The 53737-nt window shown below is 64.1% G+C and carries 45 protein-coding genes and 2 pseudogenes; 24 read left to right on the top strand and 23 right to left on the bottom strand.

Going from position 1 to position 53737, the window contains the following annotated elements:
- Positions 1 to 174 (bottom strand): DUF4372 domain-containing protein (locus tag YY7_RS58860; RefSeq protein ID WP_155255432.1); only part of this gene is annotated, 174 nt, incomplete at its 3' end.
- Positions 175 to 432: 258 nt separating this feature from the next.
- Between YY7_RS58860 and YY7_RS0134605 the strand changes: the two genes are divergently transcribed.
- The 4 genes from YY7_RS0134605 to YY7_RS0134590 all read left to right on the top strand — a co-directional run bounded on the left by YY7_RS0134605 (position 433) and on the right by YY7_RS0134590 (position 8928).
- Positions 433 to 1956: a UxaA family hydrolase gene (locus YY7_RS0134605; protein ID WP_028167195.1), complete on the top strand. Its 1524-nt coding sequence runs from the start codon at positions 433 to 435 to the stop codon at positions 1954 to 1956.
- Between the two features lie 235 nt (positions 1957 to 2191).
- Positions 2192 to 5455 (top strand): DUF2126 domain-containing protein, encoded by a 3264-nt coding sequence (locus YY7_RS0134600; RefSeq protein ID WP_028167194.1) that lies wholly within the window; start codon positions 2192 to 2194, stop codon positions 5453 to 5455.
- Between the two features lie 75 nt (positions 5456 to 5530).
- A complete protein-coding gene (locus YY7_RS0134595) occupies positions 5531 to 8053 on the top strand; it encodes a circularly permuted type 2 ATP-grasp protein (protein ID WP_028167193.1) in 2523 nt (840 codons plus the stop codon).
- Positions 8050 to 8928 carry a transglutaminase family protein gene (locus YY7_RS0134590; RefSeq protein WP_028167192.1) on the top strand — a complete coding sequence of 293 codons (879 nt, stop codon included), beginning with the start codon at positions 8050 to 8052 and terminating at the stop codon, positions 8926 to 8928. The genes YY7_RS0134595 and YY7_RS0134590 overlap by 4 nt, the downstream gene beginning before the upstream one ends.
- Positions 8929 to 9061: 133 nt before the next feature.
- On the opposite strand, the gene YY7_RS53780 is transcribed toward YY7_RS0134590, so the two are convergent.
- Complete coding sequence (locus tag YY7_RS53780) at positions 9062 to 10051, bottom strand: helix-turn-helix domain-containing protein (protein ID WP_035691666.1); 990 nt, start codon at positions 10049 to 10051, stop codon at positions 9062 to 9064.
- Between the two features lie 445 nt (positions 10052 to 10496).
- Here YY7_RS53780 and YY7_RS0134580 point away from each other — a divergent pair, with 445 nt between their 5' ends.
- Together YY7_RS0134580 and YY7_RS0134575 are read left to right on the top strand one after the other, a co-directional pair.
- On the top strand, positions 10497 to 11489 hold the full coding sequence (locus tag YY7_RS0134580) for a formylglycine-generating enzyme family protein (protein WP_028167191.1): 993 nt from the start codon (positions 10497 to 10499) through the stop codon (positions 11487 to 11489).
- 133 nt (positions 11490 to 11622) lie between these two features.
- Positions 11623 to 12879 carry a sensor histidine kinase gene (locus tag YY7_RS0134575; protein WP_245287514.1) on the top strand — a complete coding sequence of 419 codons (1257 nt, stop codon included), beginning with the start codon at positions 11623 to 11625 and terminating at the stop codon, positions 12877 to 12879.
- Here the strand turns inward: YY7_RS0134575 and YY7_RS0134570 are convergent, their stop codons facing one another.
- Positions 12880 to 14628, bottom strand: a complete 1749-nt coding sequence (locus tag YY7_RS0134570) for a methyl-accepting chemotaxis protein (RefSeq protein WP_245287513.1) — start codon at positions 14626 to 14628, stop codon at positions 12880 to 12882.
- Positions 14629 to 14841: 213 nt separating this feature from the next.
- On the opposite strand from YY7_RS0134570, the gene YY7_RS0134565 reads away from it, so the two are divergent.
- The 4 genes from YY7_RS0134565 to YY7_RS0134550 all read left to right on the top strand — a co-directional run bounded on the left by YY7_RS0134565 (position 14842) and on the right by YY7_RS0134550 (position 21433).
- Positions 14842 to 16224 carry an ethanolamine ammonia-lyase subunit EutB gene (locus YY7_RS0134565; RefSeq protein WP_028167188.1) on the top strand — a complete coding sequence of 461 codons (1383 nt, stop codon included), beginning with the start codon at positions 14842 to 14844 and terminating at the stop codon, positions 16222 to 16224.
- A 141-nt stretch (positions 16225 to 16365) separates the two neighbouring features.
- The gene (locus YY7_RS0134560; RefSeq protein WP_028167187.1) at positions 16366 to 17952 is read left to right on the top strand and encodes a B12-binding domain-containing radical SAM protein; all 1587 of its coding nucleotides are present in this window, start codon (positions 16366 to 16368) and stop codon (positions 17950 to 17952) included.
- 6 nt (positions 17953 to 17958) lie between these two features.
- Positions 17959 to 18729 carry an ethanolamine ammonia-lyase subunit EutC gene (eutC, locus tag YY7_RS0134555; protein WP_028167186.1) on the top strand — a complete coding sequence of 257 codons (771 nt, stop codon included), beginning with the start codon at positions 17959 to 17961 and terminating at the stop codon, positions 18727 to 18729.
- 316 nt (positions 18730 to 19045) lie between these two features.
- Entirely contained in the window at positions 19046 to 21433 is a 2388-nt protein-coding gene (locus tag YY7_RS0134550; RefSeq protein WP_028167185.1) for an efflux RND transporter permease subunit, read from the top strand.
- A gap of 143 nt (positions 21434 to 21576) precedes the next feature.
- Here YY7_RS0134550 and YY7_RS0134545 read toward each other — a convergent pair whose 3' ends face one another.
- The 6 genes and pseudogenes from YY7_RS0134545 to YY7_RS65275 form a co-directional block, all read right to left on the bottom strand.
- Positions 21577 to 22401: a phosphodiesterase gene (locus tag YY7_RS0134545; RefSeq protein WP_028167184.1), complete on the bottom strand. Its 825-nt coding sequence runs from the start codon at positions 22399 to 22401 to the stop codon at positions 21577 to 21579.
- Entirely contained in the window at positions 22398 to 23222 is an 825-nt protein-coding gene (locus YY7_RS0134540; RefSeq protein WP_028167183.1) for a phosphodiesterase, read from the bottom strand. The genes YY7_RS0134545 and YY7_RS0134540 overlap by 4 nt, the downstream gene beginning before the upstream one ends.
- 191 nt (positions 23223 to 23413) lie before the next feature.
- Positions 23414 to 24694: an ABC transporter substrate-binding protein gene (locus tag YY7_RS0134535; RefSeq protein ID WP_028167182.1), complete on the bottom strand. Its 1281-nt coding sequence runs from the start codon at positions 24692 to 24694 to the stop codon at positions 23414 to 23416.
- A gap of 29 nt (positions 24695 to 24723) precedes the next feature.
- On the bottom strand, positions 24724 to 25560 hold the full coding sequence (locus YY7_RS0134530) for a carbohydrate ABC transporter permease (RefSeq protein WP_028167181.1): 837 nt from the start codon (positions 25558 to 25560) through the stop codon (positions 24724 to 24726).
- A complete protein-coding gene (locus YY7_RS0134525; RefSeq protein WP_028167180.1) occupies positions 25557 to 26498 on the bottom strand; it encodes a carbohydrate ABC transporter permease in 942 nt (313 codons plus the stop codon). The genes YY7_RS0134530 and YY7_RS0134525 overlap by 4 nt, the downstream gene beginning before the upstream one ends.
- Positions 26491 to 27641, bottom strand: a pseudogene (locus tag YY7_RS65275) (ABC transporter ATP-binding protein). The gene YY7_RS0134525 and the pseudogene YY7_RS65275 overlap by 8 nt, the downstream one beginning before the upstream one ends.
- Positions 27642 to 27794: 153 nt before the next feature.
- On the opposite strand from YY7_RS65275, the gene YY7_RS0134515 reads away from it, so the two are divergent.
- Both YY7_RS0134515 and YY7_RS0134510 read left to right on the top strand, forming a co-directional pair.
- Positions 27795 to 28682, top strand: a complete 888-nt coding sequence (locus YY7_RS0134515; RefSeq protein WP_028167179.1) for a LysR family transcriptional regulator — start codon at positions 27795 to 27797, stop codon at positions 28680 to 28682.
- A 28-nt stretch (positions 28683 to 28710) separates the two neighbouring features.
- Complete coding sequence (locus YY7_RS0134510) at positions 28711 to 29358, top strand: DapH/DapD/GlmU-related protein (protein ID WP_028167178.1); 648 nt, start codon at positions 28711 to 28713, stop codon at positions 29356 to 29358.
- 48 nt (positions 29359 to 29406) lie between these two features.
- On the opposite strand, the gene YY7_RS0134505 is transcribed toward YY7_RS0134510, so the two are convergent.
- Positions 29407 to 29910: a hypothetical protein gene (locus YY7_RS0134505; RefSeq protein ID WP_028167177.1), complete on the bottom strand. Its 504-nt coding sequence runs from the start codon at positions 29908 to 29910 to the stop codon at positions 29407 to 29409.
- 266 nt (positions 29911 to 30176) lie between these two features.
- Between YY7_RS0134505 and YY7_RS60915 the strand changes: the two genes are divergently transcribed.
- The 7 genes from YY7_RS60915 (at position 30177) to YY7_RS0134470 (ending at position 36516) form a co-directional block, all read left to right on the top strand.
- On the top strand, positions 30177 to 30347 hold the full coding sequence (locus YY7_RS60915) for a hypothetical protein (protein WP_155255431.1): 171 nt from the start codon (positions 30177 to 30179) through the stop codon (positions 30345 to 30347).
- Entirely contained in the window at positions 30340 to 30579 is a 240-nt protein-coding gene (locus YY7_RS0134495; protein ID WP_028167176.1) for a cysteine rich repeat-containing protein, read from the top strand. The genes YY7_RS60915 and YY7_RS0134495 overlap by 8 nt, the downstream gene beginning before the upstream one ends.
- 193 nt (positions 30580 to 30772) lie before the next feature.
- A complete protein-coding gene (hpnC, locus tag YY7_RS0134490; RefSeq protein ID WP_028167175.1) occupies positions 30773 to 31651 on the top strand; it encodes a squalene synthase HpnC in 879 nt (292 codons plus the stop codon).
- Complete coding sequence (gene hpnD, locus YY7_RS0134485) at positions 31648 to 32490, top strand: presqualene diphosphate synthase HpnD (protein ID WP_028167174.1); 843 nt, start codon at positions 31648 to 31650, stop codon at positions 32488 to 32490. Before hpnC ends, hpnD begins: the two co-directional genes overlap by 4 nt.
- 6 nt (positions 32491 to 32496) lie before the next feature.
- Positions 32497 to 33753 (top strand): hydroxysqualene dehydroxylase HpnE, encoded by a 1257-nt coding sequence (gene hpnE, locus YY7_RS0134480; protein ID WP_028167173.1) that lies wholly within the window; start codon positions 32497 to 32499, stop codon positions 33751 to 33753.
- Between the two features lie 55 nt (positions 33754 to 33808).
- On the top strand, positions 33809 to 35770 hold the full coding sequence (gene shc, locus YY7_RS0134475; RefSeq protein WP_028167172.1) for a squalene--hopene cyclase: 1962 nt from the start codon (positions 33809 to 33811) through the stop codon (positions 35768 to 35770).
- The gene (locus YY7_RS0134470; RefSeq protein WP_028167171.1) at positions 35767 to 36516 is read left to right on the top strand and encodes a phosphorylase; all 750 of its coding nucleotides are present in this window, start codon (positions 35767 to 35769) and stop codon (positions 36514 to 36516) included. Before shc ends, YY7_RS0134470 begins: the two co-directional genes overlap by 4 nt.
- Positions 36517 to 36700: 184 nt before the next feature.
- On the opposite strand, the gene hpnH is transcribed toward YY7_RS0134470, so the two are convergent.
- Both hpnH and ispH read right to left on the bottom strand, forming a co-directional pair.
- Positions 36701 to 37861 carry an adenosyl-hopene transferase HpnH gene (gene hpnH / locus YY7_RS0134465; protein WP_028167170.1) on the bottom strand — a complete coding sequence of 387 codons (1161 nt, stop codon included), beginning with the start codon at positions 37859 to 37861 and terminating at the stop codon, positions 36701 to 36703.
- Positions 37862 to 37895: 34 nt separating this feature from the next.
- Positions 37896 to 38822, bottom strand: coding sequence for a 4-hydroxy-3-methylbut-2-enyl diphosphate reductase (ispH, locus tag YY7_RS0134460; RefSeq protein WP_028167169.1), 927 nt, complete (start codon positions 38820 to 38822; stop codon positions 37896 to 37898).
- Between the two features lie 447 nt (positions 38823 to 39269).
- Here ispH and YY7_RS0134455 point away from each other — a divergent pair, with 447 nt between their 5' ends.
- Positions 39270 to 41888, top strand: a complete 2619-nt coding sequence (locus YY7_RS0134455; RefSeq protein WP_028167168.1) for an MMPL family transporter — start codon at positions 39270 to 39272, stop codon at positions 41886 to 41888.
- On the opposite strand, the gene YY7_RS0134450 is transcribed toward YY7_RS0134455, so the two are convergent.
- Positions 41829 to 42539: a DUF2147 domain-containing protein gene (locus tag YY7_RS0134450; protein WP_051397084.1), complete on the bottom strand. Its 711-nt coding sequence runs from the start codon at positions 42537 to 42539 to the stop codon at positions 41829 to 41831. The two genes, YY7_RS0134455 and YY7_RS0134450, sit on opposite strands and share 60 nt — an antisense overlap.
- Positions 42540 to 42643: 104 nt before the next feature.
- On the opposite strand from YY7_RS0134450, the gene hpnO reads away from it, so the two are divergent.
- Positions 42644 to 44035, top strand: a complete 1392-nt coding sequence (hpnO, locus tag YY7_RS0134445; RefSeq protein WP_028167166.1) for an aminobacteriohopanetriol synthase HpnO — start codon at positions 42644 to 42646, stop codon at positions 44033 to 44035.
- A gap of 121 nt (positions 44036 to 44156) precedes the next feature.
- On the top strand, positions 44157 to 44561 hold the full coding sequence (locus YY7_RS0134440) for a GFA family protein (RefSeq protein ID WP_028167165.1): 405 nt from the start codon (positions 44157 to 44159) through the stop codon (positions 44559 to 44561).
- Between the two features lie 18 nt (positions 44562 to 44579).
- On the opposite strand, the gene YY7_RS0134435 is transcribed toward YY7_RS0134440, so the two are convergent.
- The 5 genes from YY7_RS0134435 to YY7_RS0134415 form a co-directional block, all read right to left on the bottom strand.
- Positions 44580 to 45341, bottom strand: a complete 762-nt coding sequence (locus YY7_RS0134435) for an anti-sigma factor family protein (RefSeq protein WP_028167164.1) — start codon at positions 45339 to 45341, stop codon at positions 44580 to 44582.
- On the bottom strand, positions 45338 to 45892 hold the full coding sequence (locus YY7_RS0134430) for a sigma-70 family RNA polymerase sigma factor (RefSeq protein ID WP_028167163.1): 555 nt from the start codon (positions 45890 to 45892) through the stop codon (positions 45338 to 45340). Before YY7_RS0134430 ends, YY7_RS0134435 begins: the two co-directional genes overlap by 4 nt.
- Positions 45893 to 45995: 103 nt before the next feature.
- Positions 45996 to 46319: a cupredoxin domain-containing protein gene (locus YY7_RS0134425; RefSeq protein ID WP_028167162.1), complete on the bottom strand. Its 324-nt coding sequence runs from the start codon at positions 46317 to 46319 to the stop codon at positions 45996 to 45998.
- A 15-nt stretch (positions 46320 to 46334) separates the two neighbouring features.
- Positions 46335 to 47285, bottom strand: coding sequence for a metallophosphoesterase family protein (locus YY7_RS0134420; RefSeq protein ID WP_028167161.1), 951 nt, complete (start codon positions 47283 to 47285; stop codon positions 46335 to 46337).
- 139 nt (positions 47286 to 47424) lie between these two features.
- A complete protein-coding gene (locus YY7_RS0134415; RefSeq protein ID WP_051397083.1) occupies positions 47425 to 48138 on the bottom strand; it encodes a class I SAM-dependent methyltransferase in 714 nt (237 codons plus the stop codon).
- 316 nt (positions 48139 to 48454) lie between these two features.
- Here YY7_RS0134415 and YY7_RS58855 point away from each other — a divergent pair, with 316 nt between their 5' ends.
- Positions 48455 to 48700: a hypothetical protein gene (locus tag YY7_RS58855; RefSeq protein ID WP_080663979.1), complete on the top strand. Its 246-nt coding sequence runs from the start codon at positions 48455 to 48457 to the stop codon at positions 48698 to 48700.
- A 34-nt stretch (positions 48701 to 48734) separates the two neighbouring features.
- Here the strand turns inward: YY7_RS58855 and YY7_RS0134410 are convergent, their stop codons facing one another.
- The 4 genes from YY7_RS0134410 to YY7_RS0134395 all read right to left on the bottom strand — a co-directional run bounded on the left by YY7_RS0134410 (position 48735) and on the right by YY7_RS0134395 (position 52059).
- Positions 48735 to 49643 carry an alpha/beta fold hydrolase gene (locus tag YY7_RS0134410; RefSeq protein WP_028167159.1) on the bottom strand — a complete coding sequence of 303 codons (909 nt, stop codon included), beginning with the start codon at positions 49641 to 49643 and terminating at the stop codon, positions 48735 to 48737.
- 5 nt (positions 49644 to 49648) lie between these two features.
- A complete protein-coding gene (locus tag YY7_RS0134405; RefSeq protein WP_028167158.1) occupies positions 49649 to 49990 on the bottom strand; it encodes a helix-turn-helix domain-containing protein in 342 nt (113 codons plus the stop codon).
- 2 nt (positions 49991 to 49992) lie between these two features.
- Positions 49993 to 50361: a type II toxin-antitoxin system RelE/ParE family toxin gene (locus YY7_RS0134400; RefSeq protein WP_028167157.1), complete on the bottom strand. Its 369-nt coding sequence runs from the start codon at positions 50359 to 50361 to the stop codon at positions 49993 to 49995.
- Between the two features lie 78 nt (positions 50362 to 50439).
- A complete protein-coding gene (locus tag YY7_RS0134395; protein WP_028167156.1) occupies positions 50440 to 52059 on the bottom strand; it encodes a GMC family oxidoreductase in 1620 nt (539 codons plus the stop codon).
- Positions 52060 to 52269: 210 nt separating this feature from the next.
- On the opposite strand from YY7_RS0134395, the gene YY7_RS0134390 reads away from it, so the two are divergent.
- Positions 52270 to 53442: a M20 aminoacylase family protein gene (locus tag YY7_RS0134390; RefSeq protein WP_028167155.1), complete on the top strand. Its 1173-nt coding sequence runs from the start codon at positions 52270 to 52272 to the stop codon at positions 53440 to 53442.
- Between the two features lie 141 nt (positions 53443 to 53583).
- Here the strand turns inward: YY7_RS0134390 and YY7_RS60910 are convergent.
- Positions 53584 to 53737, bottom strand: a pseudogene (locus YY7_RS60910) (IS5/IS1182 family transposase); the annotation flags it as partial.

The following is a 53737-nucleotide window of genomic DNA, read 5'->3' as shown; positions in this document are numbered from 1 at the left end:
CCCGCGCAGACTGTCGTGACCGCTCAGTTGCGCATAGATCAGCGCCACCAGGTGATCCCAGCTCTTGAAGGACTTGTCGTAGCCATCCCCGTCCAGACCATCCACAACTGTCTGAAACCGCCGTCGACTGATCGGTTCAAGGAGCTTCCCAAAAATGCTACCGCGAAATCGCATGCTCGGCCTTCTGTGTCTCGACAACCAGAAAAGACCGGTTTGCCTCGGTTTTGCCGAGCATGCACTGCGACATAGCGATTCATTCCCCGGACAGCCCTGCTCTTCGCGGGGAGAGGGTAGGGTGAGGGGCTTCTATCCGCGAGCACTGAACTAGCAGTTGAGCGCGTGGCTTGCCCCTCACCCGGATCGCATCTGCGATGCGATCCGACCTCTCCCCGTAAGAACGGGGAGAGGTGAATACGAAACAAGGAGAATCCCATGGCCCCGGCACCCGTGATCCGCCTGCATCCCGATGACAGCGTGCTGATCGCGCGCGCGAGCCTGCCGCCCGGGCTTGAGGTCGCGAGCGGCGTCACCACCACCGACCGCATTCCGGCCGGCCACAAGGTCGCGATCAAGCCGATCGCCGAAGGCGAGCCGATCAAGCGCTATGGCCAGATCATTGGCTTTGCCACCCTGCCGATCGCGCCGGGGCAGCATGTGCACACCCAGAATTGCGCCATGGGCGATTTCGCCAAGGACTATGCCTATGGCGTCGACGTGAAGCCGGTGCCCAATTTCGATCTGCCGGCGACCTTCGACGGCATCCGCCGTCCAGATGGCCGCGTGGCTACGCGCAACTATATCGGCATCCTCACCTCGGTGAATTGCAGCGCCCATGTCGCTAGCCTCGTCGCCGACGTCTTCAAGAAGAATCCGTTCACCGGCGACAATCCGCTGGCCGATTTCCCGAATGTCGACGGCGTCGTCGCGCTGACTCACAAGACCGGCTGCGGCATGACCCAGGACGAGCCGCTTGCGCTGCTTCGCCGCACGCTCGGCGGCTATGCGCGGCATGCGAATTTCTCCGCCGTGATCGTGCTCGGCCTCGGTTGCGAAGTGAACCAGATCGGCGGCCTGATGCAGGAGCAGAAGCTTGCCGGCCGCCTGCGCGCGATGGACATCCAGGAAGTCGGCGGCACCCGCAAGACCGTGGAAGCCGGCGTCGCCTTCGTGCGCGAAGCACTCGCCGACGCCAACAAGGTCAAGCGCGAGAAGGTCGCAGCGAGCGAGCTCACGGTGGCGCTGCAATGCGGCGGCTCCGACGGCTATTCCGGCGTCTCCGCCAATCCCGCACTCGGCGCTGCCAGCGATCTCCTCGTGCGGCACGGCGGCACCGTGATCTTGTCCGAGACTCCGGAGACCTATGGCGCCGAACATCTTTTGACGCGCCGCGCCGTCAGCCGCGAGGTCGGCGAGAAGCTGGTCGGCCTGATGCGCTGGTGGGAAGAATATACGCAGCGCGAAGGCGCCGAGATGAACGCCAATCCGAGCCCCGGCAACAAGGCCGGCGGCCTCACCACGATCCTCGAAAAGTCGCTCGGCGCGATGGCCAAGGCCGGCAGCACCAATCTGGTCGACGTGCTGCATTACGCCGAACCGGTGACCAAGCGTGGTTTCGTGTTCATGGATACGCCCGGCTACGACCCGGTCGCGGCGACCGGGCAGGTGGCGGGTGGCGCGAATCTGGTCTGCTTCACCACCGGCCGCGGCAGCGTGTTCGGCTGCAAGCCCGCGCCTTCGATCAAGCTCGCCACCAACACGCCCATGTACAAGCGCATGGAAGACGACATGGACGTCAATTGCGGCACCATCCTCGACGGCGAGGAGAGCGTGCAGGAATGCGGCCAGCGCATTTTTGATCTCATGCTGAAGACGGCATCCGGCCAGCCCACCAAGAGCGAAAGTTTTGATTTCGGCGGCGCCGAGTTCGCGCCATGGGTTTTGGGCGCGACGATGTAGCCTCCGTCGTCCCGGGCTTGACCCGGGACTCATACCGCGTGATCTCCGTTGTGGCGCGAGCAAGCGGTTACAGCTTCGTGCATCACTAAACCCTGTGGTTATGGGTCCCCGGTCAAGCCCGGGACGATTCGGGGTTAGAGCGCGCCGAGACGATAGGCACCCGTGCCCGTTGTTAGTGCTTGCTGTCGGCCGGAACCAGTGTTCTGCTCAAAAAAGCTGCTGGAGTCCGCCATCCGTGTCGATCTTCGTCGCACTGCATCACGTCACGCATTACAAGTACGACCGACCGATCGACCTCGGGCCTCAGACCATTCGCCTGCGTCCGGTGCCGCATACGCGCACGCCGATCCTGAGCTATTCGCTCAAGGTCACGCCAGCCAATCACTTCGTGAACTGGCAGCAGGACCCGCAGGGCAATTGGCTGGCGCGGCTGGTGTTTCCGGAGAAGGCCAGTGAGCTGAAGATCGAGGTTGATTTCACGGCGCAGATGACCGTGATCAATCCGTTTGACTTCTTCGTCGAGTCCTACGCCACCTCCTATCCGTTCCAATACACCAATGATCTCAAGAACGAGCTCGCGCCCTATCTTGCAACGATCGAGCCCGGGCCGCTGCTCGCAGCTTACCTGAAGGAGATTCCACGCGAGGCCGACAGCACCGTCAATTTCCTGGTCGACCTCAACGCGAAGCTGCGAGAGAAAATCAGCTATCTCATCCGCATGGAGCCGGGCGTGCAGACGCCGGAGGAGACGCTGGCCGCCGGCGCGGGCTCCTGCCGTGACTCGGCATGGCTGCTGATCCAGATTCTGCGCCATCTCGGTTTCGCCGCGCGCTTCGTCTCCGGCTATCTGATCCAGCTTCGTCCCGACATCGATCCGGTCGAGGGACCGCGCGAGGTCGAGAACGATTTCACGGACCTACATGCCTGGGCCGAAGTCTATCTGCCCGGCGCTGGGTGGATCGGCTTCGACGTCACCTCGGGTATGCTGACGGGCGAGGGGCACATTCCCGTTGCGGCCACGCCGCACTACCGCTCGGCGGCGCCGATCTCCGGCACCGCAGGCTTCGCCAATGTCGATTTCGCATTCGAGATGAGCGTCAAGCGCATCCGCGAAGCGCCACGGATCACACGTCCGTTCTCGGATGAATCCTGGGCGCGGCTCGATGCGCTCGGCGAACAGGTCGATATCGACTTGAGGACGGAAGACGTGCGGCTCACCATGGGCGGCGAGCCGACCTTCGTTTCCGTCGATGATCTCGAAGCGCCGGAATGGAACATCGCCGCGGTCGGTCCGACCAAGCGTGCACTCGCCGATGATCTGATCCGCCGTCTGCGCGATCGTTTCGCACCGGGCGGTCTGCTGCACTACGGCCAGGGCAAATGGTATCCGGGCGAAAGCCTGCCGCGCTGGGCCTTCGGCCTCTACTGGCGCAAGGACGGCGTGCCGATCTGGAAGAATGCCGATCTGATCGCGAAGATCGAAAACCCGTACAAGGCCGAGATCAAAGACGCCGAGCGCTTCGCTGTGACCATGGCGCAGAAGCTCGCGCTGGCGACCGACTACGTCATGCCCGCCTTCGAGGATCCCGCCTTTTGGCTTCAGCGCGAGGCCGCGCTTCCCGCCAATGTCAGCCCTGCGAACTCGAAGCTGTCCGATCCGGAAGAGCGCTCGCGTCTGGCGCGCGTGTTCGATCAGGGATTGACGGCGCCGAAAGGATATGTGCTCCCGATCCAGCGCTTCAGTCCGCTTGCCGGCGTACGCGCCCGCTGGCGCAGCGAGCACTGGAAGCTCCGGCGCAGCCATCTGTTTCTGTCGCCGGGCGATTCCCCGCTCGGCCTGCGGCTGCCGATCTCTTCGCTCGAATACATCCCGCCGGAAGATTATCCCTACATCATCGAGATCGATCCGATGGCGCCGCGTGGCGGCCTCCCGGATTTCGACGAAGAATTGAAGCGCCTGCTCGAAGACCTCCCGGAGCCGCCGCCGGTGCGCACCGCGATGTCGATCGAAATCCGCGACGGCACCCTGTGCGCCTTCATGCCGCCGGTCGAGAAGGTCGAGGACTATCTCGAACTGGTGACGGCGATCGAGGCGACCGCCGAAGAATTGCAGATGCACGTGCATATCGAGGGTTACGCGCCGCCGTTCGATCCCCGCATCGAGGTCATCAAGGTCACGCCCGATCCCGGCGTGATCGAGATCAACATCCAGCCGGCGCAGAACTGGCGCGAGGCGGTCGATATCACCTTCGGCCTCTACGAGGACGCCGCGAAAGTGCGGCTCGGTGCCAACCGTTTCCTGATCGATGGGCGCCACACCGGCACCGGTGGCGGCAACCACATTGTGGTCGGTGGCAGCAACCCGGAGGATTCGCCGTTCCTGCGCCGGCCAGATCTGCTCAAGAGCCTCGTGCTGTATTGGCAGCGGCATCCGTCGCTGTCCTATCTGTTCTCAGGCATGTTCATCGGCCCGACCAGCCAGGCGCCGCGCGTCGATGAAGCGCGCCATGACGGGCTCTATGAACTCGAGATCGCGCTCGCCCATGTGCCGCCGGCGGGCGTGGAAGCGCCGCTGTGGCTGGCGGACCGGCTGTTCCGGCACATCCTGGTCGACATCACCGGCAACACGCATCGCGCCGAGATCTGCATAGACAAGCTCTATTCGCCCGATGGCCCGACCGGCCGGCTCGGCCTGGTCGAATTCCGCGCGCTCGAAATGCCGCCTGATCCCAGGATGTCGCTGGCGCAGCAGCTCCTGGTCCGCGCGCTGATCGCAAAACTCTGGCGCGAGCCGCAGCAGGGCAAATTCGTGCGCTGGGGCACCACGCTGCATGACCGCTTCATGCTGCCGCATTTCCTTTGGGAAGATTTTTTGGACGTGCTCGCCGATCTCGGGCGCTCCGGCTACGAGTTCTCGCCGGAATGGTACGCCGCGCAACTTGAGTTCCGCTTTCCCGCGTTCGGCCGCGTCCATCATGGCGGCGTCGCGCTGGAACTGCGGCAGGCGCTCGAGCCTTGGCATGTGCTGGGCGAGGAGGGGTCCGCAGGCGGCACCGTCCGCTATGTCGATTCCTCGGTCGAGCGGCTGCAGGTCAAGGCATCTGGCTTTGTCGAGGGCCGTCACGTCGTCACCTGCAACGGCAGGCGGATGCCGATGACGGCGACCGGACGTTCAGGCGAGGCGGTCGCCGGCGTCCGCTTCAAGGCTTGGCAGCCGGCCTCCGGCCTGCATCCGACCGTCCCGGTGCATGCGCCGCTGACCTTTGACCTGATCGACACCTGGAACGGCCGCTCGCTCGGCGGCTGCGTCTACCATGTCGCCCATCCCGGCGGCCGCAATTACGAGACCAAGCCGGTCAATTCCTACGAGGCCGAGGCGCGGCGGCTGGCCCGCTTCCAGGACCACGGCCACACCCCCGGCAGGATCGAGCCGCCGCCGGAAGAACGCACAATTGAATTCCCGCTGACCCTCGACTTGCGGACGCCGCTCCTGCATTGATTGCACCATAGCGTTTTCGAGCGAAGTGGGTACCGGTTCGCGTGAAGAAAACGCGTCAAACGCAGAGCGTCGGGAATGACCGGATCGGTCGGCAACAATCAGGAGAACAAGGCCCGCCCGGCCCAGCGCCGCATGGCGCAGTGGTCGCGCGATTATGCGCGGCTGCCTGGCATTCCCGATGAATATATCGGCCCGGACGGCACCCCGCGCCCGGTTTGGACCCGTTTCTTCGACGCCTTTGCCGCGCTTTCGCCGGCCGAGATCGAGCGCCGCTTCGCCGCCGCCGACCGGCATTTGCGCGACGCCGGCGTCACCTATCGCGCACCCGGCGAAACGTCTGACCGGCTGTGGCCGCTCAGCCACCTGCCGCTGATCATCGATGATGCCGACTGGCAACAACTCGTTGCCGGCATCACGCAGCGCGCGCAACTGCTGGAAATGATCCTGCGCGATATCTATGGCGATGGCCGCCTTGTCACCGATGGCGCGATCCCCGCCGCCGCGATTGCGGGCAGCAGCGAATATCTGCGCGCCGTCAGCGGCATCAAGCCGGCGGGCGGGCGCTACCTCCATCTTTATGCCGCCGATGTCGGTCGCGGCCCTGACGGCCGCTGGTGGGTGCTCGGCGACCGTACGCAGGCGCCGTCGGGCGCGGGTTACGCGCTGGAAAACCGCCTGGTGCTCTCTCGCGCTTTCTCCGGCCTTTACAAGTCGATGAATGTCGAGCGCGTCGCGCCGTTCTTCGAAGCGTTTCGCGATGGCCTGCGCGCCAGCGCCGACCGCGACGAGCCGCGCATCGGCCTGTTGACGCCGGGCTCGTTCAACGAGACCTATTTCGAGCATGCGACGCTGGCGCGCTATCTCGGTTTCCTGCTGGTCGAAGGCGACGATCTCGCCGTCAGCGGCGACCGCGTCCATATCCGCACCGTGGCGGGGCTGAAGCGGCTCGACGTGCTGTTGCGGCGGGTCGATTCCAACTGGCTCGATCCGCTCGAGCTCAACGCCTCCTCGCATCTCGGCGTGCCCGGCCTGATCGAGGTGCTGCGCAAGGGCGGTGTGGTGATCGCCAACATGCCCGGTTCGGGTGTGCTTGAAGCACGGGCGCTGCTCGGTTTCCTGCCGAGCCTCTGCCGCCGCCTGCTCGGCGAAGAACTGGAAATGCCGCATATCGCGACCTGGTGGTGCGGCCAGAAGGCGGCGCGCGAACAGGTGCTGTCGCGGCTCGATGATTTCGCCATCGAAAGCGCCTATGGCCGGGGTGTGCCGGGTTTCGCCAGCCATGGCCCCGTGCTCGCGGGCGAACTGTCGCCGAGCGAACGCGAGCGGCTGCGGAATGCGATCGTCGAACGCGGCATCGACTATGTCGGCCAGGAACTGGTGCGGCTGTCGACCACGCCGGTGTGGGAGAACGGCCAGCTCACGCCGCGCCCCTTTGTGCTGCGCGTCTTCGCTGCGGCCACGCCGCACGGCTGGACGATCCTGCCCGGCGGCTTCTGCCGGATCGCCGAACAGCCTGACGCCCGCGCGGTGTCGATGGGCGACGGCGCGCGCGCCGCGGATGTCTGGGTGGTGTCGGAAAAAGCGGTCTCGACCGCGAGCCTGTTGCCTGCCGGCGATACGGTGCGCATCCGCCGCATCGCCGGCGTGTTGCCGAGCCGTGCCGCCGACAATCTGTTCTGGCTCGGCCGCTATCTCGAACGCGCCGAAGCGACGCTGCGCTTGATTCGCGCGCTCGGCTCGCCGATGCGCGATCCCGCGAGGTCGAATCCGAGCAGCACGTCCAACCTGCATTCGGTCGAGCGCATCCAGCGCATGCTGGTGGCCTGGGGCGCGAGCTCGCAGACGGCGCGCGCGAACTTGGCCAAGGTCGCCTCCGAGGCCTTGCAGAGCGAGGAGCGCTTTGGTTCGGCATTGTCGCTGGTCCGCTCGGCGCAGCGCACCGCCACCTCGCTGCGCGAGCGTCTGTCGCCGGACGCCTGGCAGGTCATCACCGAGATGGTGGACCGGCTCGGCGAGGAGGTCGAGGATGACGATGGCGTCATCAGCGCGGCCGAGTTGACGCTGCAGGAACTGGCGAGCTTTGCGGGACTTGCGCAGGAGAACATGAACCGCGCCGCAGGCTGGCGCTTCCTCGACATGGGCCGCCGTGCCGAGCGCGCCATCAACACCACCCGTTTCGCGCGGCAGTTCGCCTATGACGAGGCTGGTGACGAAGACCTCGACATCCTGCTGACGCTCGTCGATTGTCAGATCACCTATCGCTCGCGCTATTTGGTGACGCCGCTCCTCGCGCCGGTGCGCGATCTCGCGGTGCTCGACCCCTATAACCCGCGCTCGGTCGCATTCCAGGTCGAAAGCCTCAACGAACACATCGCGGCACTGCCGAGCCTAAAGGAATACGGCATGATCGAGCGCCCGCAGCGGCTTGCGGTCGCGCTGCAGGCGATGCTGGCGACGGCGGAAGCGACGACCCTTGATGTCAAGACGCTGTTCTCGCTGGAGCAGGACCTGCTCAATCTCGCCGATGCCATCGGGCTCCATTATTTCCCGCACGGGCCCAATGCGAGCCGGCCGGAGAAGCTGACGGGCCTCGCGTGATCTACGATATCAGGCACGTCACGACCTACTCCTACGAAAGCCCGGTGAGCGTCGCGCGATGCTCGCTGCGGCTCGAGCCGCAAAGCGGCAGCGGGCAGCAACTGATTTCCCACAGCGTCGAGATCAGGCCGCGGCCCGCGGAGCGTACGGCGCGGCGCGACTTCTTCGGCACCTTGACCGAGAGCATCCTGATCGAGACCGCGCATCGCAATCTGCGCATCGACTCGCGCTCGCGCGTCTCGGTCTCGCGGCATGCGCCCGGCCGCACTGCGCCGAGCCCGTCCTGGGAGAGCGTGCGCGACATCGCGTTCGAGGCGACGAGTCTCGGACCATCCTCGCCGGTCGGCTATGTCTTTGCGAGCGCGCTGGTGCCGGTGCTCGCCCCGCTCACGGCCTACGCGTCCGCAAGCTTTCCAAGAGGAGGCGGCATCGTTGCCGGTGCCGCCGACCTGATGCGCCGCATCCGCAGCGACTTCAGATATGATTCCAAGGCCACCGTGATCTCGACGCCGCTGACGGAAGTGTTCGAGAAACGCCACGGCGTCTGCCAGGACTTTGCCCATGTGATGATCGCAGGGCTCCGCGGCCTCGGCCTGCCGGCGGCCTATGTCAGCGGCTATTTGCGCACCATCCCGCCGCCGGGACAGCCGCGCCTGCAGGGGGCTGACGCGACCCATGCCTGGGTTTCGGCGTGGTGCGGCGCCGAGCTCGGCTGGATCGGCTTTGATCCGACCAACGATCTCCTGGTCGAGAACGATCACATCATCCTCGCGGTGGGCCGCGATTTCTCCGACGTCTCGCCGGTCGACGGCATCATCGTCGGCTCGCGCAAGCAGAAGCTGAACGTCTCCGTCGACGTGCTGCTGGTGGAGTGACGCCGTCACGCGCATCGCATCCTGCCGTAGCCCGGGTGAAGCGTCAGCGTAACCCGGGTTCTTTCTTCGATGTCGATACAGTTGTCCCGGCTTGCGCTGCGCTCCATCCGGGCTACGGATTAAAGCCGATGGCTCAACGAAATGCGGCGGCGGACGGCGGCAGTGCGCCGGCGCGCTTGCCGCGAAGTGTCTCGGACGGGTACTCGCCGAACAGGTTTCTGTAATATTGGGCGAACCGTCCGAGCTCGATGAAGCCCTGCTGCATCGCGACTTCGCCGACGGTGACCTCTCCGGGCGCGCTTTCCCGTAGCATGGAATGGATGGCGCAAAGGCGCTTGTGGCGCAGGAATGTCACGGGGCCGATGCCGAACACGTCGTGAAAGGCACGGTGAAGTCCGCGCCGCGACAGCCTGAATTCGGCGCAGATCTCGGAGATATGCACCGGCCTTGGGCCCACTCTATCGAGATAGTCCTCGACGCGGCGAACGAGATTCATCGCCGACGGCAGATAGCCGCTGTCATCAGGCGGCAGCGAATTGACGATCGTACCCGTCATGCAGTCGACGATGGCGCGCTTCCAGAATTCGGCCGCATCATCCGAAAGCACCGCCTCGTGCCGGGCGAGACTTGAAACGATCTGGGGCAGGCGGCGGGCCGCGACCATGCCGATCGCATCGCTCGTGCGATAGTAGCTCTTTTCCAGCCAATGGGCGGGATCGCTGAGCCGCGCGTCGCCGCCAAACACGGAGCCGAGATGAGCGAGATCGAGTCGGACCGCTGCATAAGTGGATGCGCCGTGGAAGATCCCATCATGCTCGACCAGCGGCGGGATCACCAGGACGTCGGACGGACGCATGTCGAACGACCAGTGCGTGACACGGTCTTCGGCATCAAGCAGCATTCCAACGATCAGCCGGTCATCGGTCGAGATGCGCTGCGTGCGCAGGCCGAGATTGAACGAGCCGATGCTCAGCGAGAAATCCCCGATGCCGACATGAGACAGGGTCCCGCGCATCCTGCCACGTCCGATCTGCATGACGTCGACATGGCTGCCCTTGACGCCCTGATGCATGCCCTCGAAGCCATCGAGGTTGGAGATGTTCACCGAAAGATGTTGCGCCATCTTCGCTTCCCCCACGCACGCTGGGGCAGTGCCGGTCCCGGCAACAAGCCGGAGGACGGTGAAGTTCCTGCCACACCAGGACACCGATTGTCCTGCCGATTCGGGTTTCGCGATGGCGGTTGTGCGGCGGTAATTTTTCTCTCGATTTTCGCGAACGCGTTTTACCAACCGCAGGAGATCGGCCGGGTTCGCGTGGCGGCTGTAAGCAAGCTTGCCGAAAATTGGCACAGTCTGCACATCACAGGCCTGCGGAGTTGGTCTATCCTTTGGTCCACAACCAGAGCAGGCACGTGATGAGGTCGTGTTGGACCGCGTCGCAGGCCACGGGAGCGGCTGCGCTCACGGCAGCTCTCGCACACGACAAGAAGAGGGGCTCACCTGTTGTTGCCGCTGGGCTGGCGGCGCTTGAACCGGAAGGGGCGCGACACCGCGCAAAGCTGGCGCCATGTTTCGGGCAGAGACCGAGTGCAGCAACTATCAGCCGGATGATATCAGGACCGAGGACATGGTCTGGATTCCCGGCGGCACGTTCAGGATGGGATCGGATCATCACTACCCCGAAGAAGCGCCATCGCATCGCGTGACGGTCGGCGGTTTCTGGATCGACCGAACCCCCGTTACCAATTGGGAGTTTCGCGAATTCGTGCTCGCCACCGGCTACATCACTGCGGCGGAGATTCCGCCCGGTCCCGCGAACGATCCTGATGCACCGCCGGACATGCGCCAGGCAGGCTCGCTCGTCTTCACGGCGCCGCGGCGGGTGCGCGATCTGCGCGACACCAGCCAGTGGTGGACGTTCATGCCTGGGGCCAACTGGCGCCATCCATACGGCCCCAAGACCCACATCTACGTGCTCGGCAGTCATCCGGTCGTGCACATCACTTACGCCGACGCATTGGCTTACGCGAAATGGGTCGGAAAGGAATTGCCGACGGAAGCGGAGTGGGAATTTGCGGCGCGCGGCGGGCTCGAGGATGAGGAATACGCCTGGGGCAACGCCCTGATGCCCGGCGGCGTCCACATGGCCAATACCTGGCAAGGCAATTTCCCGGTGCAGAATCTCTGCGAGGACGGCTATGACCGTACTTCGCCGGTGACGGCGTTCCCGCCGAACGGCTATGGCGTCCACGACATGATCGGCAACGTCTGGGAGTGGACAACCGATTGGTGGTCGGCACACCACGAGGCCGACGCGCAGCACGGCGTCCCGCATAATCCCGTCGGTGGCCGCAAGGAGGCCAGCTACGATCCAGCGCGCGCGCGGGCCCGCATCCCACGCAAGGTGCTCAAGGGCGGTTCGCATCTTTCCGCGCCGAATTACAGCCGCCGCTATCGTCCCGCTGCGCGGCACGCGGAGGCGGTTGATGCCTCCACGAGCCACGTCGGCTTCCGGTGTGTGTTGCGGTCACCCGTTTCCCCGTCTCGCCATCATTCATGATGCGCGGTCATCCTGTAGGTTGCACACCGCTGAGCGCGCGACCGAGCTAGGAAAGCGTCGTTGAATCGGTTCCGTTGATCGGAACAAGTCTGTGCTTCCAGCAGTTGGCCCACTTGGCAGCAGGGGAGGCGTGGTGTCGAATACTGCAAATGCGAGGCCGGGGGGCGAACCAGCGGCCGTCATGTTGTTCCCGCAGCCGGCGCTGCAACTGGTCTATGACACGGCGCCGATCGGGCTTGCATGCCTGTCTCCAGACTGCCGGTATCTGCAGATCAATCAACGTCTTACCGAGATATGCGGATTGTCCGTCGAATATCATCTCGGACGCTCCGTCAGGGATTGCGTGCCTGCGCTGGCCGACTCGGTCGAGCAGATCGTGCAGTCGATCATGGAGACCGGCGAACCGGTGATCGGCGTCGAGGTCGCCGGTCAACGGGCCGATCAGGTCGATGAGCGTTTCTGGATGACGTATTGGCACCCGTTGCGTGCGCCGAGCGGCCAGATCGTCGCCATCAACGTCGCGGCGGAGGAGATCACCGAGCGCAAGCGCAGCGAACAGGCGCTTCGGCAGGCCCGCGACGCGGCCGAGGCCGCGCTGCAAGATCTGCGAGAGGCCCAGGCTTCGCTGGTTGAAGCCGAGAAGCTTGCTGCGCTTGGCCGGATGGTCGCGGGCGTTGCCCACGAGGTCAACAATCCCGTCGGCATCAGCCTGACGGTTGCTTCGTCGCTTCAGCGCAGGACCGAGCGCTTTGCGGCCGAAGCCGCGCGCGGCGGGCTCCGCCGTTCGACGCTGACCGAGTTCGTCGACGCGATCAACGATGCATCGCACCAGCTTGTCACGAACCTCAATCGCGCGGCCGAACTGGTGAGCGCGTTCAAGCAGGTCGCAGCCGACGACGATCAATCCGAACGACGCGAATTCGATGTTGGTGAATTGACAGGACGGATCCTGTCGAACCTGCGTCCCGAGTTTCAGGAGCGCGGCATCACATTGAATGCATGGTGCGAGCCAAATCTTCGGATCAACAGCCATCCCGGTCCTTACGGGCAGGTCCTGACGAATCTGGCGTTCAATGTCATTGCGCACGCGTTTCCGGACGGCCGCCGTGGTGCCGTCGATCTGACCGTGCGCGCCGCGGGAGCCGATCATGTCGAGGTGGTGTTCGCCGACAACGGCTCAGGGATGAGCGCCGGGACCAGGCGTCGGGCGTTCGATCCCTTCTTCACGACCCGCCGCCACGAAGGCGCGACCGGCCTTGGCCTGCACATCGTCCACAACATCGTGACCGAGCGCCTGGGAGGACGGATCAGGCTGGATAGCAAGGTGGGCAGCGGCACACGCATTCAACTGCTGTTGCCCAGAATTGTGGGCGAGCAAAGCGCGAATTGATCAGGCGCTCTTGCGCGCGCCCTTGACCGGATCGGCGCGCAAATTACGAAAGAATTTCTCGACCTCGCGCGACAGCGTCTCCGCCGTCGCGGTCAAATCACCGGAGGCGGCAAGCACGGATTCGGCCGCAACGGATGTCTTTCCCATCGCTTCGCTGAGCGAGCCGATATTGACCACGAGCGTATCATTGCCTTGCGCGGCCGCCTGCGCATTGATCGAGATCTCGCGCGTCGCGGCATCCTGCTCGCCGACGGCGCTTGCGATATTCGATGTCACGGCGTTGATCTCGCGGACGGCATTGCCGATCTCGCGCACCGCCTCGACCGAATTGCGCGTCGAGGCCTGGATCATGCCGATATTCTCGCCGATGTCGACGGTGGCTTTCGCCGTCTGTTCCGCCAGCGCCTTGACCTCATGGGCAACGACGGCAAAGCCGCGGCCGGCGTCACCGGCGCGGGCGGCCTCGATGGTCGCATTGAGTGCGAGCAGGTTGGTCTGCTCGGCGATCGCGCGGATCAGCGTGAGCACGCCGTCGATGCGCTGGGTCGCGGCGGCAAGCCCTTCGATCTCGGCGACCGATTTGTCGGTGCGCTGGCCGGCCTGTTCGACGGCGCCGGCGGACTGGCGGACCTGGCGGCCGATCTCCTGCACCGAGGCCGACAGTTCTTCGGCGGCGCTGGCGACCGCGGAGACATTGCCCGCGGCCTGCGTGGTGGCGCCGGCGGCCGTCACCGCGCGATCGCTGGCATCCGATGCGACGCTGGCAATGGCCTGCGCGGTATCGCGCATCGAGGCTGCATTGTCGTTGACTGCGCGCAGCACGGCGCCGATCGCCTCGCGGAACGCTTCCACAGAGGCTTCGATGTGCCTGGAGCGCTCGTCGCGTGCCTGCGATTCCTGCAGCACCTGGGAATTGAGGTTGCGGTTGCGCTGCATCGCCTCCCGGAAGATCTCGATCGCACGCGCCAGCGCCCCGATCTCGTCGCCGCGCCCAGTGTGGGGAACTGCGACGTTCTCCTCGCCTGCCGCGACCTGCCTGATCGTGGTGGTGATCGCGGAAAGCGGGCGGACGACCGAGCGCGAAATGATCAGGACGCCGAGCACCACCAGAACCAGTGCCAGGCCGCCGAGGCCGGTCAGCACGAGCGCCATGGTGCGGCTGGCATCTGTCTCCAGCGCCAGCTTCCTGCTGCGTTCGGCATAGACCTTCGACAGCGCCTCCAGATCCTTGTTCAGTGCCGTGCGCACGTCACGGTTGGCGTCATTGTCGCCCCATTCGCGGCCCGCGGCGGCGCCGATCTCGACGCCGCGGCGCACGAGCTCCTTGCGGAAGTCGACGAACTGCTCGATGCGCTTCTTGAAATTGGCGAACTGCTCGGCATCGTCGGCCTGGACGATCTGCTCCCAGTTCTTGACCAAGGCGAGGATGCGCTCGTTGAACTTGAGCAGCCCATCGCCGTATTTCTTCACCGTGGCCGGATCCGTCGACATGTAGATGCCGCGGGATTCCATCACCGCCGCATAGACGAGCGAATTGACCCGCTCGACATTCAGCGCCGCGCGGCTTGCCGTCTCCACGGCCTCCGTGAGCTCTGCGTTCCGGCGGCTGTTGTGGTCGGACAGGAAGGTGATGGCCGCGGTCAGCACCGCGAACAGTGCAAAGATCGCATACAGCTTGGCAGCGAGGGAACGCCGGGACGCCATGGCGCGGACAGGGATGGGGCGGGGAGAGGTTATGATTTCAGCCATTCGGGGCACTCCAGATGGGCCGGGGAGCACCAACGGCCGGTAAAATCATCCTGAATTTTGGTGGACAATTTCTTAATGCGCGAAGTTTCCCGCATTGCATCCGGTGGCGAGGTAGCCCAGGTGGGACCGGGCCGGATAGCCGGTCGGCACCGGTTCTTGCATGGTGATAGACTGTTGATCCAATGAAGCGCGGCCAGCGCGCGGGAATCCCTCATGGTCTATCGCCACGTCATCGGTGCCACCTCTTACGTATTCGGCGATCTGCGCGACCTGCTCGCCAAGGCCACGCCGCCGCGCTCCGGCGACCGCCTTGCCGGGATCGCGGCCGGAAGTGCGCAGGAGACGATCGCGGCGCGGGTCGCGCTCGCCGATGTGCCGCTGAAGCAGTTCCTGAACGAGGCGGTCATCCCCTACGAGGACGACGAGGTCACCCGCCTGATCCTCGACACCCATGATGCCGCAGCCTTTGCCGTCATCTCGTCACTGACCGTCGGTGGCTTTCGCGACTGGCTGTTGTCGGATGCCGCGAGCACCGATGCGCTGCAGAAGCTGTCCCGCGGCATCACGCCGGAAATGGCGGCCGCAGTGTCGAAACTGATGCGCAACCAGGACCTGATCCTGGCTGCGAAGAAATGCGAGGTGACGACCCGCTTCCGCAACACCATCGGGTTGCGCGGCCAGATGAGCACGCGGCTGCAGCCCAACCATCCCTTTGACGACGTCAAGGGCATCACCGCCTCGATCCTCGACGGGCTCCTGCTCGGATCGGGCGACGCCTGCATCGGCATCAATCCGGCGAGCGACGATCCCAATGTCATCGGCGGCCTGTTGAGGCTGCTTGACGACATCATCACGCGCCTTTCGGTCCCGACCCAGGGTTGCGTACTGACCCATGTGACGACAACCTTGGGGCTGATCGGGCAGGGCCTGCCGGTCGATCTGGTATTCCAGTCGATCGCCGGAACGGAAGCCGCCAACCGCAGCTTCGGTGTCGATCTTGCACTGCTCGGCGAAGCGCGCGAGGCGGGACTGTCGCTCCGCCGCGGCACGGTCGGTGACAACGTCATGTATTTCGAGACCGGGCAGGGCTCGGCGCTGTCGGCGGGCGCCCATCACGGCGTCGACCAGCAGACCTGCGAGGCTAGAGCCTATGCGGTCGCCCGTGCTTTCGATCCTTTGCTCGTGAACAGCGTGGTCGGCTTTATCGGCCCGGAATATCTCTATGACGGCAAGGAAATCATCCGCGCGGGCCTCGAGGATCATTTCTGCGGCAAGCTGCTCGGCCTGCCGCTCGGCGTCGACGTCTGCTACACCAACCACGCCGAGGCCGACCAGGACGACATGGACAATCTCCTGACGCTGCTGGCCGCGGCCGGTGTCACCTTCATCATGGGGGTACCCGGCGCCGACGATGTCATGCTGAACTACCAGTCGACGTCGTTCCACGACGCGCTCTATATCCGGGACGTCTTCGGTCTCAAGCGGGCGCCCGAATTCGACGACTGGCTGCTCCGCGCCGGGCTCGCGGGAAACGACTTCCGGCTTACCGATCGTGCAGGGCTGCTGCCCGAATTTGCCTCGCGCCTGATCGCCTGAAACTCGGCGTTCCCTCTCGCAGTGCTCTTTGGCAACGAGCCGTTCCCTGCCCGTGTGCGCTGCCACAATCTTGAAGAATTTCTGGCCCAGCGTTCGATGCCGTGCTTACATTTGGTTTAGGCTCGTCTTAAGGAAGTTTTGATGAGAGCTGAGGGCATCGAGACGGCGCGACGCATCCTCTGCGTCTTCCCGCGCTACACGTCGGCGTTCGGTACGTTCGAATACGCCTATCCCTTGACCGATGGCGTCAAGGCTTTCATGCCGCCGCAGGGGCTGCTGCTGATCGCCGCCTATCTGCCGGAAAACTGGCAGGTCCGCTTCATCGACGAGAACATCCGTCCCGCCAGCAAGGCAGATTTCGAGTGGGCCGAGGCGGTGTTCGTCAGCGGCATGCACATCCAGCGCCACCACATGAACGACATCTGCCGTCGGGCGCATGCCTTCGATCTTGCCGTCGCCCTTGGCGGCCCCTCAGTCAGCGCCTGCCCGGACTACTATCCGTCGTTCGACTATCTCCACGTCGGCGAGCTCGGCGACGCCACCAATGAATTGATCGCGCGGCTGGCGCGCGATCCGTCGCGCCCACCTGAGCAGGTGGTTCTGAAGACCATGGACCGTGTGCCGATGACGGAGTTCCCGATCCCGGCCTACGAGCTTGCGGAGACACGACGCTATTTCCTCGGCAGCATCCAGTTCTCCAGCGGCTGCCCCTATCAGTGCGAGTTCTGCGATATCCCCGGCCTCTACGGCCGCAACCCGCGCCTGAAGACACCGCAACAGATCATCGCCGAGCTCGACCGATTGCGCGAATGCGGCATGACCGACACGGTCTATTTCGTCGACGACAATTTCATCGGCAACCGCAAGGCAACACTGGACTTGTTGCCGCACCTGATCGAGTGGCAGAAGAAGACCGGTTACGTCGTCCGGCTCGCCTGCGAGGCGACGCTGAACATCGCCAAGCGCCCCGAGATCCTCGAGAAGATGCGCGAAGCCTACTTCGTCACCATCTTCTGCGGTATCGAGACGCCCGATCCCGACGCGCTGAAGGCGATGCACAAGGACCACAACATGATGGTCCCGATCCTCGAAGGCGTTCAGACCATCAATTCCTACGGCATGGAGGTCGTCTCCGGCATCATCATGGGCCTGGACACCGACAAGCCCGAGACCGCGGACGCGCTGCTTGCTTTCGTCGATGAATCCCGGATTCCGCTATTGACGATCAACCTGCTGCAGGCGCTGCCGAAGACGCCGCTCTGGGATCGGCTCGAACGCGAGGGACGGCTGGTCGAGGACGACAGCCGCGACTCCAACGTCGAGTTCCTTTTGCCCTATGATGAGGTCATCAGCTCCTGGAAGCGGTGCATGGAGGTGGCCTACGAGCCCGAAAAGCTGTTCGCGCGCTACGAGCACCAATGCGACTACACCTACGCCCACCGCGTGAAGGTGCCTGTCAGCCCGGAAAGGAAGAGCTGGGCCAATATCAAGCGCGGGTTGATCATGCTGCGCAACATCTTCTGGCAGGTCGGCGTGCTCGGCGACTACAGGCGGACGTTCTGGAAGTTCGCGCTCGGGCGGCTTCGCCGCGGCGACATCGAGGGGTTGATCGCATCTTCGATGATCGCGCATCACCTGATCACGTTCGCGCGTGCGGCCTCGAGCGGCCAGCAGAACGCGTCGAACTATTCGATCCGGCTGCGCGAAGCTTCCGTGCCCGCCGAGTAGCCCGAAATGAAGCCACCGGCGCCGCCGCCCCTTTCGCTGACGCGCCTGCGGGCATTGACGCCGGCGCGCGTCGGGCTCGGCCGTTCCGGCTCCAGCCTGCCGACCGAGGCGCTGCTGAGCTTCACGCTCGACCATGCCCGTGCGCGCGATGCCGTTCATGCGGCTTTCGATCTCAATGGCCTCATTGCGGGATTGAACGAACTCGGCCTGCAGCCGATTCAGGTATCGAGCCAGGCGGGCGATCGCCGCGACTACCTCAGGCGTCCCGATCTTGGACGCATGCTCGATCCCGAATCGCGGCGCGCCTTGGAGAGCCACGGCAACGCGTCCAGCCAACTGGCCGTTGTGATCGGCGATGGCCTGTCACCGACCGCGGTCAATGTCCATGCGGTCGAACTGGTACGCCATCTATTGCCGCAGCTTGCGGCCGGCCGGATTGATATCGGCGGGACCGTGATCGCGTCGGGCGCGCGGGTTGCGCTGGGCGACGAAATCGGCGCGCTTCTCAACGCGCGCATGGTCCTGGTGCTGATTGGCGAGCGGCCCGGCCTGTCCGCGCCCGACAGCCTCGGCGCTTACCTGACCTTCGCGCCGCGGATCGGCCGCACCGATGCGGCACGCAACTGCATCTCCAACATTCACCGCGCGGGCCTCACCTACGCGGAAGCGGCATACCGAATCGCGTGGCTGGTCCGCGAGGGACTGAGCCGCGAAGTCACCGGCGTTGCCTTGAAGGACGAGAGCGGAGGCATTCCGCCGCAGCTCGGCGCGTCCTGAGCTGACGATCGGGGAGGCGGGACCGGCCTTCCGAAAAGATCACGTTCGAACAAAGAGATGAGAGCGGGACTGCTTCAGTCCGATCCGTTCGTGCGCTGTGACAAATCAGATACTTAATGGCGATTTTTGTACCGCACACGCTGATTTGACCTCTCCCTTGTGCTTGCGAGGCGCCGGAGGGGCCTGTAAAACCGGCGACGGTCAATACTTCCGTGTTTTCAAGGGCTAGCCCCGATTGGAAGCGACCGTAGAGCGTTGTGCACGCCCGGAAAACCCAAGCTAGACAATTCGCGCCGATTTCAGAACTGGACAGGGCATGCTCGAGAAGAATTCCGAAAGTCAGGTCCACGTCGGAAAGGTCGAGGAGCCGCCGCAGGGGGCCAGTATCGCTTTCGGGCTGGAGCGCATCGGGCTGATCGCGGTCAAGGCGCCGGTCGTCTCGCTGATCGTCCTGGTCGCGCTGATGATCGCGGCCGTGTTCGGCGTCCAGCGAATCAAGATCGACGATTCGCTGTCGCAACTGTTCCGTTCCAACACCAAGGACTACAAGCAATATGAGGAGGTGACGAAGCGCTTCCCGGCGACCGAGTTCGACGTGCTGGTCGTGGTCGAGGGCAAGACGCTGCTGGCGCGCGACAACCTCGAGAAATTGCGCGACATGGTCACCGACCTGCAACTGGTCGACGGGGTGCGCGGCCTGATCTCGCTGTTCTCGGCGCGGCAGGCGCCGGAGCCCGGCAAACTGCCGGCGGCGCTATTCCCCAACGAACTGCCGGAAGGCGCCGCCTACGACAAGTTCGTCGAGACGGTGAAATCCAACGAGATCATTCGCGGCAAGCTGTTGTCGGAGGACGGTACGCTGGCCCTGGTCGTGCTGTCGCTCGATCCCGAAGTGGTCTCGAGCAATAAGCTGAGCACAGCAGTCGGCGAGATCCGCAAGGTGATGGCCGACGATCTCTCCGGCAGCGGCCTCAATGCCCAGCTCTCCGGCGTGCCGGTGATGCAGCTCGAGATCCGCAACGCGGTCGAACGCGACGGGTTGACCTACAACGTCCTCGGCATCCTTGCCGGCTGCATCATCGCGATCATCTTCTTCCGCAAGATCTCCTTCATGGTGGTGGCGGCATTCCCGCCGATGATCGCGATCCTGCTCGCGCTCGGCGCCCTCGGCTGGGCCAATTTCAATCTCAACATGTTCCTGAACGTGATGACGCCGCTCATCATGGTGATCAGCTTCTCCGACTCGATGCAGCTCACCTTCGCGGCGCGCGACCGGCTGATCGCAGGGCAGGACAAATTGAGCGCGTTCACCAATGCCGTGCGGGTGGTGGGGCCGGCCTGCGTGCTGACGCACGCGACCGCCGGCATTTCCTTTATCGCGCTGCAGTTCTCCGATTCCGACCTGATCCGCAAATTCGGCGAGGCGGGCTTGGCCGCCACCATCATCGCGCTGCTCGCGGTGTTGTCGCTGGTGCCGGTATTCGGCGTATTGTTCGTGCGCAACGAGCGCATCTTCGCGGTCAAGTTCCAGAGCGCCGATGCCGGCGTGCAGGCGCTGCGCAATTTCTGCTACTGGATCGCGGTCCGCATGGTCAGCCGGCCCGGGCTGTTCAGCCTGGTCGCGCTGATCTTCGTCGGCGGGCTCGGCATCATCTATGCCAATCTCGAGCCGCGCTATCGGCTGGCCGACCAGGTGCCGAACAAGCAGCAGGCGGTCGAGGCCAGCAATCGGCTTGACGCCAAGCTGACCGGCGCCAATCCGATCGACGTCCTGATCGAATTCCCGAAGGGCGCTTCGCTCTACGCGCCCGAGACCTTGAAGGTGATCGCTGAGGTTCACTCCACGGTCGAAGGCGCGGCCGGCGTCGGCAACGTCTGGTCGCTGGAAACGCTGCGCCGCTGGCTCGCCGAGAAGGCGGGTGCAACCGACGTGGCGACGCTGAAGGAATATGTCAGCGTCATCCCCGAACATCTGGTGCGGCGCTTCATCTCCGCAAATCAGGATGCCGTGGTGGTGTCCGGTCGCGTGCCCGATCTCGATTCAAGCGAGATCCTGCCGGTGGTCGACAAGCTCGATCACGCGCTCGACAAGGTGCGCGCCGAACATCCCGGCTACGAGATCGCCGTCACCGGGCTGTCGGCGATCGCCGCGCGCAACAGCGCCAGCATGATCGAGAAGCTCAACCACGGGCTGACGATCGAGTTCGCCCTGGTCGCGATCTTCATCGGGCTCGCCTTCCGCTCCGTCGTCGTGATGTTCTCCTGCATCCTGCCGGGCATCTTCCCGGTGGTGCTGTCGGGCACGGTGTTGTGGCTGCTCGGCGAAGGCCTACAGTTTGCGAGCGTGGTGGCGCTGACGGTATCGTTCGGCCTCGGCCTCTCCGCGACCATCCACTTCCTCAATCGCCTGAGGCTCGAGCGCAAGCCCGGCATCAGCGCCGCGCTCGCGGTGGAGCGCGCGACCGTGCTGGTCGGACCCGCGCTGATCCTGACCACGGTGGTGCTGGCCTGCGGCCTGGTGGTGACCGTATTCTCCGACCTGCCGTCGCTGCGCCTGTTCGGCTGGCTCTCCGCCTTCTCGATGATCGCAGCCCTTGTCGCCGACCTCTTCATCCTCCGGCCGACCGCGATGTTCCTGATCAACCTGTCGGAGAAATTGCGCGGCACCGCCACGCCACCGCCGCAGGCGAAGGCTGCGGAGTGATGCAGTAACTGTAGCCCGGGTGGAGCGCCAGCGTAACCCGGGGCCGCGCGGAACGCTGATGCTGATGTCCCGAGTTACGCGTTCGCTTCACCCGGGCTACGAACTGCACCCCGCGAGCGTGGAGGTGAGGGAAAGCAAATCGTCTACCCCAGAGCCCCATTCAGCGCCGCCTTGTCGTGCAGCGAGAAACTCGGCCCGACATACATGAACGAGCATTGGTGGATCACGATCTGTCCACTGCTCACCGTGACATGCGAATAGTCCGGCGCCTCGTGCGAGCCGGGAATGTGGCCCTGGGTATCGAGGTCAAATGCGACCTGGTGCGCCAGCGCGCGCTGGATGTGGAAGGGGATGCCGTTCCAGAGTCCTGCGATCGGCCGGTGCAGATGGCCCATGAACAGGTAGTCCGGCCGGCGCGTGCGCGCGATCACCTCCCACTCGGCGTCCGGATTCGCAAGGCGAATGGTGTCCATGTAGCGCAGGCCGGTGTCGAACGGCGGGTGATGCTGGAATAAGAGCAGCGGACGGTCGTTCGGCGCTGAGGTCAGCGCATGCTCGAGGAAGGCGAGGCGGCGCTCGCAGAGCAGGCCCTCATGGTTCGGAGCCGCCTCGTTCAACGTGTCGAGGGCGACGATGGTCGCGGCGTCGAATACCTGCATGGATTGCACAAAGCCGTCGCCGTCTCTGACAACGCCAGGAAAATAGCGGCCGAACGTATCGCGGCGGTCGTGATTGCCCATCATCAGGATGGTCGGCGCGTTCAGTCGCGCCAGCACGTCGGCAAGATGCTCGTAAGCCGCGTCCTCGCCCCAATGGGCGAGGTCGCCGGTGACGATGACGAAGGCAAGGTCGGGATGGTCACGGTTGATGCAGGTGATCGCGGCCGCGAGCCGCTCCGCCGGATCGAGACCGTAGATCGTGCGGCCGCTAGCGACGAAATGGGTATCGGTCAGGACGACAAACTTCATCGCACCATGGTCTCCCGGTTCCAGGTCTGATAGTCGGGCGAACCCTCGATGCGGAGCGGACCGTCGTAGCCGAATTCCACCATGTGTACGGTGACGTAATCCTCGCCCAAGAACACAACGCCGTAGGCTTCAGGCAGATCCGACGCGCACAGGACCTCTGTTTCGGCGAACAGCGGATAGCTCGCATGGTTGGTGCCGCGCAGCGAGGAGACGGGAATGCCGGCGACCGATCCCGCGAGCGGCAGGTGGCAATGGCCGAAGAAGATATGCCGGATCTGCTCGCGATGCCGCGCCACCAATCGGCGGAAGGCGGCGTCATCGAGCAGACGGATCTGATCGAGCGGCGCAATATGCGTCGGCATCGGGTTGTGATGCATGAACAGCAGGAACGGCCCGTCATGCTCGGCGAACCGCGCCGCGAGCCAGCCAAGCCGTTCGTCGCAATAGCGGCCGGCGTGCGTTTCCGGTTGGGCAGTGTCGAGGAACAGGCAGCGCGCGGCGGGCAAATCATGGACGCCCTGCACGAAGCCGCCTTCTCCAGCGAGGTCGGGAAACACGCTGAGGAAGTTGGCGCGGTTGTCGTGGTTGCCGATGCACAGCCGCACCGGGATCGGGAACTGCTCAAGGCGTTGCTTCAGCCACCGATAGTCGTCGCGGTCGCCCCAGTCCGAAAGGTCGCCGGTGATCACCATCAGTTCGGCGTCATGGTGATCCCTGAGGATGTGGGTCAGCGCGCGTTCAAAGTTCTTCCGCGGATCGCGGCCACCGATGGTCGAGCCCGGCGCAGTCAGGTGGATATCGCTCATATGGATGAGTTTCATTGGGGGCGCTCCGCAAAATGAGCTGCGAGGCGCATGATACGCCCCGCAGCGGGTTTCGAAAGGTCCTAAAGCGCGATGAGATGAGGATGAATCATCATCGCGCTTTACGCTATTGTTTGAGCATGATCTCCGCGCAAACGCTCCGCGTTTGTCGCGAGGGAAAACCGCTTCACACTTTTCCGGTTCATGCTTTAGCGCGCCGCGCCTGATGTCTTCGGCAGCAGCTTCTGCACGTCGGCGGTCATCTCGGAGAGCACGGCATCAGCCTCCTTGGAGCGCGCGCCGCTGATGATCGAGTTCATGTGGTCCTTGATCACGTCGGTGATCTTGAGGCCGTTATCGCCGGGGAAGGCGTACCATTTGGTGAGCAGCGCCATCTGGCTCACCGCGGTGTAGTTGTTCGGGTTCTTGCTGTAGAAGTCCTTCAGGTAGACTTCGTTGGCGACCTTGTTGGCCGGCATGTAGCCGGTGGTCTCGGCCATGATTGCCGCGCCCTTCGGACCGGCCCAGAACTTCACGACTTCCCACGCCGCGTCGCGCTTGGCTTTGTCCTTGGACAGGATCATCACGACATTGCCGCCCGCCGGCAGGCGTCCGTTCGGCGATGCGACGTCGGGGAAGGTGTGGGTCTTGAGCTCGAACTTGCCGCCGATCATCTGGGTGACCTTGTTCAGATCGGAGGTCGAGGTGATGTGGAAACCGGTCTTGCCGGCGGCAAAGGCCGCGCGCATCGCGGGCTGGTCGAGGTTCGGCATGCCGCCTTCATTGACGAGGCGGGCGAGCATGCGGATCGCGAACTGCCCTTCGGGACCGTCGAAGGCGACTTTGGTCTCGTCGGTATTCAGCATGCTGCCGCCGCGCGCGAACACCGGAGCCTGCCACAGCCAGTTGCCGGTGATGTCCCAAACATAGGTCACGCCGTTGATGTCAGGGCCGAGCGCCTTGATCTTCTTCGCCTGTGCGATCAGCTCGTCCCAGGTCTTCGGCAGGTTGTTGGGATCGCCGCCGGCCTGCTTCAACAGGTCGAGATTGACATAGACGATCGGCAGCGAGATCGCGAAGGGCAGGGCATAGATCTTGCCGCTGGCGGTGCCGATGTCGAACATCGCCTGGTGGAAACCCTTGCGGTCAAAATCCTTCTCGGCGACGATGTAATCGTCGAGTTGGGCCGGGATGTTCTTGTCGACGAGCACGCGGATGCGGTTCAGGCCCTGGAAGGTGACGTCGGGCATCTGGTTCGTGACCGCTTCGCGCAGCACCTTCTGGGTAGCGTCCTCATAGGATTCGTAAGGCGCGCGCAGCGTGATCTTGATGTCCGGCCGCTCCTTGGCGAACTCTTCGGCGATACGCTTGTGGGTCTCGGTGAACAGCTCCGGATACGGATATTGCAGCACGATCTCGGTCTGCGTTTGTGCCAGCGACGCGCTGGCGGCAAGCGACAGCACGGCTCCGGCGATCCACGATTTCAGCATAGGGCAGGCTCCTGTTTGAGGTGACGGCGTTATTTGATTCCGGTCAGCGTGATGCCTTCGATGAAGCGACGCTGCGCGAGCAGGAAGGCGATCAGGAGCGGCGCGATGATCACCATCGCCGCCGCCATCAGCGGGCCGTAATTGGTGCCGGCTTCGTTGTTGCGGAAATGCGCCACCGCCAGCGGCGGGGTGCGCAGTTGCTCGCTGTTGAGCACGATCAGCGGCCAGAAATAGTCGTTCCAATGCGCGACCACGGAGAAGATGCCGAAGGCGGTGACCGCGGGGATCGCGGCAGGCAGCATCACACGCCAGACGATGCCGAACTCGGAGATGCCGTCCATGCGCGCCGCGTCCACGAGATCGTCGGGGACCGACTTGAAGAACTGGCGCATCAGGAAGATGCCGAACACAGAAATCGTGAACGGCAGCACGAGCGCCGCATAGCTGTCGAGCAGGCCGAGCTTATGCAGCAGCAGAAACACCGGGATCGCAGTGGCCTGCGGCGGAATCAGGATTCCGAACAGCACCAGCGCGAACAGCGTGTCGCGGCCGAGAAAACGCAGCTTCGCCAGCGCATAGGCGGCGGGCAGCGCGATCAGCACCTGCAGCACGAAGATCGAGATGGTGACGATCACGCCGTTGAGCAGGAAACGCCAGAGATTGGCCTTGGCGAATGCGATCGTCAAATTGTCCCACAGCGCGAAATGATGCGGGATCAGGTGCAGCTCGCTGGAGAACACTTCCTCCGGCGGTTTTGAGGCCGTGGAAATCATCCAGATGAACGGGGCAAGCAGCAACACGGCGCCCGCGATCAGGAGCAAATGGCGGATGGCGGGCCAGAGCGGAATGGTGCGGATACTGTTCATGCGTATTGCACGCCGCGATCGGCGAGCCTCGCTTTGATCAAGGTGAGCAGGAGGACGAAGACCAGGAACACGACCGTGAGGGCGGCGCCGTAGCCTGAGCGGAAGAACTCGAATCCCTCGGTGTACATGGTGTGGATCAGCACCTCCGTGGATTTCGACGGCCCGCCTTTGGTGAGGATGTGCACGGTGTCGAACACCTGGAACGAGCGTATGCCGCTGATCACGATCACGAAGGTCGTCACCGGGCCAAGCATCGGCCAGGTCACCAGGCGAAACCGCGCCCAGGCGCTGGCGGCGCCGTCGATCTCGGCGGCCTCGTAGAGCTGCTTCGGGATCGACACCAGGCCGGCGAGAAACAGCACCATGTTGAAGCCGACCGCCTGCCAGATGCCGATTGCGCAGAGCGCATAGAGCGCGGTGCCGCGGTCCTGCAGCCAGCTAAAGGCCGGCAGCCCGGCGCCGCGCAACAGCCCGTTCACCAGGCCGAACTGCGGATGCAGCATGAATTCCCAGACCACAGCCATCGCGATCAGCGTCGCCATCACCGGCAGGAAGTAGATGGTGCGGTAGAGGCTGCGCAGGCTGGTGCCGCTTTCGATCAGAAGCGCGATGCCGAGCCCGAGCGTCACCGCGCCGGGCACCACGATCACGACATAGGTCAGCGTGTTGCGCAGCGAGATCCAGAACACCCGATCGGCGAACATGTCCTGGTAGTTGGCAAGGCCGATCCAGGAGAAGGCGGGAGCGCCGAGCTGATAGTCGGTGAAGGAGAGCGCGATCACGCTCGCGAGCGGGCCGAGCAGCATGAGCAGCATCAGCGTGAAAGCCGGCGCGACCAGGCCGTAGGCCGTCGATGCGCGGTGGTCGCGTTTGCGCAGGGCTGCGCTCGCCGCAGGCGCGGCGACCGAGGCAGTGTCGATCGTTGCGGCGTCAGACAATGGCCCGCTCCCGCACGCGCTCGGTGTGCTCGATCTCGACCTCGATCCGTTTGCCCTCGGCGTTGAAGGCGCGCACGGCATCCGTCGCGAAGCCGAATGAGACCGGGGTTGCGATCGGCGGCAGTCGTCTCGGGTCGTCGATACGCGCCACGAGACGCGCGTCGCTGCCATTGATGCCGAGATGCACGAACGCTTCCGAGCCCATGTTCTCGACATGTACGACGTGGCCGGAGAACGGCCCGCCGCCGAGCTCGATCCGCTCGGGGCGCACGCCGATCCGGCAGGGGCACGCGCGGTAGGGCTCGTCAATCGCAATGCGATACCGAGCGCCTCGATGCGGCCGTCGTCGCGGATCCGCCCGGGCAGGATGTTGATCTTCGGGCTGCCGACGAATTCGGCGACGCGGATATCGCGCGGGTTGTCGTAGATGTCGGTGGGCGTGCCGACCTGCACCAGCTCACCGCCGATCATCACGGCGATCCGGCTCGACATTGTCATCGCCTCGGCCTGGTCATGGGTGACGTAGACGAAGGTGGTGTTCAGCCGGCGGTGCAGTTGCGCGAGCTCGGCGCGCATATGGACGCGCAGCTTGGCGTCGAGGTTGGACAGCGGCTCGTCGAACAGGAAGGCCACCGGCTGGCGCACGATGGCGCGTCCGACCGCGATGCGCTGCCGCTGTCCGCCCGACAATTGCGCCGGCTTGCGAGCGAGCAAATGCGCGATTTCGAGCTGTTCGGCGACCTTTGCCACATCCTCGCGGATGCCGCGTTCCTTGCGGCGCCGGCTCGGCAGCAGCGCGCCGAGGAGGGGCAGGCGTTCGATCGCCGAGAGGCGCCGCATGCGCAAGGGCACCGCGATGTTGTCGAACGCGCTCAAGTGCGGATAGAGCGCGTAGGACTGGAACACCATCGCGAGGTTGCGCGCGCTCGGCCTGATCCCGTCGGCAGCGACGCCATCGATCCTGACCTCGCCCGCGCTCTGCGGCTCGAGACCTGCGATCACGCGCAGCAGCGTTGATTTGCCGCAGCCGGACGGACCGACCAGCGAGATGAACTCGCCATCCTCGATCCTGAGGTCGACGCCCTTCAGGATTTCCGTGCCGTCGAAGGATTTCCTGATGGCGCTGAGTTCGATCGTTGCCATGTTGCCCCGTGCATCAAGCCGTGTCGTTGGTGCACAGGGTTACGGAAGCGGTCTGACAGTCACATAACGTTCAAAAGCTTTTCTTAGGCTGATCGCAGGCTTTGCTTTGATGCCCTGCGGACGCGGTGTCGCAGCAACCAGGGGTGACTGACATTGGCTTTGACATGGTCTCGCGTGCGGGCGGTGAACGCGGTGTTCGAGTGCGGAACGTTTGCGGGCGCGGCGCGGCGGCTCGGCGTGTCGCAGCCGGCGGTGGCGCAACTGGTGCGCGATTTCGAAGCCGAATTCGACGTCGCGCTGTTCGATCGCCACGGCCAGACGCTGGTGGCCACCCCGCTGTGCCGCCGGCTCTATGCCACGACACAACGGGTCCAGGCGATCGAGACGGATGCGCTTGCGATCCTGGAGCAGCGCGACGAAGTGTCGGGCGGCGAATTGCGGATCGGGCTTGGCAATGCAATGCCGGGCATGTCGCTGATCGCGACGTTCAGGAAGCTGTTTCCGAAAATCCAGGTCAATGTCGAGATCGGCAGCTGGTCGGCGATCGTGGGAGCCGTGGTCGATCAGCGCGTCGACGTCGGCGTGCTTCCCGAAGTGCCCAACGGCAATCGCTTTCGCCGCGAAGCCTGTGTGCAGCAGCGCGTGGTGGCGATCTGCCATCCCGGTCATGCGCTGAGCCGTCAGGCGCGGGTGGCGGTCGCGGACCTCGTGCAATATCCGCTGGTGTTTCGCGACCGCGATTCATCGGCGCAGCGCGCGCTCGATAAGGCGTTTCGCGCCGCCAATCTGCAGCCGACGCCCGCGCTCGTCGTGAACACGCGCGAGGGCATGCTCGAGGCCGTCGCGCACCGGCTTGGCGTCGGCTTCATCTGGGAGCACGGTTCGAGCCGCGTCGACCGCATCGCGAAGGCCGCGATCGCGGAAATGGACGTGGGCTCGCCGGAATATATCTTCTCGCTCGCCGGCAAGCGCGGCAAGCTGGTCGACCTGTTCTATCACGCGCGCGGCATGTCATCGCCCCGCGACGGCATGGTGTCCTGACCGCGCCTCGTTTAAGGAAACATCAACAATGAATGAAGCGCCGCGTCCGCGCCCGAAGATTGCCGACACCGTCATCGAGCCGACGGTCAAGCTGCGCGAGAGCACGATCGGCAAGTGCTGCGAGATCCTCGGCGATACCTCCGTCGAATATTCGGAGCTCGGCGATTTCTCCTATCTCGGCCCCGGCTGCATGGTCGGAGATGCAGAGATCGGCCGGTTCTGCGCCATCGCCGCGCAGGTCCGGATCGGGGCACCGAACCATCCGATCGACCGTCCGTCGCTGCACCGTTTCACCTACTGTCCCGAATACTACTCGGAGACGGCCGAGCGTGATCGCGGCTTCTTCGCCGAGCGGAGGGACGATCGGGTGGTGATCGGCAACGATGTGTGGATCGGCCACGCCGCGATCGTGCTCCCCGGCGTCACGGTAGGGGACGGCGCGGTGCTGGCGGCGGGCGCCGTGGTGACGCGCGACGTGGCGCCTTATACCATCGTCGGCGGCGTGCCGGCTCGCCAGATCCGCGAGCGGTTCAATCGCAAGATCGCGGCACAGCTTGCACGGATTGCCTGGTGGGATTGGCCGTTCGAAACCATCATGGCGCGCCTGGGCGAATTCCAGTCGACCGACATCGAGGCCTTCTGCGCGCGCTGGGACGATACTGCGACAGTGTCGTAGCCCGGGCTACGCTGTCGCTTCGCCCGGGCCACAGAGTTCGCGGCCGTATCAGCCCTTCGTCAGGGTGATGTTGACGCCGCGGATCTCGCCCTTGGAGTCGATCTGCACGACCTGCCTGTTGCCGTGGGCGCGCAGGTTCAGCGTGGCGGCGAATCCGGACGCCTCGACGAACACCTCGATCTGGCCGCCGCCCGCGGTACCCTGCAGGTTGCCGAAGATGTTGCGGCTCCTCTCGCTCCAGTTGCCGGAGATGCGGTCACCCTGGCTCGTTACGTCGCTGGAGAGGTCGAACTTATAGCTGTCGCTGGCGCAATTCAGGCTCTGCTTCAGGCCAAGCCCGGTGGCGTTGACCTTGTAGCTGGCCTTGCAGCGGATCCGTTCGGTGGTGCCGTTGGAGAGCGCAACGGTGCCCGAACCGCTCCACGATCCGTCAAAGCCAGCGAATGGTCCCGACGATTGGGCGTTGCCCGCGCTGACCGACAACATGACCACCGCGCCAATGCCGGCCGCCGCGATCGCGCGCCCGAACAAGCCCAAACCAAACCGCTTCATTGTGAGTTTTCCCATCAAAAATCGACGACCTTCTTCAAGATACGCCTCGCCGCATCGAACACTTAGTGTTGATCGCGATCCCACAGGTTCAAACGACCCACCCTGCCTGTCATAGCCGGCGGAATCGCGGGAAACAGGCCATTTTTGCTCGACAGAATCAAGCCGCATCTCACGTCATGTCTGTTCATCCGATATCGGCACCTGCGCTGCAACAGTCTGTAGCGAACCGTGATCGAAAGGAATTTCTTGGTTTTTCAACTGATTAGATGGCCCTTTACAGCACCGCAAATTTGGCCGCATTTAGCGGCGCTTGTCCTTTCTTCGTCGCTTTGCTACGCGGCGGCGCAAATCCCAATAAATCCGCGCCGGGTCCTGCCGAAACGCAATTTCCGGAACAGGGTTTTTTGCTGTCGAAAATGAAGGAATACGATGCGTAAAGTTCTATTGGCCCTCGCGCTGTTGTCGATCCCGTTTTCATCTGACGCCTTCGCCCAGCAGCAATCGCGCAGCGGCACGCCTGAGGAACAGAAGGCCTGCACCCGCGACGTTCAGAAGCACTGCCGCGCGGTGATCGATCAGGGCGATTTCACCATCCTCGCCTGCCTGAAGGAGAACCGCACCAAGATCAGCGCGGCCTGCGACCAGGTATTGAAGAGCCACGGGCAGTAACGCCGTATTTTGCACGCGAAAAATTGCCGCAAGAGAGCCTGTGCCCACTGTGTGATATTGGGCACAGGCGCCGCGCACATTGCCCATACAGCATTGGTTTTGGTCGCGTATTCCCCTATATGGGGCACGCAATCCACCGCATGCGCAACTTCTGGCGCATGCCCTTAGCCAGGGCGAATGTGGCCGGTTCCTGATGACAAGCGCGAGCGAACTGCGATCCGGGAAGACCCACCGCGACGAGAATTTTCCGGTCGCGTCGTGGATCATTCATCCGCGTCACCGCGCCCTGATCCTTTCCTTCTATAATTTCGTCCGCACCGCCGACGACATCGCCGACCACGCAACGTTGCCGGCGGACGAAAAGCTCCATTATCTCGATCTGCTCGAGAAGGAGCTCCTGGGTGAGGGTGATACCCAAAAGGAAGCCGTCAACCTGCGCCGTGCACTCGCCGAGCGAGCGATGCCGCCGCGCCACGCGCTGGACGTGCTGGTCGCGTTCCGCATGGATGTGACAAAGCTGCGCTACGAGAACTGGGACGAGGTGATCCATTACTGCCGCTACTCGGCGATGCCGGTCGGCCGTTTCATGCTCGACGTCCACGGCGAGAGCACGTCCACCTGGGCGGCGTCGGACGCGCTGTGCGCGGGCTTGCAGATCAACAACCACCTGCAAGATTGCGCCAAGGACTACAAGAATCTCAACCGTATCTACCTGCCGCGCGATGCGCTGGCCGCATCCGGCGCGACCGTCGAGATGCTCGGGGAGCCGAAGTCTCCCCCGTCGCTGCTGCAATGCCTGCAGGCGCTCGCGGTGCGCACCGAGACGCTGCTTGCCGAAAGCAAGTCGCTCGCCGCCGAGGTGAAGGATCTGCGGTTGGGTCTGGAGATATCCGTGATCCAGGCATTCGCCGACAGGATCGTGAACATGCTGAAGGTGCGCGATCCCCTCAGCGAGCGCGTGCATCTCAGTCCGCTCGAAATGCTCGGCAACAGCCTCGGCGGCGTCGCCGGCGAATTGGCCCGTCGCGCCATCGGGCGCCGGCCGGTGTCAAAAACGGCGGCCGGCGCATGAGCGTTGAGACGGCGGCGGCCAACGCAGAAGACTATGGCACCACCGCGTCCGGCAGTTCGTTCTACGCAGCGATGCGGATCCTGCCGCGCGCGCAGCGCGATGCGATGTTCCTGATCTACAGCTTTTGCCGCCAGGTCGACGATATCGCTGATTCCCACGGTCCGCGCGACGAGCGGCTGGCCGCGTTGCAGCAATGGCGTGACGATATCGATGCGCTGTACCAGGGCAATCCGCCGCCGCGGCTCAAGGACTATGTTGCCTCGGTCAAGTCCTTCGGCCTGAAGCGCGAGGACTTTCTTGCTATCGTCGACGGCATGGAGATGGATGTGCCGCAGGACATCCGCGCCCCCGACATGGCGACGCTCGATCTCTATTGCGACCGCGTGGCGAGCGCGGTCGGCCGGCTCTCGGTGCGGGTGTTCGGCCTGCCCGAGGAGGACGGCGTCCTGCTCGCGCATCATCTTGGCCGGGCGCTGCAGCTCACCAACATCCTGCGCGACGTCGACGAGGACGCCGGCCTCGGCCGGCTCTATCTGCCGCGCGAGATGCTGCTCCATGCCGGCATTACGTCTAACGACCCCCAGCGGGTGATCGCCGAGCGCAACTTGCCGAAAGTGTGCCTGCCGCTTGCCGAACGGGCGAAGAAACATTTCGAGAAGGCGGATGACATCATGAAGCGTAATTCGCGGCGCGCGGTGCGCGCGCCACGGATCATGTCGAAATACTATGGCGCGATCCTCGATCTCCTGATCGCCCGGGGTTTTGCAACGCCACGCGAGCCCGTTCGCGTCGGCAAGATGCAAAAGATCGGCATTCTTCTTCGTTACGCGTTCATCTGACATCTGATGCAAAAGACCGTTCATATCATCGGCGCCGGTATTTCCGGCCTCTCGGCAGCCGTTCGCCTTTCGAGCGCGAACTACACGGTGCACGTCCACGAGGCGACGCAGCAAACCGGCGGCCGTTGCCGCTCTTATTTCGACGCCGCGACCAATCTCACCATCGACAACGGCAATCACCTATTGCTGTCCGGCAATCGCCATGCCCTGGCCTATGCAAAATCGATCGGCACCGAAGCCGGGCTGGTCGGGCCGGAACGCGCGAAATTTCCCTTTGTCGATCTTGCAAGCGGCAAGCGCTGGGAACTCGATCTCGGCGCTTCCCGCCTGCCGCTCTGGGTGTTCGACGAAGCGCGCCGGGTTCCCGACACGAGCTTACGCGACTACCTCGCGCTGGCGCCGATCGCCTGGGCCGGCACCGACAAGCGGGTCGGCGATACCATCGCATGCAAAGGCACGCTGTACGATCGTCTGGTGCAGCCGCTGTTGCTTGCCGCGCTCAATGTCGACCCGCCCGAGGGCTCGGCGGGATTGGCCGGTGCGATCGTACGCGAGACGCTGCTTGCCGGCGGCGAGTCCTGCCGGCCGCTGATTGCCCGCGACGGTTTGAGCTCGGTCCTGATCGAACCCGCGGTGAAGCTGCTGCAGGAGAGGGGTTCGAGCGTGCGGCTCGGCCATGAGCTGCGACAGTTCGGCACGGTGTCCGATCATGTCAGCGAGCTGAAATTCGGCGACGATACGATCGATCTGGCGCCCACTGACGCGGTGGTGCTCGCAGTGCCGCCGCGCGCTGCGGCATCGCTGGTGCCGGGCCTGAAGACGCCGACCAAATTCCGCGCCATCGTGAACGCGCATTTCCGCTTCGATCCGCCGCCCAATGCTGCGCCGATCCTCGGCGTGATCGGCGGCCTCGTCGAATGGTTGTTCGCGTTCCCGCAGCGGCTCTCGGTCACGATCAGCAATGGCGATCGTCTCGTCGACATGCCGCGCGAGGAACTCGCCCAGGCGATCTGGCGCGATGTCTGCAAGGCCGCCGGCATTTCCGGCGAATTGCCTCCATTGCCCGCCTGGCAGATCGTGCGCGAGCGCCGTGCCACATTCGAGGCCACGCCGGAACAGCACGCTCTGCGCCCCGGCGCGGTCACGGCCTATAAAAACCTGTTTCTCGCCGGCGATTGGACTGATACGGGACTGCCGGCAACGATCGAGGGATCGGTGCGGTCGGGTGACCGCGCCGCCGATCTGGTCCTGGCGAGGCACTGACATACACCGGCGCACGTAGCAGCAGCACGTTCAAGAGAAGGAGAAATCGAACAAAATGGATGCCGTCAACGATACCGCCACCGTCGATCCGATCGCACTGGAGAAGAGCATCTCCACGGCGACCGAGGCGCTGCTCGGCCATCGGCAATCCGACGGACATTGGGTGTTCGAACTCGAGGCCGACAGCACGATCCCGGCGGAATATGTGCTGCTGTGCCACTATCTGGGCGAGCCCGTCGACAGCGGGCTGGAGGCGAAGATCGGCAACTACCTTCGCCGTGTGCAGGGCGCCCATGGCGGTTGGCCATTGGTGCATGACGGTCCGTTCGATATGAGCGCGAGCGTGAAGGCCTATTTCGCGCTGAAGGTGATCGGCGATTCCGTCGACGCGCCGCATATGGTGAAAGCGCGCGAGGCGATCCGTTCGCGCGGCGGAGCCGCGGGCTCCAACGTCTTCACCCGCTTCCTGCTGGCGCTGTTTGGTATCGTGACCTGGCGCGCGACGCCGGTGCTGCCGGTCGAGATCATGCTGCTGCCGATGTGGTCGCCGTTCCACATCAACAAGATCTCTTACTGGGCGCGCACCACGATGGTGCCGCTGATGGTCCTGGCCGCGCTGAAGCCGCGCGCCAAGAACCCGAAGGGCGTCGGCCTCGACGAACTGTTCCTGCAGGATCCCAAGTCGGTCGGCATGCCGCCGAAGGCGCCGCATCAGAGCTGGGGCTGGTTCCTGCTGTTCCGCGGACTCGATAGCGTCCTGCGCGTAGTCGAGCCGCTATTTACCAAGAGCCTGCGCCAGCGTGCGATCGATGCCGCGCTCGCCTTCATCGAAGAGCGGTTGAACGGCGAGGACGGCATGGGCGCGATCTATCCGCCGATGGCCAACATCGTGATGATGTATGACGCGCTCGGCAAGGACGAGAACTATCCGCCGCGTGCCGCCACGCGGCGCGGCCTGGAGAAGCTCCTGGTGATCCGCGACAACGAGGCCTATTGCCAGCCCTGCGTATCGCCGGTGTGGGACACTGCGCTGACCTGCCACGCGCTGGAGGAGGTAGGCGGCGAGGAGACCTTTGCCAAGGCCAAGCAGGGACTCGATTGGCTGAAGCCGCGGCAAGTGCTCGATTTCAAGGGCGACTGGGCAGTGAAGGCGCCCGACGTCCGGCCGGGCGGCTGGGCGTTCCAGTACAACAACGACCACTATCCCGACCTCGATGACACCGCTGTGGTGGTCATGGCGATGGACCGGGCGCGCCGCTATACCGGCACCAAGGAGTACGATGCGGCGATTGCCCGCGCCCGCGAATGGATCGAGGGCTTGCAGAGCCGCGATGGCGGTTGGGCCGCCTTCGACGTCAACAACCTCGAATATTACCTCAACAACATCCCGTTCTCCGACCATGGCGCGCTGCTCGATCCGCCGACCGAGGACGTCACCGCGCGCTGCGTCTCGATGCTGGCGCAGCTCGGCGAGACCGAAAAGACCAGCAAGGCGGTTGCTGACGGCGTCGCCTACCTGCGCCGCACCCAGCTTGCCGAAGGTTCCTGGTTCGGCCGCTGGGGGCTGAACTACATCTATGGCACCTGGTCGGTGCTCTGCGCGCTCAACGCCGCCGGCGTCGACCATCAGGACCCGATGATTCGGAAGGCGGTCGATTGGCTGGTGTCGGTCCAGAATCAGGACGGCGGATGGGGCGAGGACGCCGTCAGCTACCGGCTCGACTATCGGGGCTATGAGGCCGCGCCTTCGACCTCCTCGCAAACGGCATGGGCTTTGCTCGCGCTGATGGCGGCGGGAGAAGTCGAAAACCCCGCAGTTCGAGGGGGGGTGGAGTACCTAAAAAGCACACAGAGCGAAAAAGGACTCTGGGAGGAGCAGCGCTTCACGGCTACGGGCTTCCCGCGTGTGTTTTACTTGCGTTATCATGGCTACTCCAAGTTCTTCCCGCTCTGGGCGCTAGCGCGGTATCGGAATTTGCGAAGCACGAACAGCAGGGTGGTAGGGGTCGGAATGTGAGCTTGGGGGCGGGGGCCGCCGCGACTGTGGGGAAAATGCTGGATCCGCGGCCGGTCTTGATCGTAACGGGGTTAGTGCAGGAGGCCCGCATCGCGGCTGGGCCCGGCATGATCGTTATTTGCAGTTCCAGCGATCCGCAGCAGCTTCGTGCGCTATTGGCAACACTCGATTCGTCATCGTTCCGCGGCGTGATCTCGTTCGGCGTGGCCGGCGGGCTCGATCCGGCGTTGCGATCGGGTGACGTCGTGGTGGCGACGGAGGTGCTTTCCGGCGACACCCGATTCTTGGCCGATATGGCCTTGAACGACGAGATGGTTGCCAGCGCCACCTTGAAGCGCCGCAAGATCGTCAGGGGCGGGCTCGCGGGCGTCGAACAGGTGATTGCGGCCAGGGCCTGCAAGGCGGCGCTGCGCTCCGAAACCGGCGCTGCCGCCGTTGACATGGAAAGCCACATCGCTGCGGCCTACGCGGCCAGGGCGGGCGTTCCGTTCGCGGCGCTCCGGGTGATCAGCGATCCCGCCCACCGCGCGCTGCCGGAATTGGCGAAGACCGCGGTCAAGCCGAACGGCGACATCGACCTGCGCAAGGTCCTGCGCGGGGTGGCGCGCAACCCGCTGACGCTGCGCTCGTTGGTCTCGACCGGAATCGACTTCAACCGCGCGCTGCGCTCCTTGCGCGGCTGCCGTGGCTTCCTGCTGGGCGGCGAGACCCTCGTCCCCGTGGAGCCGATTCGCTCGGCGGCGTAGCTGCTGAGGCCGTAGCCCGGGTGAAGCGTCAGCGTAACCCGGGACCGGTACAAACGCGGATCGCAGGTGTCCCGGGTTGCGCTTCGCTCCACCCGGCTACGATTTGAAAGATACGCCGATCTAAAAACAAAAGGCCCGACCGTCATCGACGGCCGGGCCTTTTTTGATTGACGTCGCTCGCGGCTTACGCGGCGGTTGAGGCTTTCTGCGCGGCCTTCTGCTGGGCGGCGGCCGCTTCGTCGCGGCGGATCTCGGAGAGCTTCTTCTGGACCTGCTCCGAGAAGATGTACTGCGCCGGGCGTTGCTTCGAGAGGTCGATCTCGGGGGCCATCGGACCCTTGGTGCGGATGCCGCGCATCGAGACCCACGCTGCCTTCAGCGGGTTGTTGAGCGCTGCGATCGCCGCGGTCGGCTCGTAGCCGCAATGCGCCATGCAGTCGGCGCACTTCTCATACTTGCCGGTGCCGTAGGAATCCCAGTCCGTGGTCTCCATCAGTTCCTTGAAGGTCTTGGCGTAGCCTTCGCCGAGCAGATAGCAGGGCTTCTGCCAGCCGAAGATGTTGCGCGCCGGCATGCCCCACGGCGTGCACTCGTATTCCTGGTTGCCGGCCAGGAAGTCGAGGAACAGGCCGGAATGCATGAAATTCCACTTCTTGCCCTTGCCGAGCGCAAAGACGTCGCGGAATAGCTTCTTGGTCTTGGTGCGGTTGAGGAAGTGCTCCTGGTCCGGCGCGCGCTCATAGGCGTAGCCCGGCGACATCGAGACGCCGACGCCAAGCTCGGTGGTGAAGTCGAGGAATTTGGCGATCTCTTCCGCCGGATGCCCGTCGAAGATGGTGGCATTGACGTTGACGGTGAAGCCGCGCGCCTTCGCCGCCTTGATCGCGGACACCGCGCGATCGAACACGCCCTTCTGCGACACCGCCTTGTCGTGGTGATCCTTCAGGCCATCCAGATGCACGGAGAAGAACAGGTATGGCGACGGCTCGAACAGGTCGAGCTTCTTTTCCAGAAGCAGCGCGTTGGTGCAGAGCGAGACGAACTTCTTACGCGCCACCAGGCCGCGGACGATCTCGCCGATCTCCTTGTGGATCAGCGGCTCGCCGCCGGGGATCGCGACCATCGGCGCGCCGCACTCGTCGGCCGCGTCCCAGCATTCCTGGGCGGTCATGCGACGGTTGAGGATCGCATCCGGATAATCGATCTTGCCGCAGCCGACGCAGGCGAGATTGCAGCGAAACAGCGGCTCCAGCATCAGCACGAGCGGATAGCGCTTGCGACCCCGCAGCTTCTGCTTGAGCAGATAGCCGCCGATGCGGAGTTCCTTGAAGAAGGGTATTGCCATTCTTTCTCTCTCGACTCTCACGACCTAGTTTGGGTCAGCCCGCGGTCAGTTCGGCCGGCAGGCGGAATTCGATGTTCTCTTCCCGTCCCGACAGGACCGACACCTTGACCGGTCCGATGCGCCGCAACGCCTCGATCACGTCGTCGACCAGCACTTCGGGTGCCGAGGCACCTGCCGTGATGCCGACGGTCTTCGCATTGTTCAGCCATTCCGGGTTGAGTTCGGTGCCATCGGCAATGAGGTAACTGGCGACACCGGCCTCGGTGCCGATCTCGCGCAACCGATTGGAATTGGAACTATTGGCGGCCCCAACCACCAGGATGACATCCACCAGCTTGCTCAGGTCCCTTACCGCGGATTGGCGGTTCTGTGTGGCATAACAGATATCGCGGATGTCAGGGCCTTGAATGTCTGTAAACCGGGCCTGGAGCGCCAGAATAATCTCACGTGTGTCATCTACGCTCAGTGTGGTCTGGGTGATGTAGGCGATTGGCGTATCAGCCGGCAGCGTCAGGGCCTTGACGTCCTCGACGCTCTGGACCAGCAGCACGGGGCCTGGAACCTGGCCCATGGTTCCCTCGACCTCGGGGTGGCCGGCATGCCCGATCAGGATCAATGCCCGGCCCTTCGACATATAGCGCTTGCCCTGGTTGTGAACCTTGGTGACCAGCGGGCAGGTGGCGTTGAGCACCGGCAGGCCGCGTGCGGCGGCCTCTTCCTCGACGCTGCGCGCCACGCCATGGGCGCTGAACACGGTCACCGCGTTCGCCGGAACCTCGGAAAGGTCCTCGACGAAGATCGCGCCCTTGTTCTTCAGGCTTTCGACGACGTATTTGTTATGGACGATCTCGTGCCGCACATAGACCGGCGGCCCGTATTTCTCGAGCGCCCGCTCGACGATCTCGATGGCGCGCACCACGCCGGCGCAAAACCCCCGCGGCTGCGCTAGAAAAACCTCCATGGGACGTCCGTTAAGCAAATTGCACCAATCCTGATCCGAAAACCCGCGCGGCCGAATACTGCAGCCGGCATGTCCTGCCTGCCTGCAATCTCCACACCACGGGTTCCTACACTTAAGCCCACCCCCAAGCGCACGGAAGAAGAGCGCTTTGTGTCAAAAAATGAGCGTCTAGGAAAGCCGGATTACGGAACGGTTATCACTCGGGTTACCATTTTAAGGTATCAAAATACCTAAAACTGCGGCATTAATGCCCACCCCAGCTCACTTGTTCGTCACTTTATTGCCCGCTGGGGCGGGATATACCGCGCGCAACGCCGTTCCGGCCGGTTTCGACGCTGCTTCGTGAACCAGCGGTCGGGCGGTCGAAACAACATTAGATCGGCCCTGGGAACTCCGCTACATAGCGGGCGTTTTTCGGCGTGCTTCCTGAGATCAGAAAGAAATGAAGTGCTGACACGTATTGTTGTCTCGATTGTTAAGGCGTGCACGCGATTTGCCGTCCCTGTCGTCGCCCTCTCGCTGATTCTTGCGGTGGCGGCGGGCTATTATGCGGCGCGCAACTTCACGATCAATACCGACATCAATACGCTGATCTCGCCCAACCTCGACTGGCGCCAGCGCGACATCAAGTTTGAGGAAGCTTTCGACCGCGAGCGCCTGATTCTTGCCGTCGTGGAGGCGCCGACGCCGGAACTCACGGGTCTGGCGGCCAAGGCGCTGGCCGATAAGCTTACCGGTGACACCGAGCATTTCGAATCGGTCACCCCGCTCGGCTCCGGCGAATTCTTCGAGAAGAACGGGCTTCTGTTTCTGCCGACCGAGGAAGTCGCGCAGGTCACCGGCGAGCTCGAATCAGCCGCGCCCCTGATCGAGATCATGGCCGGCGATCCTTCGATCCGCGGCCTCACCGGTGCGCTGGAGACCGGCCTTGCCGGCGTCAAGCGCGGGCAGGCCAAGCTCGAGAATGCCGCGCGGCCCTTCAACCTGATCTCTCAGACGGTCGAGGATGTCCTCAGCAACAAGGGCAATCCGACTTTCTCCTGGCGCGAGCTCACCAGCGATAAGCCGCTGACCGATTCGGACAAGCGCGCCTTCATCGAGTTCAAGCCGGTGCTCGACTATCAGGCGCTGGAGCCCGGCAAGGCAGCGACCGATGCGATCCGGCAGGCGGCTGCGGACCTGAAATTCGCAAGCGAATATGGCGCGCGCGTCCGCCTCACCGGGCCGGTCCCGATCGCGAACGAGGAATATGCCACCGTGCAGGACGGCGCCGTCATCAACGGCATCGGCACCGTGCTGATCGTATTGGTGATCCTGTGGCTCGCGCTGCATTCGGCCAAGATCATCTTCGCCGTGTTCCTGAACCTGTTCATCGGGCTTGCCATCACCACGGCCGTCGGCCTGATGATGGTCGGCTCGCTCAACCTGTTGTCGATCGCCTTTGCCGTGCTGTTCGTGGGCCTCGGGGTCGATTTCGGCATCCAGTTCAGCGTCCGCTACCGCTCCGAACGCTTCAAGAACGACAACCTGACGCTGGCGCTGGAGAACGCGGCGCGGCGCTCGGCGGTGCCGCTGTCGCTTGCGGCGATGGCCACCGCCGCGGGCTTCCTGTGCTTCCTGCCGACCGACTACAAGGGCATTTCCGAACTCGGCAAGATCGCCGGCGCCGGCATGCTGATCGCGTTCCTCACCAGCATCACCACACTGCCGGCGCTCCTCGACCTGCTCAATCCGCCCGGCGAGAAGGAGCCGGTCGGTTACGCATTTCTCGCGCCCGTTGACCACTTCCTGGAGAAGCATCGCGTCGCCATCATCATCAGCACGCTCGCGCTGGTGATCGCCGGCCTGCCGCTGCTCTACTACATGAAGTTCGACTTCAATCCGATCAACCTGCGCAACTCGCACGTCGAATCGATCGCGACCTTCCTCGATTTGAGGCGCGACCCGAACACCGGCGCCAATGCGATCAACGTGATGACGCATTCGGAAGCCGACGCCAGGAAGATCGAGGAGAGGCTGGAGAAGCTGCCGGAGGTGTTGAGCGTCCGGTCGCTCGACAGCTTCGTGCCGACCGATCAGCCGGCCAAGCTGAAGCTGATCGCGCAGGCGGCGAAGATGCTCAACCCGGCGCTCAATCCGGATTCGATCGATGCGCCGCCGACCGACCAGGAGAATGTCGAGTCGCTGAAGAGCTCGGCCGACAACCTCCGCAAGACCGCCGGCGACATCAAGAACGCCGGCGCCGTGGCTGCGCGCCGGCTTGCGGATGCGCTGACCAAGCTCGCTGATTCGAATCAGGCGACGCGCGACAAGGCGCAGAACGTGTTCGTTTCGCCGCTCAAGGTGGTGCTCGACCAGCTCAGGGACATGCTGCAGGCCCAGACCGTCACCCTGAAGTCGCTGCCGGAGGAGCTGGTCCGCCAATGGAAGGCCAAGGACGGGCTGATACGGGTGGAGGCCCTGCCGAAGGGCGATCCGAACGACAACGATACGCTGCGCAAATTCGCCGCCGCCGTGCTCGCGGCCGAGCCGACCGCGATCGGCGGCCCGGTCTCGATCCTGAAGTCCGGCGATACTGTGGTGAAGGCGTTCATCCACGCCGGCATCTGGTCGCTGATCGTGATCAGCCTGCTGCTCTGGCTGACGCTGCGGCGGGTTAGTGATGTGCTGCTCACGATCGTGCCGCTGCTGGTCGCGGGCGCCGTGACGCTGGAAATCTGCGTGCTGATCGGGCTCCCGCTCAACTTCGCCAACATCGTCGCGCTGCCGCTGTTGCTCGGCGTCGGCGTCGCCTTCAAGATCTATTACGTCACCGCCTGGCGTCAGGGCAGAACGAATCTGCTGCAGTCGAGCCTGACGCGAGCAATCTTTTTCAGCGCGCTGACGACGGCAACGGCGTTCGGCAGCCTGTGGCTTTCAAGTCATCCAGGAACCGCGAGCATGGGCAAATTGCTCGCGCTGTCGCTGGTCACGACTCTCGCCGCGGTGCTGCTCTTCCAGCCGGCACTAATGGGTAAACCGCGCGACGTCCGGAAGGAGGCAGATATCGCCGACGACGTCACCTGATGGGGCGGCTGGGACGGCTGCTGCCTGCTTCTGGCCGGCCGGTTGCTTGGAAGACGCGGCCGGCGCGGTGGCGGGAGCCGAGCTCACCGAGCCGGTGGTCTTGGGCGGGGTCGGAGCGGCTGCCTGCTGCGATGTAGACGGCGATGCACCTTTGGGCGCGGCGCCCTTGGCCACGCTGTTGGCAGGGGGCGTGCTGCCAGCGGCGCTGGAGGGAATCGGAGGCCCAACGCGGGTCCAGGTTTCGCCGCCGCAGAGAAAGCCCAGCACGCAGCCTTGAATCTCGAGCTTGTCAGAGCCAATTGGCTTGATCGTAGAGCTGTAGAGCTGACCGTCCTTGGCATTATAGACTTGGCCCTCCCACGCATCCGTGCCCGCCTTCTTCTTCATGTCGATCAGGATCGGCATGCCGAGCGTGGGCCGGCTTTGCTTCGCGGCGTCCGGATTATGCGTATCCTTGCCGCCGGGGGTCTTCTCCCAGGCGACTGCGCCCCAGAGGCTGCCGTTGCATTGTGCGACCCGGATATGGGCGACACCGTCAGCCACGCGCCAGTCGCCGGTCGGATCCGCGGCCAGCGCTGGGACCATTGTGCTCGCCAAAACGAATCCCGAGTATGCTATGGTGCGTGCGAGCTTGGGTGGGCAGTGCAACATGGTCTTACCTGTGCTTAAGTGTAGAAGAGCCAAAGCTTGGGGGCAAAACGCCGCATTCGGCGTTTTGAGTTGACGAAATGACCATCAACCGACGTATGTAGCCAATGCTAAGCTCAAATCTAGACGTTTCCGAGATGTTTGTGGAGCGCCAGGCGCAGCGCAGTTCCCTGCACGCGCGTTACTTGAACGAGCAGCTCGTGCGCGTGCTCAAAACCATCGGCTATGACGTCGGCTTTCAAAAAGGGCAAGGCCAATATCTCTTCGATCGTGAGGGGGCACGTTATCTCGACCTACTCAGCGGATTTGGCGTTTTTGCGATCGGCCGCAACCACCCGGCGCTGCGCCAGGCCTTGAAGAGCGTGCTGGATGCCGATCTGCCCAACCTCGTGCAGCTTGACGTGTCCACGCTCGCCGGCATCCTCGCCGAGCGCCTGCTCGAATATGTGCCATATCTGGACAAGGTATTCTTTTCCAATTCGGGCGCCGAGACGGTAGAAGCCGCCATCAAGTTCGCGCGTGGCGCGACCGGGCGGCCCGGCATCGTGTCCTGCTCGCATTCGTTTCACGGATTGTCCTATGGCGCGTTGTCGCTGATGGACGACACCAATTTCCGTTCCGGCTTCGAGCCGCTATTGCCCGGCTGCACCCAGATTCCCTTCAACGATCTTGCCGCGCTCGAGCAGGCGCTGTCGTCGCGCCAGGTCGCGGCCTTCATCGTCGAGCCGATCCAGGGCAAGGGCGTCAACATGCCCTCGGACGAATTCCTGCCTGGCGCCGCGGCGCTGTGCCGGAAATACGGCACGCTGCTTGTTGCCGACGAGATTCAGACCGGCATCGGCCGCACCGGCAAATTCCTCGCCGTCGAGCACTGGAATGTCGAGCCTGACATGGTGCTGCTCGCGAAGGCGCTGTCCGGCGGTCATGTCCCGGTCGGCGCGCTGCTGACGCGCAAGAGCATCTTCGACAAGATCTTCAACCAGATGGATCGCGCCGTCGTGCACGGCTCGACGTTCTCGAAGAACGATCTGGCGATGGCCGCCGGCATCGCGACGCTCGACGTCATCAAGGCCGAGAAGCTGGTCGAGCAGGCCGCCAAGCGCGGCGCCGAGCTCCGCCTCGCGCTGACGCGGATGGTGCCGGGCTATGAGCTGATGAAGGAAGTCCGCGGCAAGGGATTGATGATCGGCATCGAGTTCGGCCCGCCGAAGTCGCTGCGCCTGCGTGCATCCTGGAACGTGCTGGAGACCGCCAACAAGGGCCTGTTCTGCCAGCTCATCACCGTGCCGCTGTTCAAGGACCACAAGATCCTGACCCAGGTCGCCGGCCACGGCCTCCACACCATCAAGCTCCTGCCACCGCTCGTCCTCACCGAGGACGACTGCACCTGGATCGAAAAGGCCTTCGACACCGTCATCGCCGGCAGCCACAAGGTCCCCGGCGCGATCTGGTCGCTCGGCAAGACGCTGGTCGACAACGCGGTGCGCAAGTCGGCGTAGCCGTGTGGACTCGTAGGGCGGATTAGCGAAGCGTAATCGCCGCAGCTCTCACCAACCAACGCGTGTTGGTGGACTACGCCTTCGATTAATCGACTCTATCAACGACCTGGGAGGAGATGAAATGCGCATCACAGGCGGTTGTCATTGCGGAGCCATCCGTTACGAGGCTGAAGGCGAAGCCCTTACGCACGCCCTCTGCCACTGCTCGGATTGCAGGCGTCACGCCGGCGCGCCGATGGTCGGCTGGACGATGTATCCCGCCAATGCCGTCAAGGTGACGCAAGGCCAGCCCAAGATCTACGAATCATCCGAGCACGGCCGCCGGCATTTTTGCGCCAACTGCGGCACCGGTCTTTTCTACGTCAGCGAGCAGATGCTGCCCGGGATCATCGATGTTCCGAGCGGGACCTATGATGATCCTGACGTCGTTCCGCCAGTGATCCATGTCCAGGTCGCCGAGCGGGTCCAATGGATGGCACGCGCGCACGAGCTGCCCGTATTCGACCGATACCCTCCGCAGCAATAGTCGCCCACAACCGTCCGGCTACGTGGCCGGAGTCCGCATCGCCGTCTCGAACTTCTCGCCGAACTCGGCAAGCTCGTCGGCGGCGAGGTCGCTGACGGCCCAGAAATTCAGGCCGTGATCGCTCCAGTGGCGGATGTTGAAGCCCTGCCGCTGGCTCATCCGGGCGGCGTGGCGCTCGGTGTCTGACGTCTGCGCGACGAACAGGTTGATGACGTGCTGGCGCCTTCGATAGACCACGGCGCCGATCGGGCGGGCGTCGACATAGTCGAGACGTCCGCCGATCAGGGTAAAGCCCAGGGCGGTGAGGTCGATCACCGGCGGGGCGACATCGAGCCTGCCGTTGAACCACGGCTTGACCGTGTGCTGGTCGGTGGAAAGCACGTCGGTGAGATGGCCGGCCTGCAGCGAGCGCAGATGCGCCGAGACCAGTTCCGACTGGACGCGCGCCTCGTCGTCGCTGCGCAGGATGACGGCGACGAGACCGGTGGCAGCCATCGCGGAGACGGCCGATCCCAGCGCGAAGCCGCGCAGCACCGCGCGGCGACTTGGGGCAACCTTCGGCTGCGGCAGCGCGGCCTCGATGCGCCGGCGCAGCTCGGGCGGCGCAGTGTAGCTTGCACCTTTTTCCGCAATCATGCGGCTGATCGCGCGATAGTCTTTCGCCAGCTCCGTGCAGCGCGGGCAGCCTGCGACGTGGTCCTCGACCTCGCGCGCATGTCCCGCGTCGAGCTCGCCGTCGATCAGCGCCTGAAGCAGCACCTCGGCTTCCTCGCAGGTCATTTTGCTTGCTCCTGTTCCGCAAGCCACGCCGAGCGCAGCATCGCGCGGGCGCGGGCAAGTCGCGACATCACGGTGCCGACGGGCACGGCCGCAACATCGGCGATCTGGCGGTAAGAAAGGTTCTGGATTTCCCGGAGCACGAAGGTCTCGCGAAACGGTTCGGCGAGCGCCGCGATCAATCGGCGAATTGCCGCGGAATCCTTCTCGCGCAGCATCTGCGTTTCCGGCGTCTCCGGCGCCTCGCGCCAGAGCGGGGTTGCCTCCGCGCTAGCAGCGACATCCTCGATCGCACCGGTCTTAATGTCCGCGCGCCGCGCATATTCGGCACGGCAGACATTGCGCAGGATCGCGAACAGCCATGGCTTCATTGCCGGTCCGCGATAGCTGTCGAAATGCTTGTAGGCGCGCAGGAAACATTCCTGCACCGCATCTTCGGCATCGCTGGCGTCGCGCAGGAGATAGCGTGCCAGTGTGTAGGCATCGTCGAGATAAGGCAGTGCGGCCTCGCGAAAGCGCCGCGCCTTCTCGGGATTGTCCTCCGACGCTCTCATCGCCTCATGCCCGGTTTGTGCGGCGAATGTCTTGGCCCGTGTCTTGGCCCGGGCGGTGTCGATCCGCCGGCCGGGCAGGGGTGCGCTGGCAGAGATCGTCAACTTACTCGACCCTGATCATGCCTGTCATGTGCGGGTGCAGGGAACAAAAATATTTGTACTCGCCGGCCTCCGTGAAGGTGAATGAAAAGCTGCCGTCGGTGTCCATGGGCTTCGACCTGAATTTTCCCGCGCATACCACCGTGTGCGGAATGTCGTCGCGATTGGTCCAGGTGACGGTCGTGCCGACCTTCACGTCGAGCTGCGCGGGCTGGAAAACGAAATTGTCGATATGCACTTCCATATCGGCGGCGCGCGCAGCGGTGGCGCGGAGCAGCATGGCCGCGGCGACGGCGATGCCGAAGTCACGGCGATTGATCGTGCTCATGAACCGATTTCCTCTTCAGCCCTGCAGCGGCGTGTCGATGATGGCGAGGCGCTCCTGCCCCTGCTTGAAGTTGACGCTGGCGATGCCGAGCACGCTGCGCAGCTTGGCATCCTCGACCTTCATCGGACCCGGCGAGGGCGCAGTGCCCGGCGCCGGCTGCGGGAAGGCGGTCGAGCGCGCGGTGTGGAAGGTGACGTTGCCTTCGACCTTCTGCATCACCTGGTGGATGTGCCCGTTCAGCACGGTCACCGAGCCGAAACCCTTCACATATTCCAGCGCGCGTGCGCCGTCCTCGGTGCCCCAGCCCCAGGTCGGATAGACGGTCCACAGCGGGATGTGGGCGAACAGCACGATAGGGGTCGATTTCGAGCGGCCCTTCAGATCGTCCTCGAGCCATTCGAGCTGCTCGGCGCCGAGATTGCCCAGGCCTCCGGCCTTGAGGTCGACGACGTTGACGAGGCCGACGAAGTGCACGCCGCCGGCGTCGAACGAATACCAGCCGGCGCCTCTGGTGCCGCGGCCGTAGCGCTCCTTGTAGAGCTTGACCTCCTCGTCGATCAGGTCGTGCTCGCCCGGCACGTAATGCACGTCGAGCTTGGCCTGCGAGATGACGCGCTCGGCATTGTCGAACTCGGCGGCCTTCGACAGATGTGTGATGTCGCCGGTGTGGATCATGAAGGAGGGCTTCGCCGGCATGGCGTTGATCTTGCCGATCGCTTCTTCCAGCGTGCCAAGCGCGTTCGGATTGGCGGCCTTGTCGAAGCCGACATGGCTGTCGCTGATCTGCAGGAAGGTCATGCCGGAAGCCTCGGCCGCTTGCGCCGAGCCGACCATGCCGAGCGAGCGCGGCACGCCGCCCGCCACTGTCCAGAGCACGCCGGTGCCCGCCCAGGTCATGCACTCCAGCACCCTGCGGCGGCTCACGCCGCGCTCTTCGTCCCTGTGGTCGTGATCGAACTCGCTCATCGCAGTTCTCCATGCGCCCGTGATTGGGTCTGCGGAGATGTGATTGGGCGAGGGGAGGGGTTATTCCCGGCAGCGGCGGTCTATTGGCGCGAGGTGATGACGATTTCGTGAGCAGCAGCGCCGTGCAAGGTGTGTCCCGTCAGGCGGCTGCGACCCAGCCTCGGAACGTGAATCCGGCGTAGAACAGGGCGACGTCGGAAAAGCCCGCTTCCTCGAGAAGCGCTTCGTCCTCTTCGACGGACAGAATGGGCAGCCGCTGCGCCATGGAAGCGGCGGAGGCCGACACCTGCGCGGGATCGGCTCCGGTGCCGTTCGCGAACATGACGGACCGCGTCAGCCAGCGTTCGAGCGCGCCGCCCCGCGGCCGGCTGTGATGCGCCACGACGAGCGCCGCGCCCGGCTTGAGCCGTCGCCGCATCTCGCGCAGCGTGCGCAGGCGCTCCCGCTTCGAAAGGAAATGCAGTGTCAACAGGCAGGTCGCGCCATCGAAGGGTCCGGCAGGTGCGTCTTCGATCAAACCTTGCATCAACCGGACCCTCGCGGCGAGCGGCCCCAGCACGTCACGCGCGAGATCGAGCATCGCCGCCGAGGGATCTATCCCCGTGAAGCCCCAGCGCGGCCTTGCCTCGGCGAACGCCTTCAGCTCCAGACCGCCGCCGGCGCCGAGGACGAGGATATCAGCCGCTTCCGGCGCGCGTTCGGCGAGCAGCAGCGCCGCCATGCGCTGAAGGTCGGCGAAGCCGGGCACCTTGCGCGGCGTATCCTCGGCGTAGCGCGCGACTGCAGCGGGATCGCTGAAGTGGCGCACGATCTCGGAAACCGGCGAGACAACTGCTGACGCGTCATTCTTCATGCGCGCTCTCCAGGGTGACGCGTTTCATGGCTCGATCGAAATCCCGGTCTGCGTCATCAGATGACGCGCGAGCGCGTGTTGATCGTCGGTGGCGGCGCAGCGCGCTCGGCTGGGCGACGATATAACGCCTTCTCGCATATTTCGAAACTTCAATTGTTACGTGATGCGTTCGGCGTTTTGATGGTTTGCACACGAGCTGGCGTCGGCGGCCCGTTCAGGCGGCGGCCATCCTGGCGCCCCGTTCCTCCCCCGATGGTGACCGAAACTAAGTCGTGTCGCCGCGCGTTCGTCCCGCGCGCTCGAGGAGAAGCCCGTCATGTCGAGACTAGCAATCGCGTTTGTGGTGGCACTGGCCGCGACCGTGGCCAACGCGCAAGATACCAAGTCTGGACAGTCGCACACCCCGGCCGTCGCCGGCGCGAATGAAACGCGGCCGTTCCTATTTGATGGACGAATGCGAGGTGATGGCCCCCGGCAGGGACTGCTCGCGGACGATCATCACCCCAGCGCTGGCGCCATCATCGTGCCACCGAAAGCAAGCCAGCCTGGCCGCGAACGCTGAGTCCGCGCACCCGCGGCGCTGCAGGGAGCGGGCTTCACTGTTCTGATCGCGCGAATTCCCGCAGCGCCTGCAACAGCATTGGCGGTGCTTCCTGCGCCACGCAATGGCCGGTCCCCTCGAAACTCCACGCGCTGACATCAGGAATGAGCGAGACAGCCCGCGATGCCATCTCCTTGTAGATCGGCCAGGAGTTTTCGGCCGTGGCCACGCGCACGGGGCAGTCGATTTCGGTGAGCCATCCGAAAGGATTGCCTCGCGCGTCTCCGGCGTAGACCTGCTCCATCGCCTCGAAGATCGGGCGCAGGATCGCCGACTCGATTTCGGGCGTGCAGCGGAGCCGTACCCGTCCGTCCTCCACCGGCGCAAAGCCGTGTCTGATATAGGCCCAGAGCGAAGTCTCGGACCAATCCGCAAATGCCGGCGCGGCGCGATAGCGTGTGAACACCGCGTCAAGACTGTCGAACTCGGCCTGACGGCGTAGGACGCCTTGCACGGAGGAGGTCGCCTGTTCGCTCAATACTGTCACGCCATCCCGCGCCGCGCGCGGATCCATGACGGTCGGCTCCATCACGAACAGGCGTGCGAAGCGTCCCGGCAGCAGCTTTGCAGCAAGCAGCAGGTCGGTGGCGCCTGCGCTGTGGCCGATCCCATAGATGTCGTGCAGGCCGAGCTCTTCGACGACGCTGCACACGTCCTGCGCATAATCCTGAAAGTGATAGCAATTCGCCGCAGGCTTGTGGCTGTCGCCGTGGCCGCGGCGATCGAGCGCATACACGGTGTAGTCGGATGCAAGATTGCGCGCGACGTTATCCCAGACATTGGCCACGAAACCAGTGCCGTGCAGCAGAAGCGCGGGCGGCCGGTGCGAGCCTTCCTCGCCCCATTGCACCAGCGCAATGCGCGTATCTGCAGACCCGATCGAGAGGCGGCGCTGACTGACCATGCATTCTACGCCGCAGGAATAAGCGTGATCCGGCCCGCCTCGCCTCGCTTACGATGCGGCTTCAACCTGATTTCCACATCTTGTTCGAACGCAGTGAGCATCCGCATCAGTTTTTCCACGGACGCGAGCCTGAGGTGACCCCGTAGGAGTTTCGAGAGGTCGGGCTGTTTCATTTCGACCAGCTTGGCGGCCTCGGTCTGAGTCAACTCCCGTTCGGCCATCAGCCGCTTGAGCTGCACGACCAGCGCGGCCTTCAATTGATGCTCCTCGGCGTTGGGCAAGCCGAGATCAGCGAAAATGTTGCCGGAGCCCTTGGTATGGGCGGGCACTTTTTTCTTGGCGCTCATCGCTAGTCTCCCTTGGTTGCCTTGTGGATAGCCTCCGCGTCGCGTAGGCGCTGCCGGATCAAATCCATATGTCGTTGCGGTGTGGCGATCCCACTTGTGGATTTCTTTTGGAACGCATGTAGGACGTACAGGACGCCTTCGAACCGGACCGTGTAGACGGCTCGGTAAGTGTCGCCGTCAAAATTGTCTCGAATCTCTAGTACGCCGCCCAGGCCCTTCAAGGGCTTGGCGTGGCGCGGATGCTCGCCCAGTTGCGCTTCGAAAAGCGATTGACCGATCTCGCTTCGGACGGCTGAAGGAAAGGCCCGCAAGTCCTTCTGGCTCGAGCCCACGAAAGTGGCAGGCTTAATCTCGCGCAACGCATCATTCACTCCTATATAGTAATATACCTATAGGATTTGGTCAATGGCTGCTGCCAAAGGCGAATTCGGCGCACAGAACGAGATGGGTTACCGCGCGTCCTCCAAAATCATCGCAGCGGCCTTCTCCGCGATCATCGCGGTCGGCGTGTTGGTATTGCCCGAAGTGATCGTCGGCATCACGGAAGCGTCGGCGACGCGAAGGCCCGCAATGCCGTAGAAGCGCAGGCGTTCATCGACCACGGCCATCGGGTCGCTGGCCGTGCCCATCTTCGCGGTGCCGACGGGGTGGAAGATCGTGGTGCCGATATCGCCGGCGGCTTTTGCGAGCGATGCATCATCGTCGCCGACGGAAGAGCCGGGCAGATATTCTTCTGGCCGATATTGCGCGAGCGCTTTCTGCTTCATCAGGCGGCGCGTGGTGCGGATCGCGTCCGCTGCGACCTGGCGGTCCTCGTCGGTCGAGAGATAATTCGGCGCGATCGACGGTTTCTCGTCAGGCTGGGCCGAGCGGATGCGCACGGTGCCGCGCGACGTCGGCTGCAGGTTGCAGGCGCTCACGGTGATTGCGGGGAAGCGGTGCAGGGGATCGCCGAACTTGTCGAGCGACAGTGGCTGCACGTGGAACTGGATGTTGGCGCGCTCGCGGCGCGGATCGGAACGGGTGAAGATGCCGAGCTGGGACGGCGCCATGGTCAGCGGACCGCGGCGGCGCAGCGCGTAGTCAAGGCCCATCAGGCCGCGGCGGAACAGCGAGTAATAGGTCTCGTTCAGCGTACGCACGCCAGTGACCTTGTAGATCGCGCGCTGCTGCAAATGATCCTGCAGGTTGCGCCCGACGCCCTGCCTGTCGAGCACGACATCAACCCCGAGCGGTGCAAGCCAGTCGGCGGGTCCGACGCCGGAGCGCTGCAGCACCTGCACCGATCCGATCGCGCCGGCGGTCAGGATCACTTCGCCCTTGGTCCGGGCCTCAATGGTCTCATTGTCGCGGATGAAGCGCACGCCCACGGCGCGGCCATTCTCGACGATCAGGCGATCGACCAGCACGTTCTTTTCCAGCCGCAGATTCGGCCGGTGCAATGCGGGCTTTAAGAAGCCGCGCGCGGAAGACCAGCGGCGGCCGCGCTTCTGGTTGACGTGGAAATAGCTCACGCCTTCGTTGTCGCCGGTGTTGAAATCCGGAATGCGCTTGATGCCCATTTCTTCCGCGGCGTCGCCGACGGCGTCCAGCACTTTCCAGGACAGCCGCGGCGCCTCGATGCGCCAGCCGCCGCCCGTGCCGTGGTCCTCGCTCGGTCCGAGGAAATGATCCTCGATCGCGCGGAACACCGGCCGCACGTCGTCGTAGCCCCAGCCGGTGAGGCCGAGCTGGCGCCAGTGATCGTAATCGGCGGCCTGTCCGCGCATCGAGATCATGGCGTTGATCGCCGAGCAGCCGCCGATCACTTTGCCGCGGGGATAGGCGAGCGCGCGGCCGTTGAGGCCGGGCTCCGCCTCGGTCTTGAACATCCAGTCGGAACGCGGATTGCCGATCGCGAAGAGATAGCCGACCGGGATGTGAAACCAGATCCAATTGTCGTCGCCGCCGGCTTCCAGCACCAGCACGCGCTTTGCCGGATCGGCCGAAAGCCGGTTCGCCATGATGCAGCCGGCGGTGCCGGCGCCCACGACGATATAGTCGAAATCACCCTCGAGCTTTCCAGGCATTCTCTTGCTTTCCAACCGTCCGCAACCGCGTTGCCCGAAAATGTTCCAGGCATCCACGCATTCTCTGCTGTCCAAATAGTCAGACGTCGGCAGGTGGGACAAGCCCGGCCATGACGATTAGGCATGACCCGGGCGCTGCGCCTGTTGGGTGGACCGCCGCTTGCATGCTAAACATCACACACGTTTGAATCACAGAACTTGAGAAGTGCCATGCCCATCGTCAACCGCGTCGCCGACCTGCAGCCCGCCATCCAGGCCTGGCGGCGGGATATCCATGAACATCCCGAGCTGATGTACGATACCCACCGCACTGCAGCATTCGTCGCCGAGCGGCTGCGGGAATTCGGCTGCGATGAGGTCGCGACGGGGCTCGGCCGCACCGGCGTGGTCGGCGTCATCAAGGGCAAGAAACCAGCCGGCAGTGGCGACATCAGGGTGATCGGGCTGCGCGCCGACATGGATGCGCTGCCGATCGAGGAGGAGACCAATCTGCCCTATGCCTCCAGGACGCCGGGTAAGATGCACGCCTGCGGCCATGACGGGCACACCGCGATGCTGTTAGGGGCCGCCCGCTACCTCGCCGAGACCCGCAATTTCGCCGGCAACGCGGTTGTGATCTTCCAGCCGGCCGAGGAGGGGGGCGCGGGCGCTGCCGCGATGATCAAGGACGGGCTGATGGAGCGGTTCGGCATCGAGCAGGTCTATGGCATGCACAATGGCCCCGGCATCCCCGTCGGCTCGTTCGCCATCCGGACCGGCCCGATCATGGCGGCAACGGACGCGATCGACTTCAGGATCGAAGGCCATGGCGGCCACGCCGCGCGGCCGCACAAATGCATCGACAGCGTGCTGGTCGGCTCGCAATTGATCACGGCGCTGCAGTCGATCGTCTCGCGCACCGTCGATCCCTTGGATTCGGCCGTGATCTCGATCTGCGAATTCCACGCCGGCAATGCCCGGAACGTGATCCCGCAGACCGCGGAGCTGCGCGGCACGGTGCGCACGCTGACGCCGGAGGTGCGGGCGCTGGTCGAGAAGCGCATCCATGAGGTGGTCGCCGGCGTTGCGCAGATGACCGGCGCCAGGATCGACCTCACCTACGAGCGCGGCTATCCCGTCACCGTCAACCATCGCTCGCAGACCGAGTTCGCGACCAAGATCGCCAAGGAAATCGCCGGCGAGAACAACGTCCACGAAATGCCGCCGATGATGGGCGCGGAGGATTTCGCCTACATGCTGGAAGCGCGCCCCGGCGCCTTCATCTTCTGCGGCAATGGCGACAGCGCCGGCCTGCATCACCCCGCCTACAATTTCAACGACGAGGCGATCGTCTACGGCACGTCCTACTGGATCAAGCTGGTGGAGAACACGCTCGTGGCGTGATTTCCGTCGTCTGGCGAAGGCCAGGCCGTAGAGCCTGAGAACCAATTCGGTTTTCGGGTAGACGGCATCCGAAGTAGCGGATGTTGAAGACCTCGACGGTGGAGCGGGGCGGGATTTGCGCGCCGCTATGGTTTGGCGCAGCTATGGGTTGGCGAGGCGATGTCCCTGCAGGATGTTGTTGGTGAGGGCGTACCAGAGCACGACGGCTCGGACCTTTTCGATGCCGCGCACCGTCAATTGCCTGAGGTCCCAGTTGCGCCAGCGGGCATGGATGCATTCGCAGATCGAGCGGGCC

It is taken from the genome of Bradyrhizobium elkanii WSM2783 (assembly GCF_000472865.1).
Classification (GTDB): Bacteria; Pseudomonadota; Alphaproteobacteria; order Rhizobiales; family Xanthobacteraceae; genus Bradyrhizobium; species Bradyrhizobium elkanii_A.
The sequence above is the reverse complement of the archived record's forward strand: the minus strand, read 5'-3'. Positions and strand labels throughout refer to the sequence as shown.

Coding starts and splice junctions, on each gene's coding strand:
- YY7_RS0134580 (WP_028167191.1), top strand. CDS start 10,497: ATGTTTCGGGCAGAGACCGAGTGCAGCAACTATCAGCCGGATGATATC.
- eutC (WP_028167186.1), top strand. CDS start 17,959: ATGAAGCCACCGGCGCCGCCGCCCCTTTCGCTGACGCGCCTGCGGGCA.
- YY7_RS0134550 (WP_028167185.1), top strand. CDS start 19,046: ATGCTCGAGAAGAATTCCGAAAGTCAGGTCCACGTCGGAAAGGTCGAG.
- hpnD (WP_028167174.1), top strand. CDS start 31,648: ATGAGCGTTGAGACGGCGGCGGCCAACGCAGAAGACTATGGCACCACC.
- YY7_RS0134505 (WP_028167177.1), bottom strand. CDS start 29,910: ATGAAGCGGTTTGGTTTGGGCTTGTTCGGGCGCGCGATCGCGGCGGCC.
- YY7_RS0134435 (WP_028167164.1), bottom strand. CDS start 45,341: ATGACCTGCGAGGAAGCCGAGGTGCTGCTTCAGGCGCTGATCGACGGC.
- YY7_RS0134450 (WP_051397084.1), bottom strand. CDS start 42,539: ATGTTGCACTGCCCACCCAAGCTCGCACGCACCATAGCATACTCGGGA.
- YY7_RS0134405 (WP_028167158.1), bottom strand. CDS start 49,990: ATGAGCGCCAAGAAAAAAGTGCCCGCCCATACCAAGGGCTCCGGCAAC.
- hpnH (WP_028167170.1), bottom strand. CDS start 37,861: ATGGCAATACCCTTCTTCAAGGAACTCCGCATCGGCGGCTATCTGCTC.
- hpnO (WP_028167166.1), top strand. CDS start 42,644: ATGCTAAGCTCAAATCTAGACGTTTCCGAGATGTTTGTGGAGCGCCAG.
- YY7_RS0134510 (WP_028167178.1), top strand. CDS start 28,711: ATGAATGAAGCGCCGCGTCCGCGCCCGAAGATTGCCGACACCGTCATC.
- hpnE (WP_028167173.1), top strand. CDS start 32,497: ATGCAAAAGACCGTTCATATCATCGGCGCCGGTATTTCCGGCCTCTCG.
- YY7_RS60915 (WP_155255431.1), top strand. CDS start 30,177: ATGGCCCTTTACAGCACCGCAAATTTGGCCGCATTTAGCGGCGCTTGT.
- hpnC (WP_028167175.1), top strand. CDS start 30,773: ATGACAAGCGCGAGCGAACTGCGATCCGGGAAGACCCACCGCGACGAG.
- YY7_RS0134410 (WP_028167159.1), bottom strand. CDS start 49,643: ATGGTCAGTCAGCGCCGCCTCTCGATCGGGTCTGCAGATACGCGCATT.
- YY7_RS0134430 (WP_028167163.1), bottom strand. CDS start 45,892: ATGAGAGCGTCGGAGGACAATCCCGAGAAGGCGCGGCGCTTTCGCGAG.
- YY7_RS0134595 (WP_028167193.1), top strand. CDS start 5,531: ATGACCGGATCGGTCGGCAACAATCAGGAGAACAAGGCCCGCCCGGCC.
- YY7_RS0134605 (WP_028167195.1), top strand. CDS start 433: ATGGCCCCGGCACCCGTGATCCGCCTGCATCCCGATGACAGCGTGCTG.
- YY7_RS0134425 (WP_028167162.1), bottom strand. CDS start 46,319: ATGAGCACGATCAATCGCCGTGACTTCGGCATCGCCGTCGCCGCGGCC.
- YY7_RS0134495 (WP_028167176.1), top strand. CDS start 30,340: ATGCGTAAAGTTCTATTGGCCCTCGCGCTGTTGTCGATCCCGTTTTCA.
- ispH (WP_028167169.1), bottom strand. CDS start 38,822: ATGGAGGTTTTTCTAGCGCAGCCGCGGGGGTTTTGCGCCGGCGTGGTG.
- YY7_RS0134395 (WP_028167156.1), bottom strand. CDS start 52,059: ATGCCTGGAAAGCTCGAGGGTGATTTCGACTATATCGTCGTGGGCGCC.
- YY7_RS0134390 (WP_028167155.1), top strand. CDS start 52,270: ATGCCCATCGTCAACCGCGTCGCCGACCTGCAGCCCGCCATCCAGGCC.
- YY7_RS58855 (WP_080663979.1), top strand. CDS start 48,455: ATGTCGAGACTAGCAATCGCGTTTGTGGTGGCACTGGCCGCGACCGTG.
- YY7_RS0134570 (WP_245287513.1), bottom strand. CDS start 14,628: ATGGCTGAAATCATAACCTCTCCCCGCCCCATCCCTGTCCGCGCCATG.
- YY7_RS0134440 (WP_028167165.1), top strand. CDS start 44,157: ATGCGCATCACAGGCGGTTGTCATTGCGGAGCCATCCGTTACGAGGCT.
- YY7_RS0134415 (WP_051397083.1), bottom strand. CDS start 48,138: ATGAAGAATGACGCGTCAGCAGTTGTCTCGCCGGTTTCCGAGATCGTG.
- YY7_RS0134530 (WP_028167181.1), bottom strand. CDS start 25,560: ATGAACAGTATCCGCACCATTCCGCTCTGGCCCGCCATCCGCCATTTG.
- YY7_RS0134560 (WP_028167187.1), top strand. CDS start 16,366: ATGAGAGCTGAGGGCATCGAGACGGCGCGACGCATCCTCTGCGTCTTC.
- YY7_RS53780 (WP_035691666.1), bottom strand. CDS start 10,051: ATGGCGCAACATCTTTCGGTGAACATCTCCAACCTCGATGGCTTCGAG.
- YY7_RS0134420 (WP_028167161.1), bottom strand. CDS start 47,285: ATGAGCGAGTTCGATCACGACCACAGGGACGAAGAGCGCGGCGTGAGC.
- YY7_RS0134545 (WP_028167184.1), bottom strand. CDS start 22,401: ATGAAGTTTGTCGTCCTGACCGATACCCATTTCGTCGCTAGCGGCCGC.
- YY7_RS0134565 (WP_028167188.1), top strand. CDS start 14,842: ATGGTCTATCGCCACGTCATCGGTGCCACCTCTTACGTATTCGGCGAT.
- shc (WP_028167172.1), top strand. CDS start 33,809: ATGGATGCCGTCAACGATACCGCCACCGTCGATCCGATCGCACTGGAG.
- YY7_RS0134540 (WP_028167183.1), bottom strand. CDS start 23,222: ATGAAACTCATCCATATGAGCGATATCCACCTGACTGCGCCGGGCTCG.
- YY7_RS0134535 (WP_028167182.1), bottom strand. CDS start 24,694: ATGCTGAAATCGTGGATCGCCGGAGCCGTGCTGTCGCTTGCCGCCAGC.